55 protein-coding genes and 1 tRNA gene (2 of these 56 cut by a window edge) are annotated in these 57,671 nt (G+C 41.2%); 48 read left to right on the forward strand and 8 right to left on the reverse strand.

Going from position 1 to position 57,671, the window contains the following annotated elements; genetic code table 11:
* The 6 genes from HCJ54_RS11525 to HCJ54_RS11550 form a co-directional block, all read left to right on the forward strand.
* A protein-coding gene (locus HCJ54_RS11525) for a metallophosphoesterase (protein WP_187137738.1) crosses the window boundary here: on the forward strand, nucleotides 1–483 show its final stretch. It extends 1,929 nt beyond the left edge of the window; only the last 483 of its 2,412 coding nucleotides appear in the window; its start codon lies off the left edge, out of view; the stop codon is at nucleotides 481–483.
* A gap of 333 nt (nucleotides 484–816) precedes the next feature.
* A complete protein-coding gene (locus HCJ54_RS11530; protein ID WP_342354466.1) occupies nucleotides 817–1,086 on the forward strand; it encodes a peptidase dimerization domain-containing protein in 270 nt (89 codons plus the stop codon).
* A 361-nt stretch (nucleotides 1,087–1,447) separates the two neighbouring features.
* Nucleotides 1,448–2,287 (forward strand): YitT family protein, encoded by an 840-nt coding sequence (locus tag HCJ54_RS11535; protein WP_187137739.1) that lies wholly within the window; start codon nucleotides 1,448–1,450, stop codon nucleotides 2,285–2,287.
* A gap of 32 nt (nucleotides 2,288–2,319) precedes the next feature.
* Nucleotides 2,320–3,486, forward strand: coding sequence for a hypothetical protein (locus tag HCJ54_RS11540; RefSeq protein WP_187137740.1), 1,167 nt, complete (start codon nucleotides 2,320–2,322; stop codon nucleotides 3,484–3,486).
* 120 nt (nucleotides 3,487–3,606) lie between these two features.
* A complete protein-coding gene (gad, locus tag HCJ54_RS11545; RefSeq protein WP_187137741.1) occupies nucleotides 3,607–5,013 on the forward strand; it encodes a glutamate decarboxylase in 1,407 nt (468 codons plus the stop codon).
* Nucleotides 5,014–5,136: 123 nt separating this feature from the next.
* Nucleotides 5,137–5,209 (forward strand) — tRNA-Asp (locus tag HCJ54_RS11550).
* A gap of 75 nt (nucleotides 5,210–5,284) precedes the next feature.
* On the opposite strand, the gene HCJ54_RS11555 is transcribed toward HCJ54_RS11550, so the two are convergent.
* Both HCJ54_RS11555 and HCJ54_RS11560 read right to left on the reverse strand, forming a co-directional pair.
* On the reverse strand, nucleotides 5,285–5,605 hold the full coding sequence (locus tag HCJ54_RS11555) for a putative heavy metal-binding protein (protein ID WP_181677825.1): 321 nt from the start codon (nucleotides 5,603–5,605) through the stop codon (nucleotides 5,285–5,287).
* Nucleotides 5,606–5,708: 103 nt separating this feature from the next.
* The gene (locus tag HCJ54_RS11560) at nucleotides 5,709–7,166 is read right to left on the reverse strand and encodes an AcpB/EbpR/MafR family transcriptional regulator (RefSeq protein WP_187137742.1); all 1,458 of its coding nucleotides are present in this window, start codon (nucleotides 7,164–7,166) and stop codon (nucleotides 5,709–5,711) included.
* Nucleotides 7,167–7,379: 213 nt separating this feature from the next.
* Here HCJ54_RS11560 and HCJ54_RS11565 point away from each other — a divergent pair, with 213 nt between their 5' ends.
* The 6 genes from HCJ54_RS11565 (at nucleotide 7,380) to HCJ54_RS15730 (ending at nucleotide 14,791) form a co-directional block, all read left to right on the forward strand.
* Nucleotides 7,380–8,090 carry a Crp/Fnr family transcriptional regulator gene (locus HCJ54_RS11565; protein WP_187137743.1) on the forward strand — a complete coding sequence of 237 codons (711 nt, stop codon included), beginning with the start codon at nucleotides 7,380–7,382 and terminating at the stop codon, nucleotides 8,088–8,090.
* A gap of 127 nt (nucleotides 8,091–8,217) precedes the next feature.
* Nucleotides 8,218–8,934: a Crp/Fnr family transcriptional regulator gene (locus tag HCJ54_RS11570; RefSeq protein ID WP_187137744.1), complete on the forward strand. Its 717-nt coding sequence runs from the start codon at nucleotides 8,218–8,220 to the stop codon at nucleotides 8,932–8,934.
* Between the two features lie 78 nt (nucleotides 8,935–9,012).
* On the forward strand, nucleotides 9,013–9,729 hold the full coding sequence (locus HCJ54_RS11575) for a CpsD/CapB family tyrosine-protein kinase (protein WP_187137745.1): 717 nt from the start codon (nucleotides 9,013–9,015) through the stop codon (nucleotides 9,727–9,729).
* A 254-nt stretch (nucleotides 9,730–9,983) separates the two neighbouring features.
* Nucleotides 9,984–13,154 carry a toxin Cry1Ac domain D-VI-related protein gene (locus HCJ54_RS11580; RefSeq protein WP_187137746.1) on the forward strand — a complete coding sequence of 1,057 codons (3,171 nt, stop codon included), beginning with the start codon at nucleotides 9,984–9,986 and terminating at the stop codon, nucleotides 13,152–13,154.
* Between the two features lie 94 nt (nucleotides 13,155–13,248).
* Nucleotides 13,249–14,655, forward strand: coding sequence for an SGNH/GDSL hydrolase family protein (locus HCJ54_RS11585; RefSeq protein ID WP_187137747.1), 1,407 nt, complete (start codon nucleotides 13,249–13,251; stop codon nucleotides 14,653–14,655).
* Between the two features lie 40 nt (nucleotides 14,656–14,695).
* Nucleotides 14,696–14,791: a hypothetical protein gene (locus HCJ54_RS15730; RefSeq protein WP_425324806.1), complete on the forward strand. Its 96-nt coding sequence runs from the start codon at nucleotides 14,696–14,698 to the stop codon at nucleotides 14,789–14,791.
* An 83-nt stretch (nucleotides 14,792–14,874) separates the two neighbouring features.
* Here HCJ54_RS15730 and HCJ54_RS11590 read toward each other — a convergent pair whose 3' ends face one another.
* Nucleotides 14,875–15,813 carry an L-lactate dehydrogenase gene (locus HCJ54_RS11590; protein WP_187137748.1) on the reverse strand — a complete coding sequence of 313 codons (939 nt, stop codon included), beginning with the start codon at nucleotides 15,811–15,813 and terminating at the stop codon, nucleotides 14,875–14,877.
* A 262-nt stretch (nucleotides 15,814–16,075) separates the two neighbouring features.
* On the opposite strand from HCJ54_RS11590, the gene HCJ54_RS11595 reads away from it, so the two are divergent.
* From HCJ54_RS11595 to HCJ54_RS11635, 9 genes are all read left to right on the forward strand, one after another.
* Entirely contained in the window at nucleotides 16,076–16,702 is a 627-nt protein-coding gene (locus HCJ54_RS11595) for a 50S ribosomal protein L25/general stress protein Ctc (protein WP_187137749.1), read from the forward strand.
* Between the two features lie 251 nt (nucleotides 16,703–16,953).
* Entirely contained in the window at nucleotides 16,954–18,714 is a 1,761-nt protein-coding gene (locus tag HCJ54_RS11600; protein WP_187137750.1) for a pectate lyase family protein, read from the forward strand.
* Between the two features lie 678 nt (nucleotides 18,715–19,392).
* Complete coding sequence (locus tag HCJ54_RS11605; RefSeq protein ID WP_342354465.1) at nucleotides 19,393–19,590, forward strand: CxxH/CxxC protein; 198 nt, start codon at nucleotides 19,393–19,395, stop codon at nucleotides 19,588–19,590.
* Nucleotides 19,591–19,646: 56 nt separating this feature from the next.
* Nucleotides 19,647–20,126, forward strand: a complete 480-nt coding sequence (gene rlmH, locus HCJ54_RS11610) for a 23S rRNA (pseudouridine(1915)-N(3))-methyltransferase RlmH (protein ID WP_185410984.1) — start codon at nucleotides 19,647–19,649, stop codon at nucleotides 20,124–20,126.
* Between the two features lie 290 nt (nucleotides 20,127–20,416).
* Nucleotides 20,417–20,704, forward strand: a complete 288-nt coding sequence (locus HCJ54_RS11615; protein ID WP_187137752.1) for a TIGR04197 family type VII secretion effector — start codon at nucleotides 20,417–20,419, stop codon at nucleotides 20,702–20,704.
* Nucleotides 20,705–20,732: 28 nt separating this feature from the next.
* Nucleotides 20,733–21,035, forward strand: coding sequence for a hypothetical protein (locus HCJ54_RS11620; protein ID WP_187137753.1), 303 nt, complete (start codon nucleotides 20,733–20,735; stop codon nucleotides 21,033–21,035).
* On the forward strand, nucleotides 21,022–22,488 hold the full coding sequence (locus tag HCJ54_RS15590) for a T7SS effector LXG polymorphic toxin (protein ID WP_187137754.1): 1,467 nt from the start codon (nucleotides 21,022–21,024) through the stop codon (nucleotides 22,486–22,488). Before HCJ54_RS11620 ends, HCJ54_RS15590 begins: the two co-directional genes overlap by 14 nt.
* Nucleotides 22,489–22,490: 2 nt before the next feature.
* Entirely contained in the window at nucleotides 22,491–22,925 is a 435-nt protein-coding gene (locus HCJ54_RS11630) for an SMI1/KNR4 family protein (RefSeq protein ID WP_187137755.1), read from the forward strand.
* 61 nt (nucleotides 22,926–22,986) lie between these two features.
* On the forward strand, nucleotides 22,987–23,412 hold the full coding sequence (locus HCJ54_RS11635; RefSeq protein ID WP_187137756.1) for a YrhA family protein: 426 nt from the start codon (nucleotides 22,987–22,989) through the stop codon (nucleotides 23,410–23,412).
* A gap of 437 nt (nucleotides 23,413–23,849) precedes the next feature.
* Here the strand turns inward: HCJ54_RS11635 and HCJ54_RS11640 are convergent, their stop codons facing one another.
* Both HCJ54_RS11640 and HCJ54_RS11645 read right to left on the reverse strand, forming a co-directional pair.
* Nucleotides 23,850–24,254 (reverse strand): hypothetical protein, encoded by a 405-nt coding sequence (locus HCJ54_RS11640; RefSeq protein ID WP_187137757.1) that lies wholly within the window; start codon nucleotides 24,252–24,254, stop codon nucleotides 23,850–23,852.
* A 128-nt stretch (nucleotides 24,255–24,382) separates the two neighbouring features.
* The gene (locus HCJ54_RS11645) at nucleotides 24,383–25,336 is read right to left on the reverse strand and encodes an AbiH family protein (RefSeq protein ID WP_187137758.1); all 954 of its coding nucleotides are present in this window, start codon (nucleotides 25,334–25,336) and stop codon (nucleotides 24,383–24,385) included.
* A 289-nt stretch (nucleotides 25,337–25,625) separates the two neighbouring features.
* Here HCJ54_RS11645 and HCJ54_RS11650 point away from each other — a divergent pair, with 289 nt between their 5' ends.
* The 15 genes from HCJ54_RS11650 to HCJ54_RS11720 all read left to right on the forward strand — a co-directional run bounded on the left by HCJ54_RS11650 (nucleotide 25,626) and on the right by HCJ54_RS11720 (nucleotide 37,034).
* Nucleotides 25,626–26,270, forward strand: coding sequence for a DUF998 domain-containing protein (locus HCJ54_RS11650; RefSeq protein ID WP_036066030.1), 645 nt, complete (start codon nucleotides 25,626–25,628; stop codon nucleotides 26,268–26,270).
* Nucleotides 26,271–26,302: 32 nt separating this feature from the next.
* Nucleotides 26,303–27,379 (forward strand): threonine aldolase family protein, encoded by a 1,077-nt coding sequence (locus HCJ54_RS11655; RefSeq protein ID WP_185526088.1) that lies wholly within the window; start codon nucleotides 26,303–26,305, stop codon nucleotides 27,377–27,379.
* Between the two features lie 111 nt (nucleotides 27,380–27,490).
* The gene (locus tag HCJ54_RS11660; protein WP_241433295.1) at nucleotides 27,491–28,165 is read left to right on the forward strand and encodes a response regulator transcription factor; all 675 of its coding nucleotides are present in this window, start codon (nucleotides 27,491–27,493) and stop codon (nucleotides 28,163–28,165) included.
* Entirely contained in the window at nucleotides 28,162–29,211 is a 1,050-nt protein-coding gene (locus HCJ54_RS11665; RefSeq protein ID WP_187137759.1) for a HAMP domain-containing sensor histidine kinase, read from the forward strand. Before HCJ54_RS11660 ends, HCJ54_RS11665 begins: the two co-directional genes overlap by 4 nt.
* A 142-nt stretch (nucleotides 29,212–29,353) precedes the next feature.
* Complete coding sequence (locus tag HCJ54_RS11670) at nucleotides 29,354–29,875, forward strand: hypothetical protein (RefSeq protein WP_187137760.1); 522 nt, start codon at nucleotides 29,354–29,356, stop codon at nucleotides 29,873–29,875.
* 29 nt (nucleotides 29,876–29,904) lie between these two features.
* Nucleotides 29,905–30,498 carry a hypothetical protein gene (locus HCJ54_RS11675; RefSeq protein WP_187137761.1) on the forward strand — a complete coding sequence of 198 codons (594 nt, stop codon included), beginning with the start codon at nucleotides 29,905–29,907 and terminating at the stop codon, nucleotides 30,496–30,498.
* A 125-nt stretch (nucleotides 30,499–30,623) separates the two neighbouring features.
* Entirely contained in the window at nucleotides 30,624–31,640 is a 1,017-nt protein-coding gene (locus HCJ54_RS11680; RefSeq protein ID WP_187137762.1) for a zinc-dependent alcohol dehydrogenase, read from the forward strand.
* A gap of 79 nt (nucleotides 31,641–31,719) precedes the next feature.
* The gene (locus HCJ54_RS11685; protein ID WP_187137763.1) at nucleotides 31,720–32,535 is read left to right on the forward strand and encodes an AAA family ATPase; all 816 of its coding nucleotides are present in this window, start codon (nucleotides 31,720–31,722) and stop codon (nucleotides 32,533–32,535) included.
* 15 nt (nucleotides 32,536–32,550) lie between these two features.
* Nucleotides 32,551–32,832, forward strand: coding sequence for a hypothetical protein (locus HCJ54_RS11690; protein ID WP_187137764.1), 282 nt, complete (start codon nucleotides 32,551–32,553; stop codon nucleotides 32,830–32,832).
* Between the two features lie 15 nt (nucleotides 32,833–32,847).
* Entirely contained in the window at nucleotides 32,848–33,351 is a 504-nt protein-coding gene (locus HCJ54_RS11695; protein WP_187137765.1) for a hypothetical protein, read from the forward strand.
* Entirely contained in the window at nucleotides 33,348–33,854 is a 507-nt protein-coding gene (locus HCJ54_RS11700; RefSeq protein WP_187137766.1) for a hypothetical protein, read from the forward strand. Before HCJ54_RS11695 ends, HCJ54_RS11700 begins: the two co-directional genes overlap by 4 nt.
* A 130-nt stretch (nucleotides 33,855–33,984) precedes the next feature.
* Nucleotides 33,985–34,317 carry a PadR family transcriptional regulator gene (locus HCJ54_RS11705; RefSeq protein ID WP_036066021.1) on the forward strand — a complete coding sequence of 111 codons (333 nt, stop codon included), beginning with the start codon at nucleotides 33,985–33,987 and terminating at the stop codon, nucleotides 34,315–34,317.
* An 18-nt stretch (nucleotides 34,318–34,335) separates the two neighbouring features.
* Nucleotides 34,336–35,328 (forward strand): pentapeptide repeat-containing protein, encoded by a 993-nt coding sequence (locus tag HCJ54_RS11710; protein ID WP_187137767.1) that lies wholly within the window; start codon nucleotides 34,336–34,338, stop codon nucleotides 35,326–35,328.
* 15 nt (nucleotides 35,329–35,343) lie between these two features.
* Nucleotides 35,344–36,276 carry an ATP-binding cassette domain-containing protein gene (locus tag HCJ54_RS11715; RefSeq protein ID WP_187137768.1) on the forward strand — a complete coding sequence of 311 codons (933 nt, stop codon included), beginning with the start codon at nucleotides 35,344–35,346 and terminating at the stop codon, nucleotides 36,274–36,276.
* Entirely contained in the window at nucleotides 36,273–37,034 is a 762-nt protein-coding gene (locus HCJ54_RS11720) for an ABC transporter permease (protein WP_185410960.1), read from the forward strand. Before HCJ54_RS11715 ends, HCJ54_RS11720 begins: the two co-directional genes overlap by 4 nt.
* 51 nt (nucleotides 37,035–37,085) lie before the next feature.
* Here the strand turns inward: HCJ54_RS11720 and HCJ54_RS11725 are convergent, their stop codons facing one another.
* Nucleotides 37,086–38,618 carry an AMP-binding protein gene (locus tag HCJ54_RS11725; RefSeq protein WP_187137769.1) on the reverse strand — a complete coding sequence of 511 codons (1,533 nt, stop codon included), beginning with the start codon at nucleotides 38,616–38,618 and terminating at the stop codon, nucleotides 37,086–37,088.
* Nucleotides 38,619–38,872: 254 nt separating this feature from the next.
* Between HCJ54_RS11725 and HCJ54_RS11730 the strand changes: the two genes are divergently transcribed.
* Both HCJ54_RS11730 and HCJ54_RS11735 read left to right on the forward strand, forming a co-directional pair.
* On the forward strand, nucleotides 38,873–40,522 hold the full coding sequence (locus tag HCJ54_RS11730) for a DUF2075 domain-containing protein (RefSeq protein ID WP_187137770.1): 1,650 nt from the start codon (nucleotides 38,873–38,875) through the stop codon (nucleotides 40,520–40,522).
* A gap of 19 nt (nucleotides 40,523–40,541) precedes the next feature.
* Nucleotides 40,542–40,871 (forward strand): nucleotide pyrophosphohydrolase, encoded by a 330-nt coding sequence (locus HCJ54_RS11735; protein WP_185526079.1) that lies wholly within the window; start codon nucleotides 40,542–40,544, stop codon nucleotides 40,869–40,871.
* A 58-nt stretch (nucleotides 40,872–40,929) separates the two neighbouring features.
* On the opposite strand, the gene HCJ54_RS11740 is transcribed toward HCJ54_RS11735, so the two are convergent.
* On the reverse strand, nucleotides 40,930–42,345 hold the full coding sequence (locus HCJ54_RS11740; RefSeq protein WP_187137771.1) for an MFS transporter: 1,416 nt from the start codon (nucleotides 42,343–42,345) through the stop codon (nucleotides 40,930–40,932).
* Nucleotides 42,346–42,454: 109 nt separating this feature from the next.
* On the opposite strand from HCJ54_RS11740, the gene HCJ54_RS11745 reads away from it, so the two are divergent.
* Nucleotides 42,455–42,844: an ester cyclase gene (locus HCJ54_RS11745; protein ID WP_187137772.1), complete on the forward strand. Its 390-nt coding sequence runs from the start codon at nucleotides 42,455–42,457 to the stop codon at nucleotides 42,842–42,844.
* A 561-nt stretch (nucleotides 42,845–43,405) separates the two neighbouring features.
* On the opposite strand, the gene HCJ54_RS11750 is transcribed toward HCJ54_RS11745, so the two are convergent.
* The gene (locus HCJ54_RS11750; protein WP_187137773.1) at nucleotides 43,406–44,125 is read right to left on the reverse strand and encodes a YebC/PmpR family DNA-binding transcriptional regulator; all 720 of its coding nucleotides are present in this window, start codon (nucleotides 44,123–44,125) and stop codon (nucleotides 43,406–43,408) included.
* Nucleotides 44,126–44,570: 445 nt separating this feature from the next.
* On the opposite strand from HCJ54_RS11750, the gene HCJ54_RS11755 reads away from it, so the two are divergent.
* From HCJ54_RS11755 to HCJ54_RS11795, 9 genes are all read left to right on the forward strand, one after another.
* Nucleotides 44,571–50,186 (forward strand): SpaA isopeptide-forming pilin-related protein, encoded by a 5,616-nt coding sequence (locus HCJ54_RS11755; protein ID WP_187137774.1) that lies wholly within the window; start codon nucleotides 44,571–44,573, stop codon nucleotides 50,184–50,186.
* A 210-nt stretch (nucleotides 50,187–50,396) separates the two neighbouring features.
* Nucleotides 50,397–50,735: a zinc ribbon domain-containing protein YjdM gene (locus tag HCJ54_RS11760; RefSeq protein ID WP_036066010.1), complete on the forward strand. Its 339-nt coding sequence runs from the start codon at nucleotides 50,397–50,399 to the stop codon at nucleotides 50,733–50,735.
* A 66-nt stretch (nucleotides 50,736–50,801) separates the two neighbouring features.
* Nucleotides 50,802–50,990 (forward strand): hypothetical protein, encoded by a 189-nt coding sequence (locus tag HCJ54_RS11765; protein ID WP_036066009.1) that lies wholly within the window; start codon nucleotides 50,802–50,804, stop codon nucleotides 50,988–50,990.
* Between the two features lie 140 nt (nucleotides 50,991–51,130).
* Nucleotides 51,131–52,120: a LacI family DNA-binding transcriptional regulator gene (locus tag HCJ54_RS11770; RefSeq protein ID WP_187137775.1), complete on the forward strand. Its 990-nt coding sequence runs from the start codon at nucleotides 51,131–51,133 to the stop codon at nucleotides 52,118–52,120.
* 184 nt (nucleotides 52,121–52,304) lie between these two features.
* Nucleotides 52,305–53,585 (forward strand): ABC transporter substrate-binding protein, encoded by a 1,281-nt coding sequence (locus HCJ54_RS11775; protein ID WP_187137776.1) that lies wholly within the window; start codon nucleotides 52,305–52,307, stop codon nucleotides 53,583–53,585.
* A 75-nt stretch (nucleotides 53,586–53,660) separates the two neighbouring features.
* Nucleotides 53,661–54,518 (forward strand): carbohydrate ABC transporter permease, encoded by an 858-nt coding sequence (locus HCJ54_RS11780; RefSeq protein ID WP_036078035.1) that lies wholly within the window; start codon nucleotides 53,661–53,663, stop codon nucleotides 54,516–54,518.
* Nucleotides 54,515–55,339 carry a carbohydrate ABC transporter permease gene (locus HCJ54_RS11785; protein WP_052164990.1) on the forward strand — a complete coding sequence of 275 codons (825 nt, stop codon included), beginning with the start codon at nucleotides 54,515–54,517 and terminating at the stop codon, nucleotides 55,337–55,339. The genes HCJ54_RS11780 and HCJ54_RS11785 overlap by 4 nt, the downstream gene beginning before the upstream one ends.
* Nucleotides 55,340–55,357: 18 nt before the next feature.
* Entirely contained in the window at nucleotides 55,358–57,346 is a 1,989-nt protein-coding gene (locus HCJ54_RS11790; RefSeq protein WP_187137777.1) for a beta-galactosidase, read from the forward strand.
* A 15-nt stretch (nucleotides 57,347–57,361) separates the two neighbouring features.
* Nucleotides 57,362–57,671, forward strand: the beginning of a protein-coding gene (locus tag HCJ54_RS11795; RefSeq protein ID WP_187137778.1) for an alpha-galactosidase. 1,907 nt of this gene lie beyond the right edge of the window; only the first 310 of its 2,217 coding nucleotides appear in the window; it begins with the start codon at nucleotides 57,362–57,364; the stop codon falls past the right edge of the window.

Genomic DNA, 57,671 nt, shown 5'->3' on the forward strand with positions numbered 1-57,671 from the left:
GTCACCGCAGAAATTGCAGCATTACCAGAAAAAGTTGCGCTAACCGACGAGGCAGCCATTTTAGCGGCAAAAGCTTCGTATGATAATTTAGACACTACTTTACAGAAATATGTCACCAATTCGGATGTTTTAGTCGCAAAATTAGCCGATTTGGAAAAGTTACAAACAGAGGAACCAACGCCAGAGCAACCAGATCCTGATGTTCCGGAGCCAGAGACACCGACAGAGCAACCAGCGACACCAGAAGTTCCAACAACGAATCCAGAAAAACCAATGCCTTCCCAACCATCGGCGAATCAAGAAAGGGAGAACGCACCAAAACCAGTAACATCCACAAATGGTGATACACTGACAGAAGAAGTAGTAGCTGAAAAAGGACTACCAACAACAGGAGATACGCCAACAATGTGGGCGTTGATTACTCTCGGAGGCAGTTTTCTTGTACTCGGAACCTCTCTTTTATGGCGTAGGAAATATAAATAATCTGAAACGAGATCCATAACTATAGAATAGGGCACATCTCCAATCCGGTTTTTTCGGCTTGAGTATGTGTCCTATTTATTTAGCATACAAATGCATTTCTGAGCACAACGACAAGGTTTCAATCACCAGTAATACGGGAAAAATTGCATAACGGGAACTATGGTAAGATGACATTCATAGGAGGAGCCAAAATGATCGACAAGCCACGATTGTGAATAACACGCCCTACTTGAATTTGTGCTCTCTGTCGGAGAAGAAAGCGAATTAATCGGTATTAAGGCTGATATGAGCAGGCATACTGTGGATTATGATTTTGTTTAGATACATGCTGGAATTGAGCCTGAGAAAGGTATCTCGGCTCTCGAAATAACTACCAAAGCAATAGCTCAGATGAAACTAGGACGTATCGATGTTGAAACGACCGCAAATATTGGTATAATTAAAGGTGGAACTGCGACGAACATCGTGATGGAACATGTGCGGATGGTTGCAGAAGTTAGGTCAATCAACAGCGAATCCTGCAAGACGCAAATACAGCACATGAAAGACTTATTCGAAAAAACAACAGCAGAAATGGGTGGCGCGATTACAATAAAAGTATGAAAAACGGCGGCTACGGCTTTGACGCTAGCAATACCGTCGTCGAAATTGCCACCGAGATGATGGCGAATTAGAGATGACGGCTAATCACCAAGTAAGCGGCGGTGGTAGTGACGCCAACATTTGTAACGAACAAGAATTAAGAAACGACCAACTTATCGATCGGCTATGAAAAAATTCACACCGCTCACGAGTACATTCCAATTCGTGAATTAGAAAAAGCGATGGTATTAGCATACGAAATTGTGAAGCAAGCGGCCTCCGAATAAACTCACAATTCTATCTACATGTTAAAGTTCGCAACACAATCCGTAACCCTTCATAGACTGAACATGGTAAGACTAATTAGATTGAAGGTGTTTGAATGAAATATTTAGTGAAACAATTTTTACTCGTAGCAGTATCCATTGCGCTTATCGGCGCCAGTATTAACCTGTTTTTAGCACCGCATCACATTGCGGCAGGTGGTGTTACTGGGATAGGTATATTAGTAGAGCAGGCGCTGGGGATTCCTCTGGCACTTACGGTGTTAGTTCTAAACGTTGTGATGCTAATACTAGCATTCCTATTCCTAGGCCGCGCAGTATTTGTTAGATCATTTCTGGGAAGCCTACTTTTACCATTATCACTCGCTATTATTCCCGAAACGATGCTCGCGCAAGATCGCTTACTATCGGTTATTTTCGGCAGTATGATTTTTGCGATTGGTGTCGCGATTCTCTATCGCATTGAAGCTTCTAGCGGTGGGACAACGATTCCACCACTGATTTTGAAGAAATATTTCAACTTGAATACATCGCTTGGTCTATTTTTAGTGGATGCGATCATCGTTATTTTCAATATTTTCGTATTTGGAGTAGACGAATTTTTATTCGCGATTCTCTCACTTATTTTAGTTGCCATTATTATGAATTATCTAGAAACAGGTCTCAAAAAACGCAAAGCTGTCATGATTATGAGCGACGACAAGATCGAAGAAATAAAGGCAGGATTACTGGAAGAGATGGGGCGTGGCGTCACGGTTTTCTCCGTATCAGGCGGATTTACTGGAAGCGAAAAAACGATGCTAATGGTCGTTTTAGAAACACGCGAATACCAGTTGGCTTTAAAAATGATCAATTCCATTGACAAGAAATCTTTCGTCATTGCATATACTGTTTCCGAAGTTCACGGACTTGGTTTCAGTTACCACACAATTGAATAAAAAGAAAAAAACACCAAAACGAGGTGATTTATATGAATCCAGTTACAGCTTTTACAATAATTATGTCCATATGGGTGATCAGTGATTTCGTATCTAAAAAAACCAAATCGTTGATATCATCATTACTCGTGGCATCGATTATTTTCCTTATTGGATTTAAAACGAACGTATTTCCAGAAGATCTGCTCAGTAGTTCCTCGTTACTCGCGCTAGGTCAAACTGTTGTAGGCTTTATCATCGTTCATATCGGAACCATGATCAGCCTCGACGAATTGAAAAAACAATGGAAAACTGTTGTGATTGGCGTGGCTGCAGTCGCAGGTATCGCGGCATTCCTTTTCTTTATTGGTTCCTTTTTTCTAGATGAAAACTTCGTTATTGGAGCGATCGGGGCAATCAGCGGTGGTACGATCTCGGTTATCATCGTCCAAGAATCCGCACTGGCATCAGGGCTAGTACTTGTAGCCGTTTTCCCAGTCCTCATCGCGGCATTCCAAGGCCTCATCGGTTTCCCGTTGACATCGCTCATCTTACGTAAAGAAGCGAAGCGGATAAAAGGAGAATACCACACAGGAGCGCTCAAAGTAGAAAAGGTAGAGGAACATCATGAAGAAGCATCCAAAACAATACTACCAAAAGCGCTACAAACAACGGCGGGCACACTATTCGTCGTTGGGATCGTGGTGATGCTTTCCGTGTATATTGACGGAATCACAAATGGTGTCTTAAACACATTCGTTGTCGCCCTCTTATTCGGTATCGCATTACGCACATTCGGCGTCGTGAAACCAAATATCTTAAGCGGCATCGATGCTTACGGTCTCATGATGTTAGCCATCTTGATCATTATTTTTGGACCACTAGCCACATCTTCTGTTGAAGATCTCGTAGCACTTATCGGGCCACTTTGCATTGCCTTTGCAATCGGTGTAACAGGAAGCGTCGCGTTCTCGGCCATCATGGGTAAAATCCTTGGCTACAGCATCTCGATGTCCATCGCAATCGGGCTCACGACACTATATGGCTTTCCAGGAACGATGATTTTGAGTCAGGAGGCCGCGAGAAGTGTTGGTGAAAACGAACAAGAAGTCGCGGCAATCGAAGGCCAAATTTTACCGAAGATGATCATCGCAGGTTTTTCAACAGTGACGATAACTTCCGTCGTGCTTACTAGTATCATAGCAGAATTCATTCATTAAATTTTTTATAGCGCGGAGAGGAGCGCACAGTTCCCCTCCGCTTTTTTCATGTATGGGTTTACCTTGGCGTCAAAGAGGCTATGTGTAGTAAGATTAGATGAAAAAGGAGATGAGCAAAACATGGCACAACTAGGTGGAAATAAACAAGGTTCAGAGCACGATGAAATACGGCTATTTTACGGAGAAGGCTTGTCCGAACAACCACTTCCACGCTACGAAATCCCAGCAAACACGATGCCAGCCGGTGCGGCGTACGATTTTATCATGGATGAACTCAGAGACGAAGGAAGCGCCCGGCAAAACTTAGCGACATTCGTACAAACTTGGATGGAGCCCGAAGCACAGCAACTCATCATGAACACTCTCGACAAAAATGCTGTCGACAAATCGGAATATCCGCAAACCGCAGAAATCGAAGAACGTTGCGTCAACATTATCGCGAACCTCTGGAATGCCGATCAACGCGACGAATTCATCGGAACCTCGACGGTTGGTTCGTCCGAAGCCTGCATGTTAGGAGGTATGGCAGCCCTTTTCAGGTGGAAAAAACAAGCGCGCGAACTTGGCCTCGATATGAGCAAACGCCCAAATATGATTATTTCGTCGGCGTACCAAGTCGTTTGGGAGAAATTTGGCGTCTATTGGGATATCGAACTCCGTGAAGTTCCCGTTACTAAAGAATGTCTTGCTCTTGATCCCGACAAAGCGGTTGACCTCATCGATGACTACACTATTTGCGTCGTGGGCATCATGGGCTTAACCTACACCGGTCGCTACGATGACATCAAGGCATTGGACACCGCGATCACGGCATATAACGAAACAAGCAGGGTAAAAGTCTACATTCATGTCGATGCAGCATCAGGAGGCTTATACACGCCATTTATGGAACCTAATCTAGAATGGGATTTCCGTCTCGACAATGTCAAATCGATCAATACATCCGGACACAAATACGGCCTCGTTTACCCCGGCGTCGGTTGGGTAGTCTGGAAGGACAAAGAATGGCTACCAAAAGAGCTCGTATTCAACGTCAGCTATCTCGGCGGCGACATGCCAACCATGGCCATTAATTTTTCACGGCCCGCAAGCCTTATCGTTGCTCAGTACTACTTATTCCTGCGTCTAGGCTTCGAAGGCTTCCGTCAAGTCCACGCACGAACGCAAAAAGCAGCCAAATACATCACGAAAGAACTCAAAAAACTAGACATGTTCGAAATCATCAACGGTGCCGATCAGCTTCCAGTCATTGCGTGGACTCTAAGAGAAGACGCCGATGTCGAATGGGATCTATACGACCTATCAGATTTCTTGCGAATGCGCGGTTGGCAAGTTCCAGCGTACCCACTACCCGCAGATTTAGAAGAAATAGTCGTTCTGCGCGCCGTTATCAAAGGCGATTTCAGTTACGACTCCGCACTTCTCTTTGTCCGTGATCTCAAAGCAACCATCGAAAAACTCGAAGAATCACATGTTTTGCCAAGTGCGAATAACCATCCCAAGAAGCCTCACGGGTTTACGCATTGAACGATGAAAGAGGGATGAATGTAATGATTCGTCCTCTTTTTTTGAAAAAAACCCTGAAAATAGCTTGACGCAGGGGCTGAAACATGTTTTAATAAGGGAGTGCCAAAAATGGTGCGGCAAAAAGGTTCCGTGGTGTAGGGGTTAACATGCCTGCCTGTCACGCAGGAGATCGCGGGTTCAAATCCCGTCGGGACCGTCAAATAAGAATCGCGTTTTGTTTAGGATTTCACTATCCTAGACAAAACGCGATTTTTTCGTTATAGATTTAGTTTTACGCCACGACAACCGCGGTCCCAGAAGCTGTCACCATCAACATGCCATTATCCGCACCAAGTACTTCATAATCGATGTCCACGCCAACAACCGCATTCGCACCCAGTTTCGCCGCACGTTCTTCCATTTCCCGAATGGCTTCCTCACGAGCCGTCACCAACTCCTGTTCATAGCCCTCCGAACGTCCACCAAAGAAATTACGCAATCCCGCGCCAATATCCTTCATAAAATTAACCCCTGTAATTACCTCACCAAAAACAATCTGCTTATACTCTACAATCTGTTTGCCATCTACACTTGGCGTTGTCGTTGAAATCATGTTCCACTACCTCCTGATTTTTATGATACTATGACATTAAAATAGCACATTCGGCTAGAAAACACAAAAGAAGTACCAAATCCACACGCCAATTTTTCCACTATCACAATGTGTAATGAGATTGCTGCACGATAATTTTTTTCAATTGGTCCAAATCTCGCTTAGCTGGCGGCATATGCCATACGAGGACAGGACTACTATTCGGAGACTCAATTGGAAAATCACTAATAATTAAATCATACTGGCGCCAATGCTCTGTCGGTTGCAACTCCTCACAAAACACCACCAACTCCTCCGAGTAATATTTCCGAATCTCCATTTTCATATACTCTTCCCACAAAAAGCCGTTTTTCGAAATAATTTTCACATGAAGCCGTTTCGTGTAACTAGAATTTAATAAAGTGATGTTAAATAAATCATGTAGATACTTTAAAATCGTGGACTTGTTATCTCGTATATATTTATATTCTGGTTGCCCCTCATATTTCGACAACACCGCCTCGATATCTGCAATATCAACTTTATTAGGCAAATACTTAGTCGAAAAATAATCAATATCAAGAATCAGATGCGTTTTATCCACAAAGGCAAAGCGAGACAGATAATCGATGACACTCACCAAAATAACTTCCCTATCGATTGGACTGTCACCCAAAATGTTCATAAGATCAAGCACTAACTTAAACCGTTGTGGCCGCAACTCTTTTTCATATTGGATTCGAAGTTGAATTTGGTCACGCTCAATATAAGTAAAAGAAGTTAAAAAGAAGATTTTCAAGATAATATAGCGCTCTCCGATAGTTAAAGAAGTGCCGAGACAATCCTCTAAATCGCTAAAATCGATGCCATCAATATCATAAAAAGTGGACAATTCTTTCCAATGTGCTGCGTCTTTTTCATCAAAATTCATAGCAAAGCCTTGTTTAGCGCGGGTTAAAGAAACACCAATGGCAATAGCATATTCCAACCGCGAACTAACAGAGAAATATATATCCGATTTTTTTTCTAATTTTTTGATAAACGAGTGTACATATTCGATATCAATTTCATCTATCACCCAGCCAGAGTACGGATAAGCCTTACTAAAAAGGTGAAAATAGAAAAAGCGAACATTCATTTCATTTCCCTGGACTTGCAATGGTTCGGTATTCAAGATTAATCGGCTCTGCGCTAGAAATGTATCCACCTCCTTTAACTTCAAATAGAAGGAAGCAAGACTAACAAAATTTTCTTCCGCCCAATCTGGAACGTTAAGCGAGGTATTGTGAAAAGTAGATAAGGAAAGTTGAAATAGATCACTGTTGCAAATCATGTAGGCCGTTAAGTAATCAAAATTTATGTTATCCGCAACTTTCAGATATATGAACCTGTCTTTTTCCTCAATATGTGACATATCTTCAGGAAAAATTTCATTAAGGTGTGCGATATCACTATTTAGCGTATTCATGGAAGTCTCAATAGAAGAAAGTAACTTTTTCTTGGATAGCGACGTAGTAGCGAAAAACAATTTATTCAGTAGCTTTAGACGCCGGTAAGCCGTTGCAGGAACGACATATTTCATAATATTAACCCCCTCATACTAGTTACTAACAATCCTAAAACTATTACCCATAAAGGTCAAATCGTAAGCGTAGAAATAATACAATATCACTCAAAGTTTCAATAAATCGTTATATTTGCGAAAAAATAATCCATTAATGTAGAACAGCACTAGTAACCTTCCGTGATAGTATCAATATTGTAGTTAGTTAAAGGGAAGGAAGTGAGACGAATAATGATGAATCAACAAACGAAAGAGATGCATTTCTTATACAATTCCGAGACAGTCACTCAAGAATTCAGCGAACATAAATTTTATTATTTTCTGCAAAAAGATCTGTTTTCGCCAATAGAAGGCACGATTAAAAAATTCAAAAAACATGAGTTTCTTATAACTGAGAAGGAGATGGTCGATGAGATATATTTTATTCAAAGCGGCTGCGTCATGGCAATGAAAAATTATTCGCGCGTGATAGATTTTTATACAGAGGAAGATATTGTAGGTTTTGATTGCTTATTATTAACCGACTTGGCGGCCCATTCATTCAAAGCGATATCGGATGAAGTGTTAATCATGAAATACAAAAAATCGGAAATCATCGAAAAAGTTCTAAATGCACAAGAAGGTTATTTATATCATTATGTACACATGCAAAACCAAATAAAACGCCTACTAGAAAAAGAAGAGTTGTTGCGGCAGCCCTCCGAAAAACGCATTGGTTTTGCCCTACTCCAAATTATTAAAGGATGTGGCGCTAGAAAAAGGTATAGCGAGCTTGTGACATTTCCAAAACACATCAACAAAGGCATCTTAGCAAAGTACACAAACCTCAATCCAAACACAGTTACCAATGTACTACAAAAACTTCAAGAAGAATCAATCATCCAAGTAATCCAGCGAACCATGCATGTTAATGTATTGAAACTTCAATCCAAATTAAGTTAGCAGTTTAGGTTCATTCTATAAAATACATTATTCTACGCAGTTATTTAGAATACGCCAGTTTTTGCTGAATTAGCTGGTAAAGTGTAAGTAAGGCAAGAGACACAGAAATTTTTTAGGAGGTAAACGGATGAGGAATAATATCGCAGAGATGCAATTCTTATATAACCAAGAAAGTATTTCGACTCAATTCAGCAAAGAAAAGTTTCGCCAGTTTTTACAAGAAGATATGATTTTCCCACTAACAGGAGTTACAAAGAAGTATCGCAAAAATGATATTATCATCCCAGAAGGCGAAGTGACAAACGAAATCTACTTTATCGAATCTGGTAACATTGCAGCGATGAAAGAAGGCGAAAAGGTCATTGATTTTTACGCAAAAAACGACATCATTGGTCTAACAGATCTCCTATTAGATAGCCAGTCAGAATGCTCTTTCCAAGTGATATCTAATGAACTTATCCTAAAAAAGTACGATAAAGAAAACATCATTGAAAAAGTAATTAATACACAAGAAGGTTATTTCTATCACTACGTCCATATGCAAAATCAAGTCAGCAGAATGATGGAAAAAGAAGAACTTCTTAGATTACCATCAGAACAGAGAATCAGCCTAGCATTACTGATTTTAGGCACAGAATTCGGTGAAGAAACAAATGATCCAGACCTTCTCTGTTTCCCGAAGGCCATCAGCAAAGGAATGATCGCACAATACACCAACCTGAACCCGAATACAATCACAAACGTACTACAAAAACTAGAAGAAGCGGATATTCTTTTCCCAGCTAGAAGAGCATTCCATATCGATACATTCAAGCTACAGATCAAGCTAGAAGGAGTTTTATAAAAAGATTACTAATAATAGTATTTATAATATCGGAATTTTCGATAAACTATGGTGCTAAAACAGAAAGGATGGAAGTAAATGAAATTATTTAAAAAGAAGCAAGCCGCAGAAACACACCACAGACGAAAAAAAACGAGCGAGCCACAAAAACTAATCGCGAAATTGAGCCCCAAATCACCGCATTCCGAGCAATTTCGCTCGATACGTACCAACATCGAATATTCAAGCGTTGACAAAGAGATAAAATCAGTCCTTATCACGTCCTCCGAGCCTGATTCAGGGAAATCCATCATCTGCGCAAACTTAGCCGTCGTATTCGCTCAACAAGGTAAAAAAACACTGCTCATTGATGGCGATCTACGCAAACCAACCGTGAAAAAAATATTTCCAGAAGCGAAGACACATGGACTCACGGGTATTCTCACAAATAAAATAACCATCCAGGACGCCATATGTGATACAGATGTCAAGGATTTATACGTACTACCAGCAGGAATCGTCCCACCAAATCCATCCGAGCTATTAGGTTCTGCAAAAATGCAACAAGTATACGCTGAACTCTACGAACAATTTGACCAAATCATCTTTGACACCCCACCAATCCAGCTCGTTGTCGACGCCCAGCTACTCTGTTCACTCGTTGACGGCTCCATCCTGCTTGTCCGCAACGACCATTCCTCCAAAGAGAACAGCAAAAAAGCGCTTGAAAAACTACAATCAGGAAAAGCACGCGTACTTGGTAGTATCTTCAATAACAATAAAATGAAAATGGCCGGGTACTATTACGCCGAATGATGGGCGAATAATCTATAAGGAGGTGCATGCCGTTTGTAAATAACAATATAACCAAAATAATCACGAAATAAAGCATTAAAAAGAAAGTCATAAAAGGTTCAAGAACAAGTGGTTTCGTTTCTATATTAGTAGAAAACAGACTTTAATTTCTGCTCTATACTAATAAGTGTAGTCACCGCCAAGATAACAAGTTAGTGAGTATCCAAGTTTGGTGAACTCAACAAATATTAAAACAAGGAAGAGGTATTATTTTTATGAAAAAGCAACAAATCAAAAAATTAGTAAGCACGCTAACAGTAGCATCTATCATCGGAGCGAGTGTGGTAACTCCATTTAATGTTTTCGCAAATCCAGCTCAAGCGGCAGAAGGAATTCAAGTAGCATCCACACCAGTTTACGAATACAACGGCAACAAATTCCAAAACGTATTTTTAGATCTTAGCAGTCAAAATATTTATTTTCCAATAGTTCAAATCACAGATGATGTTCTTTACATCGATATGACACTCGTGTGGAAAAACTACGGAATTCGAGTAATCCTTCCGAATGGCCAAACTTTTGATAGATATAAAAGCTTGACGAAAGGTACGTATGATTATTACACTGTTGACCTGAAAGCTCTAAATGGCGGAACGATTCAATTAAGAACGTTAAACCCAAATGGCTCCTATGAACGCGCTGGAATATCAACAATTACTCTGAACACATCAGGTAACACAGGCGTAGCAATTAACACATACGGTCAAGCGGTATACAACTTGTTCAGCGACAGCACATTCACAAAACTGGGTACGAACGTAACGCAAAGTGACATTAACGCAGCAAAAGCACTAGCGGCCAATGTACCAAACTCTACCGAAAAAACAAATCTAACTAATTTAGTAAATAAAGCGCAAAGCGTCCTTGATGCTGACAACAAGAAAAAAGATGACGACGCACGAATTGCGGTAAATGCACTTTTCAACAATAACTCACCAAGCACAGACGTAATTAAACCAGAAACAACGCAAGGTTCAATCAATGCAGCACAAGCTCTAGTAAATCAAGTAACAGACCCAACGAAAAAAGCACAAATGCAAACGGACCTAGACAGAGCTAAAGAACTACTAACAACACGCGATGTTTCACAATCTGAATCAGCAAAACAAGCAGTAGCAAACAAAGCAGTGAAAGAATTATTTGTTAATGATTCACCAGCAAGTAACGAAATCAAAGCAGCAACAAACCAAAAAGCAATCGATGACGCACAAGCAACAATTAATGCTATTGTTGATCCAGCGACTAAAAGTGCACTACAAGCTGACCTAAACAAAGCACAAGCCTTACTAGACGCTCGCGGTAGTGCCGATCAAGCAGATAAAGAACAACAAGCGGTTGCAGGCTATCTTGTAAACCAATTATTCAAAGATAACACACCAAAAACAGATGCAATTAAAGATGTAACAACACAAGCAAAAATTGATGAAGCGCAAATCCAAGTAGACCTTGTAAAAGATCCAGCAGCACAAGTTACACTACAAAGAAACTTGAACCGTGCCCAAACACTTTTAAATGCTAAAAACGCTTTGAATCAAGCAGAAAAAGATCGTCAAGTAGCAGCAGACAACGCTGTAAATGCTTTATTCACAAGTAACAACCCAGCAACAGATGCAATCAAACCAACAACGAATCAAAAAGCAATTGATGATGCACAAAAAGTAGTAAATGCAGTAACAGACCCAGCAAAACAAGTAGAGTTACAAGTAGATCTTGATAAAGCCCAAAGTCTTTTAGATGCAGCAGTAGCAGCAGAAAAAGCAAAACAAGCAGTAGCAGAAAAAGCAGTCAATGAATTGTTCACAAACAACAGCCCACTAACAGGTGCAATCAAACCAGCAACGGATCAAAAAGCAATTGATGATGCGCAAAAAGTAATTGATGGCGTAACAGACCCAGCGAAAAAAGCAGCACTACAAGTAGATTTAGATAAAGCACAAAGCTTACTTGACGCAGCGGTAGCAGCAGAAAAAGCAAACAAAGCAGTAGCAGAAGAAGCAGTTAATGCCTTATTCACCAGCAATAAACCAACAACAAACACAATCAAACCAACAACAAACCAAGCAAAAATCGATGAAGCGCAAGAACTAGTTGATGCTGTGAAAAACCCAACTGAACAAGTAGCACTACAAGCAAACCTAGATAAAGCACAAGCACTTTTAGATGCAGTAACAGACGGTGCAGCAGCAGAAAAAGCGAAACAAGAAGCAGCAACAACAGCAGTAAACGAGTTATTCACAAACAACCTACCAACATCAAATGCAATCAAACCAACAACAAACCAAAAAGCAATTGATGACGCACAAAAAGTAGTAAGTGCAGTAACAGATCCAACGAAAAAAGCAGCACTACAAAAAGACTTGGATAAAGCACAAAGCTTACTAGATGCAGCAGCAGAAAAAGCAAAACAAGAAGCAGCAACAAAAGCAGTAAACGAGTTATTCACAAGCAATGATCCAGCTACAAACGCAGTTAAACCAACAACAAACCAAAAAGCAATTGATGACGCACAAAAAGCTGTAGACGCAGTAACAGATACAGCGAAAAAAGCAGCACTACAAAACAACCTAAATAAAGCCAAAGAATTGTTAGCAGCACCAACAACAGGTACAGTAAAACCAAATGAATTCACAATTGGCGATAAATATATCACAGGAACGTATTCAGGTGACGTTGCTAGTATATCCATGTTATTAAATGGCGAAGACAACAAATTTAATGGTGCGACACTAAAAAATGGTGAATTCAGCTTCTATGTAAATGACAAAAAAATCAAGAAAACAGATGTAGTAACTATGGTAGCTTACGACAAATCAGGTAAAGAATTGTCACGACAACAAGTGAAGTATACAGCTATTTCAGCAGGTACAATTACACCAAAAGAAATGACAATCCCAGGCGACAAGAACATTACTGGAACATATACAGGCGATGTAGCTTCGATTACAGTGGATGTTAAACGCGGAGAAACAGTAACAACTTACAAAGGCGGAACAGTGGGCAATGGTACATTCACTTACTACAGCCAAGATAAAATCAAAGCATCTACAGACGTAGTTACTGTGAAGGCATTTGACAAAGATGGTAAACAATTAGATACAAAAGTTATCAAATTAAAAGCAGCAGTAGTAGAAACAAAAGGAGCAATCACACCAGATACTTTTACAGTTGGTGGTAAAAACATTACTGGAACATTTACAGGTGATGTGAAGTCACTTAAAGTAACAGTTGCAGGAACTCTTTACACTGGCGGCGGTACAATCAATACGGATGGTACGTTCAAATTCTACGTACTTGGTAAAACAATCGTAGCAGGCGATGTCATTGAAATTCAAGCACTAGACAAAACAGGTAAAGTATTAGATACAAAAACAGTCGTAGCAAAATAAGGTGATAAGCTAGAATAGAGAGTTTGGGACAGAGCCAGCAGATTTAACGAGGCTACGTCTCAAACTCTTTTTCAAAAAATGAAAGGAGCACACTATGCCTATCAAAAAAATAACTCGAATCTCAATTCTTCTAAGTGTAGCAATCCTGATATTTAGCTTAGTACCATTTACCCCACAAGCTTCCGAGGCATCTTTCATTCCTACTGTAAATCTAATGACGACCGTAGGAACAGAAATCCAATTACCTAAAGAAGTGAACGAAGCAAATAACCAGTATAAACTATCCAAAGTAGCTGTTCATTGGAATCCGACAGCACCCGAAATATTCGAGAAAACAGGGAAATATGAAATCACAGGTAAAACAATAACGAGCAATCAGGCAGTCAAAGCAATCGTACATGTTTTTTCAAACAGCAAACCAATTAATATAGCTGCGGTTGGAGACAGCATCACATACGGAATGAATGTGGAAAGTCCCACTGTGAACGGATATCCAAAACAATTGAACAATCGATTAGGCCCAAAATACAACGTGATGAATCTCGGAAATAGTGGCAAGACATTGTTAGAAAGCGGAAATGATCCCTATATCAAAACAAGCGAATACACAAATAGTTTAGCTTCGAATCCAGACGCGGTAATCATTCAATTAGGAACCAACGACGCTAAACCGACCAATTATTCTAAAATTAATAACTACGTGGATGATTATCTGAAATTAATAAATCAATACAAATCATTAAGCACAAAACCAATTGTGTACATCTCATTACCCCCAAAAGTTTTTAAAGCAGCCTATTTGATTAATCCAAGTAATGTCGAAAAAATTCTGCCAAAAATAGTTGAAACTGCCGAACGCGCAGGAGTCGATGTTTCCATAATAGATAATAACACAGCCTCACTAGGAGCAGAAGAATTCATACCAGATGGTGTTCATCCTAATGGCAAAGGCGCCGCTATTTTAGCCAATAATGTATACCATAGTTTAACAGGAGAACAGCCCATTTTGACAGGAAAGGTAGTAGCTAAGGTTTATGACACAAGCTATGGCGCAATCAATGCAATGAACGCTAGCCAAGAATTATTTTTAACGAATATAGCCAATCAGAATTGGGTCTCTTTTAAAAATGTTAACATGGACAAGAACATTGGCGAAATAGAACTGATGGCCAAATCACCCTACGATAATGTGACAGTAGAAGTTAGATTGGGGAGCTCAGAAGGTGCGAAAATTGGAAGTAAGTTATTGAAAAAATCGAGCATAAGCACATCAAATATTATACCGATATCTAAAATGACTGGCGACCAAGACGTATTCTTCGTATTCACTAATCCCTCTAGTAATGCGAGCACAGAAATTGCCCAAATGGAGGCAGTAGACTTCAATTATGGTACAGAAGAAAATGGATCGCCACGATACAAAGGTGGAAGCCAATTTCAAAATATAATCGAGCAAAGTTACGCTTCTCAAAACCAATATTTAAATAATGTTTCTATATAAGGGCGGAACAATAAACCCAGAGGGCACATTCAAATTTTATATGTTGGATAAATTAAAGAGTCAAAGCGACACGATGATCGTAGAAGCTTTTGACAAAGCTGGTAAACTATTAGATACAAAAGTAATCAAAAAATAATTCTAAGCAAACAAAAAACACCTGGTTCAGTACATAATCAGGTGTTTTTTGTGCAAAATATGAAACTAGGTTCAAGCTTACTATTAATAATCTTTCATCGCATCATCCAACACTTTTTTCAAAGTCGCTGCTGAATTCGCCATTTGTTCTTTTTCCACGTCATTCAGTTTCATCTCAACAACGTGGCGCACACCTTTACGGTTCACGACAGCCGGCGCACCGATATACACGTCATCCAAGCCATAATGCCCGTCCATATATACAGATAATGGCAAAATCGCGTTTTCGTTATTCAGAATCGCTTTTGTAATCCGGGCAAGTGCCGCTGCAATCCCGTAGAACGTTGCGCCTTTCTTATTGATGATCTCATAAGCTGCGTCACGAACGCTAACAAAAATCGTATCCATCGCGCCTTGCTCGTCTTCCTCGATCCATTCCATAATTGGCAGTCCACCAACCGTTGTATGGCTCCAAGCTGGGAACTCTGTATCGCCATGCTCACCAAGAATGTAACCATGGACATTACGCGCATCGACTTTCAAATAATCCGCAATCGACATCCGGAAACGCGCCGTATCGAGACTCGTACCAGAACCAATCACGCGCTCTTTTGGCAGACCAGAGAATTTCCAGGTCGCATAAGTAAGAATATCAACAGGGTTCGACGCAACTAAGAAGATACCGTCAAAACCGCTTGCCATAACCTCATCCACAATCGATTTCATAATACGTATATTACGGCTCACCAAGTCAAGTCTTGTTTCCCCAGGCTTTTGCGCCGTACCAGCCGTGACAACAACGATATCCGCATCGTGACAATCGCTATAGTTTGCCGAGTAAATTTTCTTAGGAGCTGAAAAAGGTACTGCGTGGCTTAGATCCATCGCATCCCCAATCGTTCTATCCTTATCTATATCAATGATCCCGAACTCTTGCCCGATATTTAGATTCACACAAGCAAATGCATAACTAGAACCAACTGCTCCGTCTCCAACCAAAATGATTTTTTGATGATCTTTCATTTTTAAATTCCTCCTTCAAAAATACGATCTACTAGTACAGTATAACACGTAACCTTCATTTGTGAAACCTTGAACTACTTGAAGTCTCAAAAGTGTTACATAAAAAAGATGTAAGCGTTATAACACAGTTTTTATTAAAAAGAATTCTCTTTATCTTTAGCCTTAAATAGCGCAACGTAAACCCTTATTGTTTCATTTTTTTTCAGAAAGGGTATATGATGGAGGTGTACAACATAAATTGAATGAGTGGAGTGATTTTTTTATGGCAACAACATTAGAGGTCCAAAAAAGAGAAACAAAACCGCATTCGAACATAACGTCTATCCGTAATGCAGGTAGAATTCCAGGTGTTATTTATGGTTACAAGGCAGAAAACGTGCCAGTATCCGTAGACTCTTTAACATTTATTAAAGCAGTTCGAGATAACGGCCGAAATTCCGTATTTTCAGTAACGGTTGACGGAGCAAAATTAAATGTACTATTACACGATTACCAAATAGACCCATTAAAGGGGGACATCGAGCACATCGATTTACTAGCGGTAAACATGTCTGAGGAAGTAGAAGCAAATGTGAGTATCAACTTAGTTGGTGATTCCAAAGGCGTGAAATCTAGCGGCGTCTTACAACAAGTTTTATATGAAATCACTGTTTCCGCTACACCAGATAAATTACCAGAAGTAGTCGAAGTCGATATCACAGATCTTGATATTGGTGATTCCATCGCCGTATCAGACATCCCTAAAAATGCCGATTACGAAGTGATTACTGATGTAGAAGAAGTAATCGCGACCGTATCTGCGCCACGTGTTGCAGATGAGCCAGAGACAACGAGTGAAGTTGCAGAGCCAGAAGCGGTACATGGTTCTGAGGGAACTCCTGATCAATAAAATTTCAACCTTATCATATTTTCAAAAACCGAGTAATGAGGGTGCTAATACCCCTTCGTTGCTCGGTTTTTTTGTTTTGTTCACAATTTAGACACATTTGTTCACAATTACACGAAGGTTTACATAGGTTTTGGAACGGGGAAATAGATTCAGATAAGTAAACAAGCCATTTTTATAAAATGTAAGGTAAAAATTAGGTTGCTAATAAATGATAAAAATTATACATTTTTAGATAATTGGAGGTAGTGAAGATGAGAAAAGGAATATTAGTTTTTTTAAGTTTTGCGTTTGTCTTGATAGTCGGGTTATTCATTCCGGGCACAAGTGCAAAAGCTATGATATTAAATCTGAAACCGGGGACAACGACAGAAATCAAAGCATATAACACCCAAGCCTTACAAACGGCAATAAACACATCAAAAACCGCTATTACGATCCCAAAAGGAAATTTTGAAGTGACAGGAAGTATTATTTTGAAATCAAATGTCACGCTGATTGGAGCAACTACCAATCCGGCCGACTCTAAAATAACGCTCAATAATGGGCCAATGACGACAGAAATCGGTAAGGGCGTTACAACTGTCAACAACTTGCAAATCCGGAATTTCACGCTTCAATACAATGCAAACATGCCAAAATACGATTTTATGCAGCACAATGTTCATGTGTACCAGAGTAATTTGCTCGAGATTGGATCGGTGACTAAGGCAGAATCCACCGCTAATTATCACGCGACCTACAAAAAAATCACAAAAAACAACATTCAGGTGCAAAACATGATTTTAAACGCAAATAAAGTCGGTTCAGCCGTATTAAGTATCGCTAAGGCTAATAATGTAAATATATCCAATAATCAAATATTAAATTCAGGATTACAAAGTGGTGTTACGGCGAGTTATACAGATAACTTGCGAATTGACGGAAATATTGTGCGGCATTCTGGTCGTTCAGGAATTAGTCTGTATCAAGGAAATGGCTCCGCTCGAGGTCCAATCTACATTCGCAACAATAAAGTCATCGATTGGATGGAGCGTTTCGGCGGATACCATTATAATGCCGCTCGTGCCTCTAAAATAACGCCGGATCAAATGGTCGACGGTGGAATTGACAGTTATGGTCCGGCAAATAACTACGTATCTGTGACAGGAAACAGCGTCTACCTTCAAAATAACAACGGAAAACGGATTATCGACAACCAAAAAATCGAACAGAAATGGGGCGTAAAAAACGCTCGATATGTCGGATACACTGGAATTCGCGGGAGCGGCATCCAGCATGCTATTTACCGCAATAATACCGTCACGATCAATAGCCCGGACACGCTCTCCTTTATCACCTTCAACTCAAGATTGCGCAACACGCTGACACCACCCAAATATATCCTAGTTGAAAACAATCATTTTACCGCTCAAAATGTTGGTTTTCCCGTTCGAATTTTTGGTGGGAGTAGTGATAATACGATGACATCAGGGATTGTGATTCGTCAAAATACGTTTAGGATTAACGGCGACATCCCGACATACTATAAAACGCTGATCGATGTTCGCGAGAAGATAGAAGTGATTAACGGTAAACGGACCTATTTTGACACCGCGTTTCTGACTGTAGCGAACAATAAGATTATTAGTAAAAATGTGAAACAAGTGGTTGCAGGCACCGCGATCCGTCCCGTTCCAACTGTTCGCACCGTATATATTGGTAAAAACACACTGAACGGTCGCGCTTTCCAAAATGTTGGGAGCAATTTAGATACAGTTGTTCAACTGCCCAGCTACAAAAAAGGCATTATCAGCGGTGGAATCATGTGGGCCGTGAACGACAAATCAGTTAAGACGATTCAGCTGAAAGACAGTGCTGGCAAAGCGCTCACGAAGCCATTAACGCTGAAAAAGAAAGCACTGATAAATTTCAACTGGAAGCCGATTTACAGCCCGAAACCAAAGTGGATTTGGATAACGAGTAAGATCGGGAGTAAAGTAACGACAAAGAAGATTCCGCTGTATTTATTTTAGAGATGGATGGGGCCTAGATGGATTCTAGGTCTTTTTTTGTGGATATGGTAGAATTTGAAGAGACAGAGATTATGCTAGTGGCGGATGCTGTTTCATCCAAAATGAAGCCGAGCTGAGAGTAGAAGAGAATGATCAGGGCTGTAATTGTCTAAATCTACATATATTTAAGTTGAGAAAGTTATCCACAAAAAAATATAGTAATGTGAATAAAAATATAAGAAGCAATGAATATATAAAACGAAACCCTTTGTGCCATAACGTATAGAAGCGTTATTAACATAAATCTATAAAGGCTATTATTCTGTGCATAACTTGTGGATAACAATAATTTGTGGAATCAATATGTCGTAGAGAACGTACATTCGGGCACGAAATATAGATTTACCTGTGGATATATATATTTATTTTGTGGATAAACTGTGCGTAATAATCTAAAATGCTGGGGATAAGTTTATAAGTGAATAATTTATCTAAAAAATGATAGAAACTAGAAATAAAATACACAAAAACATAGAAATCCGACCTGAAATCGACAAATTAATTAGAAAAGTTTAAATTTGAGTAAGGTATTGGTTGACGATGTGGTTAATTCGACTTATCATAATTAGGTAGCTGTCCAGATAAACCCATCCTTTGAGTAGGTTTATCCACAGTTTGTGTAACAAGAAAGAAGGAATCGTGTTGAAAAAGCCAATTTATAGTTGTGAGGAACATATCGAAGAAGCGCTTGATGACTGGATTTATGAGGTAGAAACGTTCCCGGAATTCAAGTTAGTAAACAACTCTCAAAATCTGTGGATAACCTGTGGATACTGTGAAAATAAAGCGATATATATAGTGGGGAACGAGTGTTCAGACACAAAATATAGAAATTGATTGTGGGTATGTGGATAAATTCTGTGGATAAAATGTTAGTAAAGGGTGAATAAGTTGTGAATATCCAGATTTTAACGGTAGGGAAATTGAAAGAGAAATATTTGATTCAAGGTATCGCGGAATACACAAAACGTCTCGGTCCGTATGCAAAAGTTACGATTACAGAAGTACCAGATGAAAAGGCACCGGAAATATTGAGTGAAGCAGAGATGGTGCAAGTAAAAGCGAAAGAAGGAGAACGAATTTTGGCGAAAATTGCAGATGATGTGCATGTGATTGCCCTAGCGATTGATGGAAAGCAGAAGAGTAGTGAAGAGTTTGCTTCTGGACTGGATCGACTGGCTACCTATGGGAAAAGCAAAGTAGCCTTTGTGATTGGCGGATCTTTAGGTCTTAGCGATGAGGTACTAAAGCGAAGTGATGAAAAATTATCATTTGGAAAGCTAACGTTGCCACATCAGCTGATGAGATTGGTTTTGGTGGAACAGGTGTATCGGGCTTTCCGGATTAATCGTGGGGAACCGTATCATAAATGATGCTATTTTTTTGATGGGAATGGCTTTGTGGAGCTGTTTGTGGAAGTAGTGAATTGGATTCGTTTTTTCAGGGTTAAGTGAGGCTGTATCGGGATGGACTGGTACGCCTCATTTTTGTGTTTCGGATTAAGAGAGGCTGTATCGAGAGTGACTGGTACACCTTGCTTTTGGTTTCTTACACTGTAGTCGTTTCTTTTCTTTCCAATAAAATCAATGGTATAATCAAGGATATGTATGAGAGTATGATCCAATTATTACACAGAAAATCCAACTAGAAAGGAAGCAAAGCGATGTCAAAGAAAATCCAATTACCAAGCGGGCGTTTAGCTGAGCATACCAAAGAAATCGGCAGTAGCGCCAATGATATATCGTTCAATCTACAACCAACGATGTCTTATTCGACGAGTTCGGCACGCCAATTGGTACAAAGTAGTATGGACGCCGCGCACATGATTCAAGCTATGCCAGAAGCGTTCAACAAGGACGTGCAAAATCTAAAAAATGTCGAGCAAGCATTTGTCGCCTCCGAGAAAGCGATAGCGGATATGTGGAGTAAAGCGCTTGATTTAGAGAAATAAAAACGGACATGAGGAGTGAAAAGAAGGGATGAAACAGCAGGAAGAAGCAGTACGAAGGAGTATCGAGAAACGACGAGAATTAGAGGATGTGGAGCGTGAATTCAGACAGTTGAAACGTCAACAAGATGATTTGCTTTCACGAATTGGAAATGCATGGCGGGGAAACCACTCGGAGAACAAACTAGGCGCCATTGCATTAGATTTAGCGCAGGAACAACGCATGACACAAAAGAAACTCTACAACTTAGATGACCAGCTACAAGCAGAACACAAACAAGCAAAAGCTGACGTCGAACGAGCGAAAGAGGCGAAAGCGGATGCCACGCATTGATATAGGCGAAGTACGTTATTTTGTCGAGCAGTTTCTAAGAGAGTCCCAGAAATTAAAGGACGTACTAACAAACTATCGAAAAGCAGTCGCGAAAATAATAGCGGATGGTGACATCAAGGGAGAAATCGCAGACAGCGCGAAGAAATACTACCAAACAGTGCACTATCCGATTATCGATACAACCAAGGCATGTATGACCGATGCTGAAGAAATTCTCAAGAAATACACCACCGATTTTCATAATCAGGTTGATCCATCGATGAATGCGCGAATTGATTCCGATGAATTACAAGAACTCCAAGCCGAAGTCCGAAAATGTCAAAATCGCTATGAAGACTTATTGGTGAAGATGAAATCAATGGCTGGCGGTTCCTCGTTAGGGCAACAAATCGGTATGCAATTAGGGATGCAAACGGCGATGGGGCAATTACAGCATGAAATGCAAATCATTGAACGCTATCTCGACTTTGATATGAGCCACCAAAATGTCATGCAAGATGTGCTGAGCAAGTTGTATCAAGTGAAGCAAGGCTTAGCTGAAATTCAAAGTAGTAAAGCATTCAATACCGTCAGCCACACATTCAACACAAAAGCGCTACATATGGGCTGGCTAGATGGCATGGTAACCGAGAAAAAGCCGAAGCAATATAACTTTGACGACTACACAAAAACGTTGGAGGGCAGCTATTGGGTGCTGAGTAAAAATGGCATCACCGATCAAGAAAGCGCAAAAGCAACCATTGCTTACAACGATGCCATAAAAGATGGTACAATCAAACTAGCCGATGAAGAATCAGGCGACTTTATGACCGATTATATGCTTAATGCGGTTAAAGGCATCAATATGCTGAATCCAGATCAACCATTAACCAAGATGCAAAGTTTCTCCATTATTGCAGGAGTCATGACTGGTATGGTTGTTATCAAAGGTCGCGGCATGGTTTACAAGAAAAGTAATATTAGCAAGGTTGAATCTGAACTTAAAATCAAAGAATATGGTGAACCAATTGTTATTAAAAAATCCATTAATTCTGGATTAGTTAGAAGTTATATTAAGGATGTAGAACAGAGGACGAGCCGTAAGTTGGCTAAAATTCAAATAGATGCTCTAAAGGACGCATTGCGAACAAAAGAGTACACGAAACTGACTCCAGCAGAAACAAAAGCGCACAGAAGCAGTTTCAAACCAGTGAAAAATTCGCTTATTACTGAGTGGGAATTAAAAATGAAGCAGACTTGGCCGACATATACTGAGGAAGTAATATCTAAAAGAACAGGATTACCAGTTAGAAAAGTTGGAGATCCGTATGATGCACATCATATCATAGAAAATACGTTTGGTGGCGAACATGAGTGGTGGAATATGCATCCAGCCAAATTCCCAGACGAACACCAAGCTGGTATTCACGGCGCTGGAGCACCAGCAAAAGAATTGTTTAAAGGAGCGAAATGACGATGAAGTACTCATTTTTACTAGACAAAGAAGAAAATAATTTTTATCCATTAAGAGATGGAATGATCGAAGAAGCTCAGGCTGACTTAGAGTTTGATTTTCCCAAAGAACTAATTGAATTTTATAATGAAGTAGGCTGTGGTTTTATTAAAGGTTCCAAAGGAAATATAAATCGATTAATGGACCCAATTTCCGTAAGAGATTTTCGTATGAAAGAATATGATTATGAATTTTATCCTGACATTGATTTATATGATGATTTGGGGGACGAACTCATATTTTTTGAGGTAGATGAAACAGTTTTAATGTCTATAAAAGTAACTGATGAAGATACTAGTCCTATATTTTATAATGAAACGAAAATTGCTGATTCACTATATGAATTTCTCCAATTAATGTCGAAAGACGATAATTATTATTTGGCATTGACGAAGTAAGACTAGCATATTGAGTAGCTAGTAAGTGCTGTGATTAATAGATATTGAGGAGATTTTTAGGATGTTTTTAGATATATTAAAACAAATTGCGGAGGAACAAAAATCTTTTGACGAAGAACCCGAGCTACCTGCAACTGAGGCTGAAATTTTGGAATTGAAAAAGCAAACTGCTAATGACCAGTCTAGAGACATCTGGTTCTCTGACTATGCAACATTCCTTAAAATAAGGAATGGTCTAGATTATGATGGGCTTGTTATTTACAATGCCAATGATAACAATAATGGATTTATTGCAGCTAATGAAATATGGCATGAAAATGAATGGGAAGATGATTATGTGTTTTTTGGGGATTCCAATATTTCTTGGTATTGTTATAGCAAAATGAACAATACTTTTCTAGAATTAGATAAACCAAGCGGAGATGTCATTGATAAATTTTCATCGTTAAACGAGTTGTTAGAATCTGCTCTCAAAAATGTTTTGTGAGTAGTAATAAAAGCCACAGCATGTACCGATAATGAAATCGCTACATGGTATGAGTTGATAATTATTAGCAGTGAATAGTCCTGGTATACATGTTAGCCCTAAATCGAAATAAAACTAAAAATAAATAAATATTATATTCATGAGTCAATGTCTAACACAAGCATTGGCTCTATTTTTATGCAGAAAGGAGAAAAAATGTATGTATTTTCAATAAAGAACACTTTCAAGAAACATTATGGTTGGAAGGTGTGGGAACTATTCCAGAAGAAGCAATACAAGAACGGATGCAGTTGCTACATCGTCAAGTATTGGACAAAAGCTATAGCCAACATCTTCCCAAGAAGAAGCTAGCAGACCTATTTTTTGTCCGAACATGCCAGTATGAAGCATGGAAAATGGTCGTCATTTCAGATGGTAACACGGATAGCAAAAAGCTTTCAAGAACTACAAAGGAGAGTCCATGAAATCTGTTTCCTACCATCCTTAATGGTGAAAAAAAGCGTATCATTAGCTTGTACTAATTGTAGTTGCTTCAAGCCTAAAATCCAAAACCTAGGATCCCCGTTTTTTGCATGTGGTCTATAGAAGCTAGTTTCTAATTTGTGTGGTTCATTTGCTAGAAGAATACTAGTTTTTATTACCTTGTTTTCTCCACCTTGTGGATGAGTTGAATAATCAATGATGTTTCCGCTTTTAAACAGAAAACGATTAAAACTAGAGGCATCAATAATAGATTTCTGAAGCATTGTAGAAGTGAGCAGGATTAGACAGTACTCTTCAGGATGGAGCTTAAGCATTTCTTCGACCATAGGTTGTTCATTTGAATTAAGTATAAATTCCATTTTGTTTTCTCCTTTGTAGACATTTTTATAATTTGAATAATAATAGGTGCGACTATTAAAGCTCTACTATGAATAGCTAAGTCGATAAGTGCAGAAATAAAGGTATATGCAGCCTCTTCTTGTTGATGTTACGTGAGTTCAAATGTATCAAAATCACCTTTGAACCCACAGTTGATAGCATGCTCTTTATAGGACTCTCTTTCTTTACGGTTATCATTTCCTTGATCATCTATATATATATTTAAATACCAAGTAATACCTTTAGTATCCGTATTAGAACATATATTCTGAATGTATATTAAATCAACTTCAGAGAAGGAGAAGCCTATTGAGTAAATTTGTGTAATGTTTCTTAAATTACTATAAAACATATGATTTTCATCAATTATTTTTTGAGTAGGCTTTCTTAAGAATTGATGGATTTCATTTGTGTAAAAATCTTCGTGATAGATACCTTCATCCACCGTATCATCATTTCCATGACCAACGATAATGGAATTTTCCTTGCTTCGGACACCATGTATGTGTGTTATATTCTTAGCATTGTATAGGATTTCTAGAGTTTCAGTATAATTGAACGTAAGGAACACATCATTTTTTATATCAATTAATTCTTGGAAATAATGGTTTTTGAAATTAATACTATTTTCGATGTCTATGCTACTAATCCAAAGTTTAAAAAAATGAGGAAACATTTGCAGTACTTCCTTGAGGTCAGAGTAAGCATCTTCGTAATTGTTCCCAGTGTGAAATGGATGTAATGTACCTTCTTTATCGTATACATCTGTGATGTCATCATTAATTAAGCTATAGTCTAAGAGGCCAAGTGACCGCTCCATATCATTCCAATCGGAATCTTTATAATTGGTTTGTGATATCAGACTGTCTATAACTCTTACAACATCGTCCTCATTATAAACTATATCACCATCGGGGAGTTGTTGCCCTTCAACCCAGAGGCTTTCGAAGGTATCGGGTGTATATTCGAAATTTTCACGTAAAAAATTTTGGAAATGAATATATTTAGTAGGCAGTCGATGCATTATATCAAAACCATTGCCTAGAATAAATAATTTTTGCACGTTTACCACTCCTTATATATATCATTGTAGAGGAAAAAAGTAGGTAAAGCTACTGTAAAAATACTATCATTGCAATATTCACATAATATCAATCTATAACCTGGTTAAATGAGAGTACATTCCAAAAATATTACGCAGAACCGTATCACAAATAAACCAAACGATTCGAATTATCGAGAATAACCATGGAAACAGGAATTTTTTCACTTATATTACAAGTTTGATTTCTAATCGAGCGTTGTAAATGATAAGATAGGATTTAGCAGGGGGGCTGGAAGGAGGAGAAAGAATGGGATTTTTGAAGCGATACGGATTTTATTTTCTATTATTGGGCGTATTAAGCGATTTTTTGACACCTTATGTTTTGGGTATCTTTTATCCGGGTTTGAACCAAATGACAATGGTTATGAGTGTGTTTGGCGACGTGGAAAGTCCGGTTCGTGGCGCGTTTTTAGTTTGGTCTGTCGTATCTGGGGTATTGTTTGTCCTAGCTTTGCCGGCAATATATCAAACGTTTAGCAAAACATCGCGGACACTGGCTATTTTGCTGGCTTCGGCGATTGGCTTATACGGTATTGGAGATTGCATTTTTACTGGGTTATTCAGCATAGATACAGAGCAAGCAACGTGGACTTTTTCAACGTGGGTTCACAATATTGGCTCAGGTCTAGGTTATGCCGGCTTTTTACTTTTCCCGCTATTTTTAGTGCTGCTTTATCGAAAACAAGGACTGTCGAGCCGTAGCAAAATGTATTTGGTTCTGCTAATCATTAGTCTGATATCTGCTGCTGTCTATGGTTTAGCGCGAATACCTGCGATCAATGATTTGCCGATTTTAGACAAAATTGGTTTTTGTCAGCGAATCAGTTTCTTTTTCAATTACTTACCGATAGTCATCTTTGCTGTAGATCAAATGAAACATAGAAAAGCGTAGTCTTACAATTTGAAGAACGAGGAGAGATTCACATGAATAATGTATTAAAGGATTCATTCAAAAAAACAACGTACAAACTATCCCAACATGGTCCGCGTAACGCAAGTGTTTTACAAGATGCTTTCCAATCCGTCGATGGGAGCCTAGAAAGTGATATTTATGGGGAAGGCGCGGTTATCGAGAATTTCGAAAGCAAAATCGCCGAGTTTTTAGGTGAGGAAACAGCGGTATTTTTCCCTAGTGGAACGATGGCGCAACAAATTGCACTGCGGATTTGGGCGGATCGTAAAGATAACAAAAAAATTGCTTATCACCCGCTTTCTCATCTCGAAATTCATGAACAAGATGGCTTAAAAGAGTTGCAATCCATTGAGCCGTTATTACTTGGGACGGCGGAAAGATTACTAACTATTGATGATATTCGGAATTTAAGCGAACCAGTTGCATGTATTTTGATTGAGTTGCCTCAGCGCGAAATTGGCGGGCAGTTACCAACATTCGCTGAATTGGAGGAGATTTCGCAATATTGTCATGACAACGGGATTAAGATTCACCTCGATGGTGCGCGTTTATGGGAAGTAACGCCGTATTACAACAAGTCGGAAAAAGAGATTTGTGCGCTGTTTGATAGTGTGTATGTTTCTTTTTATAAAGGAATTGGCGGTATCGCGGGTGCTATCTTGGCTGGTAGTGCGGACTTTACGGACGAGGCGAGGGTTTGGAAACGGCGTTATGGCGGGGATTTAATTAGTTTGTATCCATATATTTTATCAGCTGATTTTTATTTTGATAAACGCATCGGCAAAATGGGGCAATACTATGAGGCGGCGAAGGAGTTAGCGCAAAGGTTTAACGCTTGCAATGGTGTGAGCACGGTACCGGAAGTGCCTGTTTCTAATATGTTTCATGTTCATTTTCAAAAGTCTGCGGAAGTTATCGAGCCGGTCTTGGCAAAAATCCATGCGGAGACGGGTGTAGGGTGTTCGGGGTATTTACAGACGAAACCTGGAGATACGTGCGGGTTTGAGTTATCCATCGGGGATGCGATTGCGGAAGTTCCAACTGAAAAATTGGATCAGGTTTTTGAAATGTTAGGGGCTATAAAATAACTTTATGTAGGGTCAATACTGCTTAGAGCGGTAGTGGCTCTTTTTTTTAGTAGAAACAATTTATCAACATTTTAAGTGTATAATAGAATCAAAATGGTCAAGGAGTTGAGAATGTTGATTAATATTTTAGTGGTTGAGGATGATGTGAAGCTGAATCATATTGCGTGTGCGTACCTTTCTAGTAATGGCTACGGAGCGAAAGGTTGTACAAACCCGCAAGAAGCTTATGATTTAATGTATAGCAATCGATATAGTTTAATTATTTCGGATATCATGATGCCCAAGATTGATGGTTTTGAATTTGCGGAGACGATTCGGTCGCTTGATAAGGATATTCCGATTCTTTTCATGTCGGCGAGGGATGATTTAACGGCGAAACAAAAGGGTTTTAGAATCGGAATAGACGATTATATGGTGAAGCCGATTGATCTTGATGAACTTGTTTTGCGCGTGACGGCGTTGCTTAGACGGGCGAATATTGCTACAGAGCAGAAGCTAGTTGTTGGAACGCTTCGCATGGATGCAGCGGCACTCACTGCAATGATTGGTGAGCAAGAGGTTCCGATTACGGTTCGCGAATTCAATGTGTTGTATAAGTTGCTTTCATACCCAAACCAGGCTTTTTCACGGGCGCAACTGATGGATGAATTTTGGGGAATAGAGAGTCAGACGAGTCTGCGCGCAGTAGATATTTATATTACAAAAATCCGAAATAAATTCTCGGCGTGTACGGACTTTAAAATAGTAACGGTGCATGGAATCGGATATAAGGCGGTCTTAGTATGAATGCTAGCAGCTTGAAAAAAGTGAGTCGCTTTTCTTGGATTGGATATATTGGTGTTTTGCTCGCGCTTGGTGGTTTTGCGATGTTGCCAGCTGTGATGTTTGGCGCCGATATTTTAAAAGAATCAGGCCCTTATATTGGTTGGTATATTTTGTATTGGGCGATCATTGCCGCGATTTTCTGTTTTTTCACGGGGTATCAAAAATATATGGCTTTCGATAAACCGATGCGCGAATTAAGTCAGGCTACAAAGCAAGTGGCGGAGGGAGATTTCACAGTATACTTGAAGCCGATGCATAAGGCGGATAAGTATAATTATATCGATGTGATGTTCCAAGATTTCAACAAAATGGTGGAGGCGCTCGGATCACTGGAAACGATGAAAACTAATTTTGTAGCGGATGTGTCCCATGAAATCAAAACCCCATTATCGATCGTTCAAAACTACGCGACGGCGCTTAAAAATGAGGAAATTGGACCGGAGATAAGAAAAGAGTATGTAGAAACAATTATTACGGCTTCGCAAAGTTTATCCGTTTTGGTAACCAACATTTTAAATCTGAACAAGTTGGAAAATCAGGGAATTCAGTTGCCGGATGAACCGTATGATGTGTGTCGCCAACTTTCTGATACGATTCTTTCTTTCGACAATTTGTTAGAGAAAAAGGGAATAAGCGTGGAGGTGGATATGGAAGAACAAGTATCCATTTACGCCGATCCAGATTTAATGGAAATTGTTTGGCGGAACTTACTGTCCAACGCGTGGAAGTTTACAGAGCCAGGTGGTGTTATCAGATGCAAGCAAACCTCGACGGAGAATTCTGTAAGCGTGGCGATTTCTGATACTGGCTGTGGGATGGATGAGGAGACAAGGAAACGGATTTTTGAGAAATTTTATCAAGGTGATTCTTCGCATTCGAAAGAGGGGAATGGTTTAGGGTTGGCGCTTTCTTTGCAGGTCATTAAACTTATGGGCGGAACAATTACAGTGATGAGTGAGCTTGGCGAGGGCGCTACTTTTATTGTTACGCTAAATGCTAGATATTAAGAATAACAGTCTTGGGTTCGAAATAGGAATTCTGGACTGTTTTTTTGCGTGCGAATTAACATTTCAGAAACATTTTAAATGCAAATCGCAAACATTTGTTTATTAAGATGGGTGTATCAAGGAAGGCAAGGGAGTGCAGAATATGAGTACTAGAGCAGACTTTGTTGGTTATGAGTACACAGATATTACGATAAATCAGGATAAAGAGTCATTATTTGTCGATGGCTACACTAATTTCGGTTGGGATTTGGATAGCATCACCAAGCCGGTACAAGCTTTAGCAACTTTGAAAATTAAGTTCAAGCGGGATCGGAAAATTCGTAATAAGGCGGAATTGACGAGATTGCAGCGACAATTCGACGCGTGTGTGGATGAAATGGAGCAATTGGAGCGTTCGAAAAAAACGACGGCGCGGATTGTGGCGTATGGCATTGCTTTAGTGGGAACGATTGGTATGGCGTGTTCCGTGTTCGCTGTTACGAGCGGACTCATCACACTTTCCATCATCTTCGCCATTCCAGGAGTTCTTGGCTGGTTGCTACCGTATTTTAGCTACAAAAAGTTATACCAGAAAAAGGCGGCTGAAATCACGATTTTGATGGATCAGAAAAATGAAGAGTTGTACGAAGTGAGCAAGAAGGCGAATCACTTGTTGTCGAATTAATACCAATTTTGAAAAAGGGGCGCGGGGATGTGAGGGACAGATATACAAGATGTATGTATTTTACAACGATTGCCGTGCCGTTCAACGCGATGCTAGCGATTGGGAAAATGGTTTTAGGTGTATTTTCACTGTCTTTTATTCTCGTTATCAATGCTTTTTTCAATATTGGGATGGCGGTTGCGAAATATCTGGCCGTGAAAACGCATCGCATGAGTAGTATCACCGAGATGGATCAGCGGAAATCGTATCGTAGCATTGGTTGGATGATTTTGTTTTCGAGTATCATGTTTATCGTGTTCTGCAGTGTGTTGACGATTTCCAATATGGCGATTAAATATGATCCGCACCTCGCTGTCATCATTGCGACCGTGACCTTTACGGAATTGGTGTTATCGATTCAAGGGATTGTGAACGCGCGAAAAGATAAGAAATTAATGATGGAAGCGGTGAAACTGACGAATTTTGCATCGGCTTTGATTTCGTTGGCTCTGACGCAGGCTGCCCTCTTGTCTTTTACTTATGATGGGAATGCAGTTGGTTATAATATGATTTCTGGGCTCCTTTTCGGGACAATTTCAGGTTTTATCGGCATATATATGATTTTGAAAAGGAGGTTGGTGTGATGTTAGGATTTCAAATCACATTATTGATCGTTGGTATGGTGATACTCTATATTTCCATCGCTAATATATTTGAGATGTTGAATAAAAAAACGCATAAATAAAATAAGAAATGAGGAGAATGTCATATGAAAGCAGCAGTTTATTATGGAAAAGAAGGTATTCGAGTAGAGGAAAAAGCAATTCCGCAGGTTGGGGAAAAGGACGTTTTGGTGAGGAACCTTCGAGCGGGGATTTGTGGCACGGATATTAATATTGTGAGAGGCGGAGCTTTGGATCGCGGTATTAGCATTGGTGCTGAGTTTGGGCATGAGATGGTTGGTGAAGTGGTTGAGATTGGAGAGGCAGTGGCGAATGATATTGCGAAAGGAATGATCGTTGGGATTAATCCTGTGACGGCGAAACGAGCGGGACGTCGGCAGTCGCTTGAAGCATCGGGTTTCTCAGAGTATGTGTTGATTGAAGACGCGGCGCTGAACTATAATTTGTATGATATGGGCGAGGATTGTTCGCTAGAATCGGCAGTATTAATGGAGCCGATGAGCGTTGGGAGACATGGGGCATTTCGCGCCAATCCAAAGCCGACTGATAAAATTGTCGTGCTGGGCGCGGGGCCAATCGGAATGTCTGCGGCGGCGAGCTTGATCGCAGAAGGATTTCCGAATGTCTGTGTGGTGGACACGAACGACTGGCGATTGCAGAAAGCCGAGCATCTTGGGGCGAGCGTTTTAAACACGATGAAGCAAGATTTAGCGACAGGGTTAAGCGAGCAATTTGGTGAAGTAAATGTATATGGGCAAATGGTTCCTGACGTGGATATTTTCATCGATGCAGCGGGTGCACCAGTTTTGTTCGAGCAAGTGATGAAAATCGTTAAACCAGGCGCAAAAATCTCGATTATCGCGGTGTATAAGGCTGAAGTGCCTGTGAGTCTGGCACAAGTGATGTCTAAAGAAGTTAGCATTCAAGGCGCGAGTGGCTACACAGATGGTGATATTCGCAAAGTAGTCGATCATATTATCAACAAGAAAACCGATATCGCGACGATGGTGACGCAAGTTTTTAAATTAGACGATATCGAAGAAGCCTTTCGTGTTGCGATTAAAGGAGAAGGAACGGTAAAAGTGATTGTTGATTTGACGTAAAAATGGATAAAATGAGCCACTCGGAATTTGGGTGGCTTTTTTGGTATAATGGGTTTAAAGCTAAAAAGGAGTGCCGGCTATGCAATATGTCAGATGTTTCGAGTTGTCGAGTGGTTCTGTTACGAATCCGAATATTTATCCATACAATATTTTGCGCGAGAAATCGGGTGGGCTATTTATTTTTGATACTATCACTATTTTATACGGGAATAATGGCTCTGGTAAGTCGACATTGCTAAATCTCATGGCGACGAAGTTAGGTGTTGCAGGCGCTGAGCAGAACAAAGCGTGGAGTAAGATTGATTATTTTTCAAATTATGTGGCAGAAAGTAAGGCGAGTTATGGAACCACAGAAGATGGCACTCGTGACCTTGCGATTCCGGCGAATAGTCGCTATATTAAGAGTGAGGATATTTTATATGAAGTGAAGAAAATCCAGCAAGAGGCGATTTTGCGTGAGGGTTATATGTATGAGCGTGGCCGGCTAGGGCAAACGAAGGAGGAAATCGCGGAGCATCGAGAATCTTATGCGATGAAAAAAGAAATCAAGCGCCTTCAGTTTGCGCAGGAGAAATATTCTAATGGTGAAACGGCGATGCAGATTTTTGAGGATTATATTGTGCCGGATGGGTTTTATTTATTGGATGAACCAGAAAGTTCGCTATCACCAGAAAATCAAATGAAATTGGCTGAAATTATCAACCAAGCAGCGCGGTTTTTAGATTGTCAGTTTGTGATTGCGACGCATTCGCCGTTTTTATTGGGCGCACTATCGGGGACGATTTACAATTTGGACCGAGATGGCTTGCAAACGTGTGCTTGGACGGAGCTTGAGAATGTGCGGTTGTTAGAACGCTTTTTTCATGAACGGCAAGATGCTTTTCGTAAGCGCTGAGAGAGGAGAATTAATATGATAACAATGGTAAGTCATGGCTGGCGTGTGCATTCGGAAAAACGGGTGCGCATTTATCAAGAGGAAGACGGGAATCTTGCTATTTTTCTAGATATGAAGGAATTTGGTGACCCTGCGCCACTTTTAATTGATTTGACGGACCAATCAGCAATCATCGCATCGATGCCGCATTTGGTCGAAAAAGTAGAGGTGAAATTGGCAAAAGAAATCGTGATTACGTGGAACACCGAGCCTTTCAACTTATCAGCGACGGAAGGAATTTACGAAGATACTAAATAAAAGGGGAATAGTCCGATGCAACCAACGAAAACAAAAGATCCAATCATTAAAATCAATTGTTGGCTACTAATCGCATACTCTATCGTTGAGATGATTATTTATCTCCTATTCTTTATTCTTGGAAAAGTCGCTACCAAATATTTAAGCGGATTCATCGATCAGATGGCTAGTAACTATATCGATTTCGCCTTTCATGAGCAGGTAACAAAATTCGCGAGTTCCTGGTTGATTAACCTTATTCTTGACTCTTTCGTATTTACAACGGAGATATTCTTGGTTTTTAGTGTAGTTAGAATTATCGCGGCGAGCCTTATCTTGAAGCAAAAACGACTGTCTTTCCTGTTCGTTATCGCGATGTTTGTATGGGAAATCTGGATTTCAATCACCGCCATCATTTTTGTACCACTGCTCACAATCATAGCCTTAATCGGGAATATTGGTTTGTTCCTCCTCCTCATTTTTAGGAAGGAATACCGATTGCTTGTATTTACTAAATGGAAACGAGGATTCGACAGATGAAAAAAATAGCAGTCCTTATTCTAGGCTTATTAATCCTTGCTGGGTGCGGCCTTTACACAGATATTGAGGAACAGGTAGAACAAACAACGCCAAAAATCACATTGAAATCAACGCCGAGCACGAAAATAAAAACCTCGAGAACGGACTTTCAGTGGAATGGTGCGACGGCCTCTGCGGAATACCCTGCACCGCAAGATTTTTTGAACTACCAAACAATCGTTCAAGTAAAGAACACGGAGAAAGTCCAAATCGTGGTTCAAGAGAAAGTGAAGGTAGGAATAATGGAAACGGCATATTTGAGTAATATGGTGCTAACAATGATTCCTGAATCTGGAGAAGACGTCATAAAAATTCCGCTGAAAGAGGTAGAATCGGGAATTTGGCAATTTCAAGTGCCGTCTAAACCGAGGAAATATATGTACACACTGAAAGAATTTTATAGTGCGGGGCTGGATATAAACTATTATGTCACCTACTATTTTGGCCTTGAAGTAACGAGCTAACAGAAAAGAATTTTTTTGAGCGTATACCTTGATTGGTATGCGTTTTTTAATGCGTAATAGTATCATGTTTAATCTATTACCTTGACTGTCATAGTAATATGGTGTATATTATACTCATGGAGGCGATCACATGGCTGATAAAAAACTTTCCTCTGACCTACTGAGAGGACATACCGATACGATTATATTGAAGTTACTGATGAGCGGCGATAAATATGGATATGACATTTTGAAATTGATTCATCTTAATTCAGACGGGGAATATGAACTGAAAGAAGCCACGATGTATTCCAGTTTGAAGCGTTTGGAGAAAGAGGAATGTATTTCTTCTTACTGGGGCGACGATGCTACCAAGGGTGGACGGCGAAAATATTATACATTAACCGAAAAAGGCGAGGAACTATACGCAGAAAATAAACGGCAGTGGGAATCGGCAAAACGCATTCTCGAACAACTATTATGAGGAAAGAGGTTAGGAAAAATGAATGAGAAATTAATTGGGTATATTGATGGGCAATTCAGTGCATACGAAGATACAGCCGAAATTAGCGAGCTGAAAGAAGAACTTGTGCATGATTTACAAGAGAAATACGGGGAGTTAGAGGAGCAAGGCTATGACACCGAGGAAGCATATGAGTTGACGATTCATTCGCTAGGCGATATTTCAGAGGTCATTGAAAGCATTGGTGTGAAGCGGAAGATGTCACTGGAAGATAATCCAGTTTGGCAAGAAATTGAAGAAGCGAAGCAACGTGCAGCGAACAATGACGGAACGATCAGAAGAAGAGTGCTAGAAGGCTTTAATTTTAGTAATTCTGATTTGAGAAATAGCCGGTTTGATGAGGGCGAATTTCGTAGTATAAATTTTAAGCATTCTAATTTAGCTGGGGTTAATTTTGATCATCGGGTGTTTATTGATGCTAAATTGGACTATGTGAATCTAACTGGCGCTTCTTTTGAGCAGGCGGAGTTTCATAACGGTTCTTTAAAAGGTGTGTACGCTAAAAAAGGTGAGGGATCGCCGAGCTTTAGAGGCGCTTTTATGCAAGGAGTTAATGTTTCGGTTGCCTTGCTAGTAGGCGCAGATTTTAGCTATGCGAATTTGGCTAACTCGAAATTTAATGCTTCTCAGCTTACACATACGTCGTTTGAAGGCGCGGATTTGACGTTTGCTGAATTGAAACAATCTGGTTTGAGCAAGACGAATTTTGCCAATGCGATATTTGACCAAACGGATTTTAGTTATTCTGATTTATCAAAAATGAACTTTGACGGTGAAGTGTTTAGGGGTACTATTTTCAGAAGTACGGGGCTTGTTGGCGCGAGTTTCCGGGATGCGACGTTTGAGAATGTTTCTTTCAAAGGAAGTTATGTGAAACGTGCGGATTTCACTGGTGCAGTAATGGATATGGCGTCTTATGAAAGCTTGAAAACGAATCGAAAAGCGGATCTTAGCGGGATAATTCTAATGTAAAGGAAGGTGTGTAAAATGGTGCAAAATACGATTTCTGTCCATAATTTGGAGAAGTCTTATAAAAATGTGGAAGTGTTGAAAAAAATCAGTTTCAACGTTGAAAAAGGCACGGTTTTCGCGTTATTAGGATCAAATGGTGCTGGGAAAACAACCACAATTCGGATTCTAGCAACGCTTTTGAAGCCGGATGGTGGCGATGCACAGATTTGTGATGCGGATGTCGTGAAGCAGGCGAATTTAGTGCGCGCGGCAATTAGTTTAACTGGGCAAAATGCGGCGGTGGATGAGATTCTGACTGGGCGCGAGAATTTGCGATTGATTGCGAAATTACGGCATTTACCAGATGCAGCGGGAATTGCGGACGAGTTGTTAGCGCGGTTTGGCTTGACGGATGCCGCAGATCGGGCGCTTTCGACGTATTCTGGTGGGATGAGACGCAGACTGGATCTTGCGATGAGTTTGGTTGGGAATCCGGAGGTAATCTTTTTGGATGAGCCTACAACGGGGCTAGATCCGCAGAGTCGTTTAGCAATGTGGAAAATTATTCGGGAGCTCGCGAGCAATGGAACAACGGTATTTTTGACGACGCAGTATTTGGAAGAAGCGGAGCAATTAGCGAACCAGATTGCTATTTTGAATGATGGTAAAATCGTGGCAAATGGGACGGTTGCTGAGTTGAAGCGGATGTTGCCGAACGGTCATTTGGAATTGCGTTTTGCAGAGGAAGGCGAGGTTATGGCGGCAAACGCGGCGCTGATTGACTTCAATCCGACTTTGAATGCGGATGAGCAGTTGGTAACGGTAACGATTGATGGTAGCACGACACAATTAATGGCGATTTTAGGGAAGCTGGAAGCGGCGAATATTGCAGTGCTTGAGTTTTCGCAAAAATCGCCGACACTAGAGGACGTATTCCTCACAATTATCGATAGAAAGGGTGAAGCATGATGCGGAATAATTGGAATGATATGCAAGTAATGGTTGGGCGCAACATGAAGCATGCCTTTCGAAGTGCGGATACGATCATTACGACGATTGCGATGCCACTGATGATTATGTTGATGTTTGTATATGTTTTTGGAGGTTCGATTGATACAGGTTCGGAAAATTATATTAACTATGTCGTTCCGGGGATTATGTTTTTATGTATCGCGATGGGGACGACGTATACGGCGGTAAGGTTAAGCCATGATGTTACCACAGGAATTATTGACCGTTTCCACTCGATGCCTATTGCTAAATCGTCTATTTTGACGGGACATGTTGTGACGTCCGTTGTTTTCAATTTGATTTCGACGCTTGTGATTGTTTTGGTAGCGTTCCTTTTGGGATTTAGACCAGAAGCAGGATTTGTTGGATGGCTCGTCGTTATTTTGATTTTGCTGCTGTTCACGTTGGCGATGACATGGATTGCCGTGATATCAGGATTGCTCGCAAAAAGCCCAGAAGGATCGGCTTCGTTTAGCTATCTCATCCTGTTGCTACTATTCATTAGCTCGGCTTTTGCACCAACGGATTCGATGAACAAAGTCGTGCGGGCATTTGCAGAAAACCAGCCGATGACGCCGATTATTGAAAGTGTTCGTTCTCTCCTAGTCGGAAACGTGAATACCGGCGAAGTTTGGACGGCAATTGCGTGGTGCGGAGGGATTTTCATTGTTGCGATGATAGCTTCGATGCAAATCTACAAGAGGAAAACGGAATAGCGAAAAAGGATAGCCATTTCAGTGAGACGAATGGCTATCCTTTTTTTACGTCTAAATTTCGCTATTTTGAAGTAAACGTTCCAACTCTAAGCGCTGAATTTTCATCGTTGCCGTCCGTGGCATCTCATCATATGTCATCAGGATTGGTTCATTGAGGTGCGGTAAATCGGATACTTTTTTCCACCATAGATCCCAATTCATTTCCGCACGCTCATTCACCGCCACAATCGGCTGTGGACTACCATTTTTGCCTCGAATAATCACGACTTCATCTAGAAAAGTCAGCTCATCAAGAAGGGCATCCTCAATTGCGAGTGTGCTGTCGATTTTATCAACGAGATCGACTTGGCGGTCAAGCAGGGAAAGGCCTCCGAGCCGACTTTTGACGCCGTAATCGCCGCTATCCCACCAAGCGCCGTAGACATTTTCCTCAAAACGCGGGGTTTCTTTGTAATACGTCAGCGCCCGGCCTTTCGAGAACATTTGGATATTCCCGCTAACCCCGGCAGAAACTGGCTTTCCGTCCTGATCCACAATCCGAGCCTTCGTTAAACCTGGCATTCCCACGCCCATCGCACGCGCATTCGTCCGTTTGAGCGTGGACTTCGTATGGAAACGCATAATCATTGGTCCACACTCACTCTGCCCGTAAACTTGCAAGAAGACCGGTAAACGATATTTCGAACAACGCAAAAAAGTCGCCATCGTTTCCTTATTAATCGCGTCAAACGTGGAATGATAGTATTTCACGCTTTGGAAAACTTCCGGTTTCTCCCGAGCAAGTGAAGCCCATTGCACAAAATGGTTCGGATGCGTTTCCAAAATCATCGGCGCGTATTCCGTCATGATTTTCGTTATGTTAGCCCGGCTTGGATTGGCGATTGGGAGTAGTGGAAAACCTTTCGCCATCAGCGATGAAATCCCGATATTAAATCGCGAATGCACTGGCGAAATATGAAAAGCGACGAGGCCTCGCTTCCGGATGAGGCTCAAAATGTTCTTTTGCCATTTCGTGCGCCAACCCATTGAGTTCGCCGAGTGTGCGATAAGCTTCGGAACCCCAGTCGTACCAGAAGTATGCGTCATGTAAGAAATCGTGTCAGGCGTGAGAAAATCTTGCTCACAAAGCTGATCAAAAGTCGTTGCGAGAATCTCCTCGACCGCGATTAATTTCGAAGCAGGCAGGTTTATCAAACTTTGTGATTTTGCCGCCGTACCCCCATCGAATACCATCCAAGGATCACCCAGCCGCGCGACCAAGATATCCATTGTTTCAGCAGGAAGGTGCGCAGAAATCATGATTGGAACCGCGCCGAGATAAGAAATAGCCACAGCTAAAAGATAGGTATCGAATTTGGCCGATTTATAAACGATGACCTTCTCGCCCTTTTTGACACCGATATTTTGAAGCTGAGCAGCCTTCGTGATGAGGGCATTTTTTGCATCATGGTATGTAGTCTGTAGCTGAAGTTCAGGGAAAGCCGTGAGAGGCTCGTCAAAGTAGATCGCCTGACCCGGAAAACGCTCCGCGGCTTGCGCGAAATTGGTATAGAGGTTTAGTGGTTTGTATTTGTTAATAAACATGGATGGGTGGTCAACTCCTTTTTTGGTTGTGATGGAGTTATTATAGCATTTTTGTGAATGGATTTACAAAGTGTGTGGTGCCCGAAGAGAAATGGATGGTAATTGAAGGACAATATTTCTATGTTTGGTATAATAAGAGTAAAGCAATTGTTATTCAAATAAAATAGAGGCGCTGAACTGGTTTTCAATAATCTGCTGTATGCTTAACAAGGAAGGTTTAAATAGAAATCAGGCAGACCATTAGGGGAAATAACATGAACTCAAAACTAATCCAAATAAGAAAATTTGAAAAAGAGCCTATCCAAGAAATAGACACTGCTTATTTTAACAATTATCCAATCGTCTATATTCTGTATAATGATGCCAAATCTCCATCCGCATATATCGGTCAAACAGTCCATTTGCAACGGAGAATGAAGGATCATTTGAAAAATGCTGAGCGGAAAATATTAAAAACAGCGTTGTTTATCGGCAACGAGAAGTTCAACCAATCAGCGACATATAATGTAGAGACCAATCTTATCAACTTCTTCATTGCAGAAAAGAAATATAAGCTACAAAATATCAGTCAGACACTGGACAATAAAATGCATGATTACTACAATAAAGAATACTACGATCAAATCTTTTTTGAGTCTATTTGGGAAGAGCTTCGCGCACAAGATATTGTTAGGGAGTCTTTGGAAGAGCTAAAAAATAAAGATGTTTTTAAATTATCACCTTATAAAGAGTTATCCGCAGAGCAAATGGATTTAAAATATCATATCATTGATTACTGCAAAAAACATATTGATGATGAGCAACATAGCATCTTTTTTATTGAAGGGGATGCAGGTACTGGAAAAAGCGTGGTTTTAAGCTCGACTTTTAATACAATCCAAGATCTGTCACAGGATAAGGGTTCTAAGCTATACGGAACAGAGAATTATTTACTAGTCAATCATCAAGAAATGCTGAAAACATATAAAGACATTTCAGAGACGTTGCCCAACTTAAAGAAAAAGAATTTTATGAAACCGACAAGTTTTGTTAATCGGAAAACGACTGGAAAGAAATCTGTTGCTGATATTGTTTTCGTTGATGAGGCACACCTATTGCTATCAAAAAAGGATAGTTATAACAACTTTAATCAAGATAATCATCTAGAAGAAATCATCAAACAAAGTAAGGTTACAATTGTTGTGTATGATAGAAAGCAAGTTTTAAAATTCAAAAGTTTCTGGGATACAAAGCTAATTGATCATGTAAAGCGTGGTATACATAGCGAAGTACTAATGCTGACGAATCAATTTCGCATTCGAGCGGAAGAAGATATTCTAAATTGGATGGATGACTTTACAAACAAACAAATTTCTCCTCTTCCCAAATCGCTTACGAATGCAGGGCAGGAAAATTTTGAACTCAAAATATTTTCGGATGCTGGTGAAATGTATCAGAAGATTAAGCAGAAAAATAAGAAATATGGCTTATCTCGTCTTGTATCAACTTTTGACTACTTGCATAAAAAGGATGGAAAGGACTATTATATTGAGGAACCTCATCTTAAATTACCGTGGAATCGAACGCACTATAAAAAAACTTGGGCTGAGGTAGAGGATACAATAAATGAAGTCGGCTCAATTTACACGATTCAGGGCTTTGATTTAAATTATGTGGGTGTGATTTTAGGTCCATCTGTATCGTATAATTTTGAAAAGGGGCAACTCGAGATTTTAACAGCAAATTATAAAGATTCAGAGGCATTTAAGGCACGGGATGATATTTCTGCAGATCAAATAGAGGTTTTGAAAGAGCAAATAATTTTAAATTCAATCAATGTCTTAATGAAACGAGGAATTCATGGCCTCTATATTTATGCTAGTGATCCCAAATTACGCCAAAAACTAATGTCGCTATACGATTGATTTTTAGGAGGTACTTGGATTGGATAAAACGATAAAAAAAATAAATGACTTCAGAGAAGAACGTGACTGGCGGCAGTTCCATAATCCTAAAGATTTATCGATTTCAATTTCACTAGAAGCCGCTGAGTTACTAGAAAATTTTCAATGGAAAACGAGTGAAGAAGGCTTGAGTGCAGATATGGAGAACGTGAAGGAAGAGCTCGCTGATATCCTCATATATTCTTTAATGCTTGCATCGGATCTAGATTTAGATGTCCACGAAATTATTGAAGAGAAGCTACAAAAAAACGCTTTGAAGTATCCAATAGCAAGTAGCAAAGGTAGTAATAAAAAGTACACAGATTTGTAAAGCGTATCAAAAAGCCCATTTCGCAATTTTGAAATGGGCTTCTTCATTGTGCTCTTAGTTACACCTTCTTCGGCAATCGAAACACCAACACAAAACAAACTACAAGCAACGCGATATTCACATATATACTCGTTTGCAGGCTATCCGAAAATGCTTTTGCTTGTGAAGTACCCGCGGTAGCATTGCTAAGTGTCCTGAAAAATACCGAACCGACAATCGCGATCCCGAACGATGAGCCGACGCGTTGAGCGGTATTAAACATCCCACTTGCACCGCCGCGCTCTGGCCCTATAACTGTCGAAAGTGTAAAACTATTCAGCGGTGCAATAATCAAGCCGCTTCCAAGTCCAGCAATGAGTAGCGGCAATGTCATCCACCATGCGGAAAAGATGCCATCATGCATGTGAAAAACGATGGAAATGGCTGATAATCCGATAATCACAAAAACCACACCAAGATGCAGAAGCCGTCGCCCAATTTTCATAATAAATCGATTACTGTTGGCTGCTGCGACCACGCTTCCAATCGCAAATGGCGTAATAGCAAGCCCAGATGATATCGCCGATTGGCCAAATCCGGTTTGCCATGTGATGGACAAGATGAAGAAAATACTCGTAAATGCCGCGAAATAAACGAGCGAAAGCACCATTCCTGATACAAACGGTTGATTTTTGAGTAGGTTTGGTGAAATTAAAGGCTGATTTCCGCGTTTTGCTTGGCGTGCACTCCACCAATACAATAATAGGAAGAATGGTATCGAGGACGCCATCCAGATATAGTCAATCATTCGGAACCCATTCGAACCGCGTGAAATAACAGGATATAGTAATAGCATCAAAGCAAGCGTCAATCCGAGAACTCCTGGAATATCGAACTTGATCTTCTCTTTAGGCGCTTGATGTTTTGGCAAGTAAAGCATTGCCAGAATGAGCGTCACGACAACAATCGGCACGTTCACAAAAAACACGGCGCGCCAACCATTAGCAGGACCAAATAATTCGATGAGTAAGCCCCCAGCAAGCGGCCCAATTGCCGTTGCCACACCTACAACCGATCCAAGTAACCCAAAGATTTTTCCGAGCTGTTTGCCATTATATAAGTCCATAATAACCGCGTTGATTTGTGGGAAGAATAATCCAGCCGCAAGCCCCTGTATTACCCGGGAAATAATTAAACTTTTCTCCGTTTGTGCGTAACCTGCCGTAATACTCATAATTAAAAATAGCAAAATCCCAAAGATATAAAGGTTTTTCCGGCCGAAGCGATCACCTAGGCGACCGGCTAAAATAAGTACAACACCAAAGGCTAACGCGTAGCCAGAAATAATCCATTCGATTGATTCACTTGTTGCATGAAGCGCGGTTGTGATATCAGGTAAAGCAACGTTGACAATCGTCGTATCAAGTAAAGATATAAAAGCGCCAAGCATAATGGACACTAGCGCCAGTGTTTTGTGTCTATCCGTTTTCTCCATCTCTCATCCTCCTCTGATTAATCTATTTCCCCAAGCCAAATTCTAAACGCCTATTCGAAAGTATATGCTATAATCGGTAGAAAATCCAATCTGTGAGAGGAATTTTACCATGATAAAAAAAGAAAAAGAGATTGTAAGCGAATTTTTCAAGATTGTGCGATCTGGGAAAGAGATAGAACGTGCGTCAGAGTTCATCGCAGAGACGGTCATCGCGCACCAAGTTCAAGCTGAAAATGAATATAGTGTCACGCGTTCATCGCAGGATTACTCGGATCATGTTCAGGAAATGCTGGATGAGTATGGGGACTTTTTATTGGAGGTTCAAGAGGTTCTTGCCGATGGGGCGAAGGTGTATGTGAGGTGGCGACAAATTGGGAGGAATGAGAATGAGGAAGAGATCATCGAGATTGCCAGCGCTGTTTATTTGGTGAGGAATGGGAAGATTGTTGAGTATTGGATTCAAATTGATCGTAAGGGGTTGGAATTGCAAAAGAATTAGAGATTCAATTTGAATGGAATAGATTTTAGTGTTGCAAAAGGAATGATGTATTGGTATAATGATATTGAAAAGAGAGCTATGCTAGTTACATAACTCTCCTAACAAGGTCACATTAAGAATGATTGGCCATTTTTGTAAAGATAAATTACTCAACAGCCTTCCATGCCAAAGAGTAGTTTATTTTTTTCGATTATTTTTCATGTAAGTTAACAAGGCAAGGGTGTACACGAAGGACTAACCGTTCACTTTGTTCACTCTTATATTGGAGTTGTAACTCATAGATCATTCGAACAACTCCAACAAACAGAAGCATCAACTCTATTGCCGTACCAACGTCCACATTATCACCTCCACTCATATCGAATCGAATGAAGGGACAAACAATCATAGGCATCACCACGCAATCTTGCAAGGATTTAGCCAACTACTCATAACATTTACTTGTTAAACTCTATTCTACATTAAATGTTATTCAAAAACAACTCTATATGAGTGGTTATAGAAATAAATAGACGCTATGTCTTTCTATCGAGACATAGCGCTTACTTATGTTTTCAAAGCTTATTCTCCCAAATCCACATTGTGATAAACTTTTTGCACATCTTCCAAATCTTCCAACGCATCTAGCATTTTCTCGAACTTCGCTAAATCGTCTTCTTCGAGTGTCACTTCATTTTGTGCAATCATTTCGATTTCGGCCACGGTGAATTCTTCAATACCAGCGGCTTTCAATGCTTCTTGTACGTTATGGAAATCTTCTGGTTCTGCGTAGACAATCGCTTGGCCATCTTCATCCACCACATCGCGAACGTCCACATCTGCTTCCATCAATGTTTCAAGTAGCTCGTCGGCGTCTTTATCGGCAATGCCGAATACGGCGGTATTATCAAACATGTACGCCACAGAGCCACTTACGCCCATGTTTCCGCCATTTTTGCTGTAGGCTGAGCGCACATCTGCTGCGGTGCGGTTTACATTGTTTGTTAAGGCATCCACAATAACCATCGAGCCATTGGGGCCAAAGCCTTCGTAACGCAATTCGGAGTAGTTCTCGTCGCCGGTACCTTTGGCTTTCTCGATGGCGCGGTCAATGATGTGTTTTGGAACATTGTATGTTTTGGCGCGTTCAATAACGAAGCGTAGTTTTTGATTGGAATGGGGATCTGGATCGCCTTGTTTGGCGGCTACGTAGATTTCAACCCCGAATTTTGCGTAAATACGACTGTTATTTGCGTCTTTTGATGCTTTCTTTTCTTTAATATTTGCCCATTTGCGGCCCATATTACCACTCTCTTTCTGATTAGGAGTTTTCAGTTACTATGTCCCATTATAAATGTATTGCCGCGATTTGTTAAGTGCCAGACAGAATTATTTGTAAAAAGTAATTTTATTCCTTATCAAAAACCGATTTCCCAAACTGATTCTAAATACCTAATTTAGTGAAAAATAATTTCTGAGAAAGCGGATACAATGGATTTTTTGTATAGGTGAACGGCTAAATGTGGCGAAAATGTGACAGAAATTCAATAAAAGTTATATATGATTGAAAAATGTTACTAAATCATCATTTTGTGATTTACCTCTAGTTTTTAAGAAGGTTTCAGTGTAAACTTGCGATATTGTGAATAATGAGGTGCAATGTTTTCTTTGTTCATGCGGGTTGAGGTGTTATTGATTAAGCTTGGTCATGTGTTTTAGGAAAGATTGTTTCATTGGAGGGAGAACGATGATGAAAAGGGTATTTAGTCTTTTCGCGGCGCTTCTTTTGATACTGCAAATGATTTTACCGCAATTGGTTACGGCACAGGCAACTGAAGATACAAAAGAGGTAGACGGCGTTACGCTATTGAACACTGTTGTGAATAATGACACAAATGGAGCGGCTACATATAAACTCGATGGACGTGTAGTGAATCACTCGGATAAGGAGATACTTGGGACGATCAAGGTTTCTGAAAATGTGCTTGTTTCAGCATTTGAGAATCGTGTGGTTTTGGATGGGGAACAGAAGGTTATCGGGAATTACGATGTGAAAAATAATACGATTAGTTTTTTGATTCCAGCTCAGGTAGATACTATTTTTAATTTTCAAGTAAATGGTGAATTACTGGGAGACGCAAAAACGGGAACGGTGACTTTTTCGGATGGAATAAGGACGATTTCGAAAGAGATGTCGAAGCCGGAAGTGGAGCGGAAAGTTCCAGAAAAATCTAATGCTACTTTGGTGGCACCGCTTGTAAGGGAAGGACCGCAAGATCTGAAGGATATTTTTGCTGCGCTTGGATATCGGGAGACGGAGCGCTCGATTTTAGCTGATATGGTTGTAACGTATAAAGATCCGGACGGGAATGTTGTGACAGAGCCGACTGTGGAGGATTCTATTCTATTTTCATTTGATTGGAAAATAATGGATGATGTTGGCGCGCTAGTGAACGAAGGGGATTTTTATACGTTTAAGTTGCCAGATAACATAAAAATTTCTAAAAATATGATTATTAATTTAGGTGAGTATGGATCGGCAAAGGTGAATATGGATGGAACGGTGACGATCACGTTTACAGATGCGGTGAAGGGGAGTTCCGAGGTTAGAGGAACGCTTAACTTTAACGCAGGGTTCAATGAGAATGGGATTGATGGGCCGGGCGACATGATCATTAAGATTCCGGATGAAGTGAATTTGCCGTCGACGGAGGTTATGATTAAGCCAAAGCCGGGATCGACAATTGATAAGGGTGGTTATTTTGATAAGGTGCAGAATCCGAATCGGGTGATCTGGCATGTGGATGTGAATAAAAGTCTTGATAAGCTGCTGAATGCGCGTGTGACAGAGGCGTTTCCGGAAGGTTTGACGTACGAGTCTGTGCAGGTTTATCAGATGGATGTTGATTTGCACGGGAATGTTGTGGCGGAAAGTGAGAAGTTGGTTACGACGGGATATGTGGTGGATCAGGATGGGAACGTGACATTCACAGATCCGATTAATCATGCGTATCGCTTGATATACAATACATTGATTAATGAGGATCAAAAATCACTGGATGGTGGCACAGTTTCGTTTAAAAATAAAGCGACCTTGTCGAGCGATGATGATCCGGAAGGTTTGACGGCGTCTGCTACTGTGGATGCGTCATATGGCAAAATACTCACGAAGTCTTCCACTAACTATGATTCGGATAAGCAAACCTTTGAATGGACGGTTAAATATAATTATGGTGAAAAACATATTGCGCAAAAGGATGCGGTGATCAAGGATACTTTTGGCTCAGATAGAATGATTTTGATTGATACTTCGGCGAAATTGCATACCGTCACTTTTGACCAAGATGGAAGAGAGATGCAGGGTGCGCTGCTTGTTGTGGGTGTAGATTATGAGCTTGTGAAAACCGCAACTGGTTTTGAAATCCGCTTTTTGCATGATGTGGATAGTGCAGTGAAAATTAAATATAAAACAGGGATTTCTGGTACGGTAGATGAAAATATAAATGTTTCGAATCGGGTAGACATAGATACAGGGCAGACTGGTGGTTCTTCGGGTACATTATATCAACAAAATCTCGTTAAAAAACTTGCTTCGGTAGATTATGAAAATAAGAGAGCTTCTTGGACGATTGATGTCAATAAAAATCATTATGTGATGAAGAACTGGGAGCTTACTGATACATGGAGTAATGGGCTGAAGCTACTTCCAGAATCGCTAAAGATTTATGATGTGGACGGGGAGCGTGCGTTGGTCGAGGGTACGGATTATGAATTTGTATACGATCAGCAGGCTAATATTTTTAAGATTGCGTTTTTGAATGATTATAAGGTGGAGACGGAGCACCAGTTTAAGATTTCGTATGACACGGTATTTGATACGAATGCGAGTTGGTATGGTTCGGAAACGGGGACGTTTAAAAATAGTGCGACGGGAACTTGGTTGGACGAGTTTGATAAACCGCATACGAGTGATGATGAGGTTATTTTTAATCCGAATAATCCGACAAAATATAATGGTTTTAAGCAGGGGGCGTATAACGCGAGGTCTGGCCTGATTACTTGGACGATTGGGATTAATTATGATGGTAAACCGCTTGATAATGCCAAGATTGTGGACCCGATTTTAGGGAATCAGCAATTTGTGCCGAACTCTGTCAAAATTTATCATTATTCGGTGAATCCGGATGGTTCGATTGTGAAGGGTGCGGAGATTGAGGATCATTCGGATTTTGTGATTAATGAGCCGTCGAAGCGAAATCAGGAGACGTTGACGGTGAACTTTCCGGATGGGAAGGTTGCGCAGTATTTGGTGGAATTTGAAACGAGTGTGAAAGGGCAACTGGTTTCGGCGAATTATAAGAATGACGCGGTTTTCAAAAATGATTCGTATCCGGATCGGACGCTCAGTGCGGATGTGTCGGTGAAGCATGGCGGGAAGCTCGCGCTGAAATCTGGGGAGCAGGATGATGATGGTTTTGTGAACTGGTCGGTGACGGTGAATCCGAGTCTTTCGCAGATGGATGATGTTGTTGTGACGGATCGCCCATCGACGAATCAGACGATTGATCTGGATTCGCTTGTGGTGCATGGCACGGTGGTGAGTGTGGACGGGACGCTGAGTGTGAATCCGCACGAAACGCTTATTCGTGATGAGGATTATACGGTGACGCTCACGACGGATAATGAGACGGGGCAACAGGAGCTGAAGGTGCGTTTTATCGGTGAAATCGATGCGGCTTATGTGATTCAGTATCGCACGATGGTGCTCATGACGGGGAGCCGAGATAAGGTTTCTAACAATGTCAAAATCACCGGGAATCATGAGGAGGAAGTAACTGGCGGGGACGGTACGGAACTTGATGTTATTGTTTCTGACGGCGGCGGTACGGCGGTTGGAACGAAGGGCAGTATTTCTTTCCAAAAGGTCGATGGAAATGGTCAGGTATTACGTGACGCCGAGTTCCAACTTTTGGACAAAAATAATCGTGTCGTAATGCGTGATGGCGTAGTGGATGGAAATGGTAAACTGACGTTTGGTAATTTGCCATATGGGACATACGTTTTAAAAGAAGTGAAGGCACCGGCGGGATACACAGTTTCTGATGAGCTGGCGCAAGGCAAGAAGGTGACGATTTCTAGGGCGACGAGCCGAGCGGATATGGTGCAAGAAATTGTCAATACGCCGAATAAGGTGACGCTTGTGAAGCAGGATGAGGCGGGCCAAGCCTTGTCGGGAGCGGTGTTCAAGCTACAATGGCAAGTTGGGACGGACTGGTTGGATATTCGTTCGGAGGAGACTTTCAAAACGGGCACTGATGGCAAACTTGTTATTGATGGCTTGCTCCCGGCGAATTATCGAATGATTGAAACGGAGGCGCCGCAAGGGTTTATCATTAATTCGGAGCCGATTCCGTTTGTCGTCGCAGAAGATAGTAATGGTCAAATTGCGGATGTGACGGTAGGTCCTTTTGTGAATTATCAAGGTAGTATCGCGTTTATGAAGCAGGACGAGACTGGTCGGGCGCTTGCTGGAGCTGAGTTTGAGTTGAAAGATCAGTCGGGAACGGTGCTTCAGATAATGAAATCGGACGAATCTGGTCAGGTGAGCGCGACAGGTTTAGCACCAGGTGTATACACAGTTATGGAAACGAAGGCGCCAACGGGTTACACGTTAAATACGAAGTCACTCGAGTTTGTGATTGCTACTGCATTGGAAGGAAAGCCAGCGGTGAAAACATTAGCTAATTTTACGAACTATCAAGGTAGCGCGACGCTCGTGAAAAAGAATGATAGCGGTGATTTACTAGCAGGTGCGGTTTTCAAAGTGGTGGATGAAAATGGTGTAATTGTACGAGAGAATTTAGTAACGAATGAGGCTGGGGAAATCCATGCACGCGATTTAGCGCCGGGAGCGTACCAATTTGTAGAGGTGAGCGCACCGACTGGATATTTGGTGAACACGACGCCAGTGGCATTCACGATTGCAGATAAAGCACACGGAAAACTAGAGGCGGTTCAAAAAACATTCACGGATTACCAAGGTCGTTTTGAATTGCGAAAAGTAAATAGTGATAATGAGCCCTTGTCAGGTGCGGTATTCGAGCTGCGGAACGAGGATGGCGACACAGTGAAGACGATAGCGACAGGTGAGGACGGGCTCGTTGCTGCGACAGATATTGCGCCGGGTCAGTACACATTAGTCGAAGTAAAGGCGCCGAGGGGTTACATTTTGAATAGCTATCCGATCGCATTCGAGATTCCAGAATCAGCGCCGGACGTGCCTACCACAGTAGACTTAGGTAATTTTACGAATTTTAAAGGGAAAGTGGCATTGGTGAAGCAAGGTGAGGACGAAGAGGCCTTGGCGGGCGCTGAATTTACGATTTATGATATCGATGGAAAAGTGGTTGGGAAGCCAGTTGCAGCCTCCGATGGTCGCGTGGATTACGGCGATTTGGCGCCAGGCTACTACAAAATCGCCGAAACAAAAGCGCCACACGGCTATATTATCAACACCAATCCGATTTATTTTACGATTTTAGATACGTACCCAGGAAATCTAGATTTGATGGATACAGGTCATATTACGAATTATCAAGGTAAAATCGAGTTTCGCAAAACGGATGAAACGCATCACGGTTTGGCAGACGCGAAATTTAAGCTCATCAATCGGACGACTGGAGAAACGCTACAAACGGACATAATTTCGGGAGAAGATGGTGGTGTCACGTTGGCTAACCTCCATCCTGGTGAATATCAACTCATTGAAACGGAGGCGCCACATGGTTATATTCTAAATACAGCGCCGATGAATTTTACAATTAAGCGTGATTTGTTAGGAGCGCCAGAAGTCGTTCAGCTCGGCGATTTCATCAATTATCAAGGCTCTGTCGTTCTGAAGAAAACGGATGATTTCAAGAATCCGCTAGCAGGCGCGACATTCGATTTACTCGACGACAAAAAACAAGTGATTGCAACGAATCTCACCTCCGCTTCAGGTGGCGAAATAAAAGTAGGCGAGCTAGCACCAGGTGATTACTACTTCACAGAAACCCAGGCACCAAACGGTTATGAGAAAAAGGCTACACCGATTCCGTTCACGGTTACAGCAGAGGCGGAAGGTAAACCAACAGCGATTCAACTACAATTCGCTAATCAAAAAACACCTACAAAATTGCCACCAGTCGAGCACAAAGAGGACCATAAAAAAGACAATAAAGCGACTCATCCAAGTAAACGACCAATGACGCCTTCAAAAGACACTAAACTTCCTGAAACAGGTGATAACCAATCAGAGTCGATCTTGTTTATGATGATGGGCGCCTTACTTCTTGCAGGCTGGTCCAGAATGAATAGAAAATAAGGATTAGGTTGTCCCAGACCTTGTTTAGATCGATTAAAGAGTAGATGATGGAATGCCAGACGCGGCGTTTTTTGAATGACGTACGACATCGAATTAGCCAACTTGCGATATTATTTTGAACGAGTTGAAGAAAGAAATCGCCGCGGCATGGAGTTCCTCACGATTTTGTACTATAATAGAAGTATAAAATCGAAATGGAGGAACTAAAATATGGCTGATTTGCCAAAATGCCCAGAATGTAATTCAGAATACACGTACGAAGATCGCGGTCTATTTATTTGTCCAGAGTGTGGTCACGAGTGGTCTGCTGAGGCGGCTGAAGCAAGTGATGACGCGAAGGTTGTCCGCGATTCTAACGGGAATGTTTTAACAGATGGCGATTCTATCACGGTAATTAAGGACTTGAAAGTAAAAGGAAGTTCATCCGTGGTCAAAATTGGAACAAAAGTAAAAAACATTCGCTTAGTCGACGGTGATCACGATATCGACTGCAAAATTGATGGTTTTGGACCAATGAAATTAAAATCGGAGTTTGTGAAGAAGCTTTGATTTTTTCTGTAATTCGAAAGGCGCTTACTTATTTTAGGTAGGCGCTTTTTAATTGGAGGTGGAGAAATGAGATATATAAAATCACAGATGAAACAACTAGTGAGAGAAGATGTGCGATTACAGCAGAAACTGAAGCAATTGATGGTGGAACATGATTTAGAGAAAAGTTTTGCATTGAAGGCGTTGTATCATGCAGAAGTCGCTGATAGTGGAAAATACATGGAAGCGTATCGCGAATTAGATGATTTAAAATAATTTATTTGGCCCGATTCTATCCCAGAGTCGGGTTTTTAGTAAAACAAATAAAAAAAGTTGGGTATTTTACTGTTTTGTCTGGCGGTTTTTTTACTTTAGCTCTATAATAAGGCTATTAAATACTTTTAAAAGGTGATAAAATGGCGACGATGACAGATATTGCAAAATTGGCCGGGGTTTCGATAGCAACGGTTTCTCGGGTGCTAAATTATGATGAAACGCTCTCTGCTTCGGAAGAAACACGGCGCAAAATTTTTGAAATTGCAGAGAGTTTGGACTATACGAAGCATAAACAGAAATCGACGAAAAAAGTTGGTAAGATTGCGATTGTGCAGTGGAATACGGAAGAGGAAGAGCTTAATGATATTTACTATATGTCGATTCGGATTGGGGCGGAGAATCGTGCGCGGGATCATGGGATTGAGATTTCGACGTTATATGAACTAGGGAAGATTACGTCGGCCACGATTGATGGGATTTTGGCCATCGGAAAATTCACGTGGCAGCAAGTGGAACAGTTGCAGGCGATCCATACAAATATTTGTTTTGTGGATACAGATTATCGGCTGAATAAATATGATTCGGTTGTGATTGATTTCAGGCAGTCGACGCGTGATGTGATTGATTACTTTATTCAAGGGGGGCATACGAACATTGGTTTTATTGGGGCGGAGGAGCGTAGTGAAATAGATGGTGATATGAATGACCCGCGTTCTGTCGCCTATGTTGCGTATATGAAAGAGCGAGGATTGTATGAGAAACGGAATATGTTTGTGGTCGGTGGGCGCTTTGATGTACCATCGGGTTATGAGCAGATGAAGCAAGCGATTCAGCAACTGGGGGACGATTTGCCGACTGCTTTTTTTGTGGCGAATGATCCGATGGCGATCGGTTGTATGCGGGCCCTTGCGGAGCATCATATTCCGGTTCCTGGGCGTGTGAGCCTTGTTGGTTTCAATGATATCAGTGTCTCGCAGTATGTTTCGCCAGCGCTTAGCACGATTCGTGTTTACACCGAGTTCATGGGTGAGGAAGGTATGGACATGTTGTATGAGCGGATGAATGGACGCAAAATTGCCAAGCGCACGATTTTAGAAACGGACTTAATTACAAGAGAGAGTTCCAAATAATAATGTAAAATTCCGATGAGGTCAGGTATTAAGCTGATTTTATCGGTTTTTTGTTGTTTTTAGTAAACAAAAGGTAAAAATAATTGACTTTTAACTAAAAACTTGATATTCTGTTGGAGAAGTACATTAAATCTTTTCACAAACGAATGAAATGTTAGCGATTACAAAAATGGAGGGGTAAGGAATGAAGAAACGTTTTGCGATTTTGTTGATGGTTAGTATGGTAGCCATGCTCGCTTTAACAGCTTGTGGAAGTGGTTCCGAGGATAGCATGAATGAGAACAAGAAAGAATTAACGGCTTGGGCTTGGAATGTGAATGTGAAAGCATTAGAGGAAGCGGCCAAGGAATACGAGAAGGATAATAAGGGGTTCAAGTTAAAGGTTGTCGAAATGAGTAACACGGATGCCTACCAAAAAATTACGACGGGCCTTCAAGCTGGGGGAAAGGGCTTGCCAGATATTCTACTGATTGAGGATGATCAAGTGCAAGGTTACTTAGAAAACTTCCCGAAAGCTTTTGTAAATTTGTCTGATAAAGGATTTGATGATGAGAAAAGTAAATTTCCCGATTATAAAATCAGTCTTTTAAGTAAAAAAGATAAAATCTATGGATTCCCGTTTGATGCTGGTCCGACAGGTGTTTTCTATCGTACGGATATTTTCAAAGAAGCTGGCGTAGATCCTAAAACGATTCAAACGTGGGATGATTACATTGCAGCAGGTAAAACTATTAAGCAAAAAACAGGTAAAGATATGATTGGCATGGACTATAACAATGATGATGGTCAATATCGGATTATGTTGAATACGCTGGGCACGTTCTATTTTGATGATAAAGGGGACATCGCGTTTACGTCGGACGAGTCCGTAAAAGCGATGAGCATGATTCAGAAAATCAAGGATGCTGGCATTTCGAAAAATACGTCTGGCTGGGATCCATGGGTGAGCGCGCTTGCAAATGGAGAAGTTGTGACGGCGCCAACTGGAGCATGGTTCTCAGGTTCGTTGATTCAACAAGCGCCTGATTTAGCTGGTAAATGGAGTGTTTTCCCGATTCCGTCTGTTGAAAAAGGTGGAAGTCATGCGGCCAACAATGGTGGTAGTAATTTCATGATTCCAACAGCGAGTGCGAAATCGGATGAAGCATACAAGTTCTTAAAGTATTTTAGTACTTCCAATGATGTGCAGGAGCTGGCGATGAGCGAAGGTGGGTTATTCCCATCGCTGAATACGGTATATGAAACAGATACGTTCAAAAACGCAGGCGATTACTTCACGCAAGATAATATTTGGCAGTTGTTTGCAGGTCAAATGGACGAAATTAAACCGGCGAATTATACAGGGAATTTCTCTATTGCAAAAGATGAAGCAGTGAAGGCACAATCAAAAGTGCTTGAGGGCGGCGATGTGAAAGATGCATTAGAGGTTGCAAAGAAAAGTTTAGCAAACCGAATTCAACAGTAAAGTAAGCAAGCGTTACAAACAGAGATGGGGAGGGATTGCGGTTCCTTCTCATTGTGTGATAGGAGAATGAGCAATATGAGTAGAAGTAAGGCGTTTCCGTATATTTTTATTTTGCCATCGGTATTATTATTTGTTGTTTTTATTTTGTATCCGATTATTTCGTCGTTTGTGCTTAGTTTCCAGACGAGTGATGGTGGGGAATTGTCGTTTGCGGGCCTAGCGAATTATGAGAGGTTATTGCATGACGAGATCTTTTGGAAAGCTTTGAAAAATACGTTTATTATTTTCATTTTCCAAGTGCCGATTATGTTGTTTTTGGGGCTTGTTTTGGCGACGGTGCTGAACAATAAGTTGCTGAAATGGAAAGGCTTTTTTCGAGTTGGGTTTTATTTGCCGGCGGTGACTTCGTTGGTAGCGTATTCGTTGCTATTTTCGATTATGTTGCAAGATTCGGGATTGATTAATAATCTGTTGTCTTACATAGGGATTGGACCGATTCCTTGGCTGTCTTCGGCGAGTTGGTCGAAGGTGTCGATTATTTTAGCGATGATTTGGCGTTGGACGGGGTACAATATGGTTATTTATTTGGCGGCGTTGCAAAATATTCCAGAAGACACGTATGAGGCGGCGGATATGGATGGCGCTGGGAAAATACGTCAGTTCTTTAGTATTACGATTCCACAGTTGAAACCGGTAATTCTGTTTACGGCGATTCTGTCGACGATTGGGACGTTGCAATTGTTTGACGAGCCTTTCAACTTAACAAAAGGTGGACCGGCGGATTCGACGATGACGCTTGGTTTGTATATTTACCAGAACGGATTTAAGTATTTTGACTTTAGTTACGCGTCGGCGGTTGCGTACGTTGTCGTGATTATCGTTGCGGTGCTGTCCTTTATCCAATTTAAATTTACGGGAGCTGAGAAAAAATGAGTGAGAGAATGATGGGAAGAACGATTGGTAGATATGTGTTGCTCTCGATTTTTATGGTCATTTCGATTTTTCCGTTTTATTGGATGTTGATTGGGGCGACCAACCATTCGAGCAAGATGTTTTCGAAGCCGATTACGCTTTTACCAGGTAAGGAATTTATTACGAATTTGGTGAATTTGAACGACAATATCGGGATTTATCGGGTGTTGTTTAACTCGCTGCTCGTGTCGGGGGCTTATGTGCTTTTGGCACTCGCGATTAGTACGGCCGCGGCTTATGTGCTTGCCAAATTTCGATTCCGTGGCGCGAATTTGATTTTCTTATTGTTTATGCTTTCGATGATGATCCCGTCGCAGGCAACGGTGATTCCGCTGTTTAAATTGATGTCGAATTTTGAGTTGTTGAACACGTACTTTGCGTTGATTGTGCCACAACTTTGCTATCCGTTCGCGATCTTTTTAATGCGGCAAAATTTCATGGCGTTTCCGAGTGAATTGTTGGAGTCGGCGCGATTGGATGGGGCTGGGGAATATCGGATTTTCTTCCAGATTGTGTTGCCGTCGATGAAACCAGCGCTTGCCGCGACGTCGATTTTCTTGTTTATGACGCAGTGGAATAACTTTATGTGGCCGCTCGTTGTGACGACTTCGAGTGAGATGTACACGTTCCCGGTTGCGCTTTCGAGCTTGATGGGCGTGTCGTTTACAGATTATGGACAAGTAATGACGGGGATAACTTTTGCGACGATTCCGATCATTATTTTCTTCTTGATGTTGCAAAAACACTTTATTTCAGGAATGTTGGGTAGTGCGCTCAAGTAATTTTAGGAGGTTATGGGAATGTTGCGTGAACAGCAGAATTTTTATTATGGTGGGGATTATAACCCGGAGCAGTGGGATGAACGGGTTTGGTTAGAGGATATGCGTTTGATGAAGAAGGCGGGCGTGAATTATGTCAGCGTCAATATTTTTAGTTGGGCGAAGTTGCAGCCGAATGAGGAGACGTATGATTTTACGACGCTCGATAAGATTATGAACATGCTTGTGGAAAATGGTATCGGGGCGGATTTGGCGACGGGGACTGCGGCGCCGCCTGCTTGGATTGCGCGGAAGTATCCGGAGTCGTTGCCGATGGATGTGGATGGGACGCGTTTGTTGCCAGGATCGAGACAGCATTATTGTCCGAATAGCGTGGATTATGCGCGTTTGGCGGGGGCGTTGACGCGGAAAGTAGCGGAGCGGTACCATGATCATCCGGCGCTTGTGATGTGGCATATTAATAACGAGTATAGTTGCCATATTGGCGAGTGTTATTGTGAAAAGTGCCAAACTGATTTTCAGGGTTGGTTGAAGGCGAAGTATGGCACGACGGAGCAGTTGAACGTGAGTTGGTCGACAGATTTTTGGAGTCAGCGGTATTATGAATGGGAGGAAATTTTCTTGCCTGGGAAGACGCCGACGTACGCGAACCCGAATCAGCAGGTGGATTTCAAGCGGTTTATGAGTGATTCGTTGCTGGATTTGTATAAAATGGAGCGGGATATTTTGCGGGAGTTTTCGGCGGATGTTCCGATTATGACGAATTTGATGGGGCTGCATAAGCCGATTGATGGTTTTAAATGGGCACCGGAGATGGATTTGGTGTCTTGGGATGCGTATCCTGATCCGCATGACGTGATTCCGTACGCGCAATTTATGGCGCATGATTTGACGCGGAGTTTGAAGAAAAAGCCGTTTTTATTGATGGAGCAGGCGGCGAGTGCGGTGAATTGGCGGAGTCAGAATGGGGTGAAGACTCCGGGTGTGATGCGGTTGTGGAGTTATGAGTCGATTGCGCATGGTGCGGACGGGATCATGTTTTTCCAATGGCGGGCCTCTCAAGGTGGCGCGGAGAAGTTTCATAGTGGTATGGTGCCGCATTCTGGTGATGAGGACAGCCGTAATTTTAGAGAGGTTGCGGAGTTGGGGCAGGAGTTGCGTGGATTGGACGAGCTCGTTGGTTCGGAGTTTGATGCGCAAGTCGCGATTATTTTTGATTGGGAAAATTGGTGGGCGCTTGAGCTTGATTCGAAGCCGTCTGATTTGGTGACGTATATGCGCCAGTTATTGGCTTATTACAAGGTGTTGCATCGGTTGAATGTGCAGGTTGATTTTGTGCATCCGAGTGAGGATTTGACGGGGTATAAAGTGGTGTTTGCGCCAGCGAGTTATCAGGCTTCGCAGGATTTTGCGGCGAAAGTGACGGAATACGTGCAGGCGGGTGGTCATTTTGTGGCGAACTTCTTTAGTGGTATCGTGGACGAGAATGAGCGTGTGTATTTGGGCGGTTATCCGGGTGCGTATCGTGATGTGTTGGGCATTTATGTGGAGGAATTTGCGCCGCTAAAACGTGGGGTGAAGCACGGGATTCAGACGCAGTATGGTGATTTTGATATTGCGGTTTGGGAGGAAGTGATTCATTTGCGTGGCGCGGAGGCGATTGCATCGTTTAAGGACGGGTATATGAAGGATATGCCGGCTGTGACGGTGAACAAGTTTGGTGCGGGAACGGCGTATTATGTCGGGACGCAGCCGGATGCGGGTTATTTGGAGCGCTTGTTGCGAGATTGTCTAGATGCGGCGGATATTGCGCCTGCTTTTGCTGTGCCAGATGGTGTGGAAGTGACGGTGCGCCGCAAAGGGGACGTGACGTATTACTTCTTTTTGAATCACACAGATGTGACGCAAGTTTTCCCGATTGGTGGGACTTTTGCGGAACTGGTTGGCGGCGAAGCGATCGCGGACTTTATGACGTTGCCTGCGCGTGATGTGAAAATTTTAAAAGGATGATGGAGGTGCGCGCAAATGGGAATTTTTTATGATGAGGCGCAGCGGGTGTTTCATTTACGCGGAAAAGATGTGAGCTATGTGCTCGGCGTGGTGCGTGAGGGCTATTTGGCGCATTTGTATTATGGGAAAGGGATTCGTGAATTCGCGGGTTCCAATGGTTTGACGTTCATTAAGCGTGATTTCTCGCCGAGTGTTGGCATTGGGGACGAGACGTTTTCGCTGGATTCGTTGCCGCAGGAGTATCCGCAATATGGCAATACGGATTTTCGGAAACCTGCGTATCAGGTGAAAGGTGCGGATGGGACAACGATTTCGGATTTGCGCT

It is taken from the genome of Listeria grandensis (genome assembly GCF_014322885.1).
Taxonomy (GTDB): domain Bacteria; phylum Bacillota; class Bacilli; order Lactobacillales; family Listeriaceae; genus Listeria_A; species Listeria_A grandensis.

Excerpts from the sequence above, each read along its gene's own strand:
- HCJ54_RS11780 (WP_036078035.1), top strand. The coding sequence starts at position 53,661 with ATGAGTAGAAGTAAGGCGTTTCCGTATATTTTTATTTTGCCATCGGTA.
- HCJ54_RS11730 (WP_187137770.1), top strand. The coding sequence starts at position 38,873 with ATGAACTCAAAACTAATCCAAATAAGAAAATTTGAAAAAGAGCCTATC.
- HCJ54_RS11785 (WP_052164990.1), top strand. The coding sequence starts at position 54,515 with ATGAGTGAGAGAATGATGGGAAGAACGATTGGTAGATATGTGTTGCTC.
- HCJ54_RS11790 (WP_187137777.1), top strand. The coding sequence starts at position 55,358 with ATGTTGCGTGAACAGCAGAATTTTTATTATGGTGGGGATTATAACCCG.
- HCJ54_RS11540 (WP_187137740.1), top strand. The coding sequence starts at position 2,320 with ATGAATCCAGTTACAGCTTTTACAATAATTATGTCCATATGGGTGATC.
- HCJ54_RS11745 (WP_187137772.1), top strand. The coding sequence starts at position 42,455 with ATGATAAAAAAAGAAAAAGAGATTGTAAGCGAATTTTTCAAGATTGTG.
- HCJ54_RS11710 (WP_187137767.1), top strand. The coding sequence starts at position 34,336 with ATGAATGAGAAATTAATTGGGTATATTGATGGGCAATTCAGTGCATAC.
- HCJ54_RS11665 (WP_187137759.1), top strand. The coding sequence starts at position 28,162 with ATGAATGCTAGCAGCTTGAAAAAAGTGAGTCGCTTTTCTTGGATTGGA.
- HCJ54_RS11640 (WP_187137757.1), bottom strand. The coding sequence starts at position 24,254 with ATGGAATTTATACTTAATTCAAATGAACAACCTATGGTCGAAGAAATG.
- HCJ54_RS11660 (WP_241433295.1), top strand. The coding sequence starts at position 27,491 with ATGTTGATTAATATTTTAGTGGTTGAGGATGATGTGAAGCTGAATCAT.
- HCJ54_RS11760 (WP_036066010.1), top strand. The coding sequence starts at position 50,397 with ATGGCTGATTTGCCAAAATGCCCAGAATGTAATTCAGAATACACGTAC.
- HCJ54_RS11755 (WP_187137774.1), top strand. The coding sequence starts at position 44,571 with ATGATGAAAAGGGTATTTAGTCTTTTCGCGGCGCTTCTTTTGATACTG.
- HCJ54_RS11700 (WP_187137766.1), top strand. The coding sequence starts at position 33,348 with ATGAAAAAAATAGCAGTCCTTATTCTAGGCTTATTAATCCTTGCTGGG.
- HCJ54_RS11650 (WP_036066030.1), top strand. The coding sequence starts at position 25,626 with ATGGGATTTTTGAAGCGATACGGATTTTATTTTCTATTATTGGGCGTA.
- HCJ54_RS11740 (WP_187137771.1), bottom strand. The coding sequence starts at position 42,345 with ATGGAGAAAACGGATAGACACAAAACACTGGCGCTAGTGTCCATTATG.
- HCJ54_RS11715 (WP_187137768.1), top strand. The coding sequence starts at position 35,344 with ATGGTGCAAAATACGATTTCTGTCCATAATTTGGAGAAGTCTTATAAA.
- HCJ54_RS11555 (WP_181677825.1), bottom strand. The coding sequence starts at position 5,605 with ATGATTTCAACGACAACGCCAAGTGTAGATGGCAAACAGATTGTAGAG.
- HCJ54_RS11685 (WP_187137763.1), top strand. The coding sequence starts at position 31,720 with ATGCAATATGTCAGATGTTTCGAGTTGTCGAGTGGTTCTGTTACGAAT.
- HCJ54_RS11570 (WP_187137744.1), top strand. The coding sequence starts at position 8,218 with ATGAGGAATAATATCGCAGAGATGCAATTCTTATATAACCAAGAAAGT.
- HCJ54_RS11695 (WP_187137765.1), top strand. The coding sequence starts at position 32,848 with ATGCAACCAACGAAAACAAAAGATCCAATCATTAAAATCAATTGTTGG.
- HCJ54_RS11630 (WP_187137755.1), top strand. The coding sequence starts at position 22,491 with ATGAAGTACTCATTTTTACTAGACAAAGAAGAAAATAATTTTTATCCA.
- HCJ54_RS11535 (WP_187137739.1), top strand. The coding sequence starts at position 1,448 with ATGAAATATTTAGTGAAACAATTTTTACTCGTAGCAGTATCCATTGCG.
- HCJ54_RS11565 (WP_187137743.1), top strand. The coding sequence starts at position 7,380 with ATGATGAATCAACAAACGAAAGAGATGCATTTCTTATACAATTCCGAG.
- gad (WP_187137741.1), top strand. The coding sequence starts at position 3,607 with ATGGCACAACTAGGTGGAAATAAACAAGGTTCAGAGCACGATGAAATA.
- HCJ54_RS11595 (WP_187137749.1), top strand. The coding sequence starts at position 16,076 with ATGGCAACAACATTAGAGGTCCAAAAAAGAGAAACAAAACCGCATTCG.
- HCJ54_RS11690 (WP_187137764.1), top strand. The coding sequence starts at position 32,551 with ATGATAACAATGGTAAGTCATGGCTGGCGTGTGCATTCGGAAAAACGG.
- HCJ54_RS11720 (WP_185410960.1), top strand. The coding sequence starts at position 36,273 with ATGATGCGGAATAATTGGAATGATATGCAAGTAATGGTTGGGCGCAAC.
- HCJ54_RS11655 (WP_185526088.1), top strand. The coding sequence starts at position 26,303 with ATGAATAATGTATTAAAGGATTCATTCAAAAAAACAACGTACAAACTA.
- HCJ54_RS11585 (WP_187137747.1), top strand. The coding sequence starts at position 13,249 with ATGCCTATCAAAAAAATAACTCGAATCTCAATTCTTCTAAGTGTAGCA.
- HCJ54_RS11615 (WP_187137752.1), top strand. The coding sequence starts at position 20,417 with ATGTCAAAGAAAATCCAATTACCAAGCGGGCGTTTAGCTGAGCATACC.
- HCJ54_RS11750 (WP_187137773.1), bottom strand. The coding sequence starts at position 44,125 with ATGGGCCGCAAATGGGCAAATATTAAAGAAAAGAAAGCATCAAAAGAC.
- HCJ54_RS11590 (WP_187137748.1), bottom strand. The coding sequence starts at position 15,813 with ATGAAAGATCATCAAAAAATCATTTTGGTTGGAGACGGAGCAGTTGGT.
- HCJ54_RS11775 (WP_187137776.1), top strand. The coding sequence starts at position 52,305 with ATGAAGAAACGTTTTGCGATTTTGTTGATGGTTAGTATGGTAGCCATG.
- HCJ54_RS11600 (WP_187137750.1), top strand. The coding sequence starts at position 16,954 with ATGAGAAAAGGAATATTAGTTTTTTTAAGTTTTGCGTTTGTCTTGATA.
- HCJ54_RS11575 (WP_187137745.1), top strand. The coding sequence starts at position 9,013 with ATGAAATTATTTAAAAAGAAGCAAGCCGCAGAAACACACCACAGACGA.
- HCJ54_RS15730 (WP_425324806.1), top strand. The coding sequence starts at position 14,696 with ATGTTGGATAAATTAAAGAGTCAAAGCGACACGATGATCGTAGAAGCT.
- HCJ54_RS11680 (WP_187137762.1), top strand. The coding sequence starts at position 30,624 with ATGAAAGCAGCAGTTTATTATGGAAAAGAAGGTATTCGAGTAGAGGAA.
- HCJ54_RS11670 (WP_187137760.1), top strand. The coding sequence starts at position 29,354 with ATGAGTACTAGAGCAGACTTTGTTGGTTATGAGTACACAGATATTACG.
- HCJ54_RS11560 (WP_187137742.1), bottom strand. The coding sequence starts at position 7,166 with ATGAAATATGTCGTTCCTGCAACGGCTTACCGGCGTCTAAAGCTACTG.
- HCJ54_RS11765 (WP_036066009.1), top strand. The coding sequence starts at position 50,802 with ATGAGATATATAAAATCACAGATGAAACAACTAGTGAGAGAAGATGTG.
- HCJ54_RS11725 (WP_187137769.1), bottom strand. The coding sequence starts at position 38,618 with ATGTTTATTAACAAATACAAACCACTAAACCTCTATACCAATTTCGCG.
- HCJ54_RS11580 (WP_187137746.1), top strand. The coding sequence starts at position 9,984 with ATGAAAAAGCAACAAATCAAAAAATTAGTAAGCACGCTAACAGTAGCA.
- HCJ54_RS11635 (WP_187137756.1), top strand. The coding sequence starts at position 22,987 with ATGTTTTTAGATATATTAAAACAAATTGCGGAGGAACAAAAATCTTTT.
- HCJ54_RS11620 (WP_187137753.1), top strand. The coding sequence starts at position 20,733 with ATGAAACAGCAGGAAGAAGCAGTACGAAGGAGTATCGAGAAACGACGA.
- HCJ54_RS11705 (WP_036066021.1), top strand. The coding sequence starts at position 33,985 with ATGGCTGATAAAAAACTTTCCTCTGACCTACTGAGAGGACATACCGAT.
- HCJ54_RS11770 (WP_187137775.1), top strand. The coding sequence starts at position 51,131 with ATGGCGACGATGACAGATATTGCAAAATTGGCCGGGGTTTCGATAGCA.
- HCJ54_RS15590 (WP_187137754.1), top strand. The coding sequence starts at position 21,022 with ATGCCACGCATTGATATAGGCGAAGTACGTTATTTTGTCGAGCAGTTT.